This window comes from Gammaproteobacteria bacterium, from assembly GCA_016199745.1.
Classification (GTDB): Bacteria; Pseudomonadota; Gammaproteobacteria; order Acidiferrobacterales; family Sulfurifustaceae; genus JACQFZ01.
Genome location: JACQFZ010000048.1, coordinates 229,637 through 287,307, shown reverse-complemented (window position 1 = coordinate 287,307; position 57,671 = coordinate 229,637). Strand labels below are relative to the sequence as shown.

General features: G+C 58.8%; 54 protein-coding genes and 2 pseudogenes (2 of these 56 running past the window's edge). 41 read left to right on the top strand and 15 right to left on the bottom strand.

The window, feature by feature from the left end; genetic code table 11:
• Window positions 1-528 carry the 5' portion of a mechanosensitive ion channel family protein gene (locus HY308_12645; protein MBI3899127.1) on the bottom strand. Its footprint begins 375 nt before the window's first position, so only the first 528 of its 903 coding nucleotides appear in the window; its start codon is at window positions 526-528; the stop codon falls past the left edge of the window.
• Window positions 529-624: 96 nt separating this feature from the next.
• Here HY308_12645 and gluQRS point away from each other — a divergent pair, with 96 nt between their 5' ends.
• Entirely contained in the window at window positions 625-1,527 is a 903-nt protein-coding gene (gene gluQRS / locus HY308_12640) for a tRNA glutamyl-Q(34) synthetase GluQRS (GenBank protein MBI3899126.1), read from the top strand.
• A gap of 142 nt (window positions 1,528-1,669) precedes the next feature.
• Here gluQRS and HY308_12635 read toward each other — a convergent pair whose 3' ends face one another.
• The 3 genes from HY308_12635 to HY308_12625 form a co-directional block, all read right to left on the bottom strand.
• Window positions 1,670-2,071 (bottom strand): DoxX family protein, encoded by a 402-nt coding sequence (locus tag HY308_12635; GenBank protein ID MBI3899125.1) that lies wholly within the window; start codon window positions 2,069-2,071, stop codon window positions 1,670-1,672.
• Between the two features lie 133 nt (window positions 2,072-2,204).
• Window positions 2,205-2,756, bottom strand: a complete 552-nt coding sequence (locus HY308_12630) for a hypothetical protein (GenBank protein ID MBI3899124.1) — start codon at window positions 2,754-2,756, stop codon at window positions 2,205-2,207.
• 23 nt (window positions 2,757-2,779) lie between these two features.
• Window positions 2,780-3,478, bottom strand: a complete 699-nt coding sequence (locus HY308_12625; protein MBI3899123.1) for a pirin family protein — start codon at window positions 3,476-3,478, stop codon at window positions 2,780-2,782.
• An 82-nt stretch (window positions 3,479-3,560) separates the two neighbouring features.
• On the opposite strand from HY308_12625, the gene HY308_12620 reads away from it, so the two are divergent.
• Window positions 3,561-5,489, top strand: coding sequence for an ATP-dependent DNA helicase (locus HY308_12620; protein ID MBI3899122.1), 1,929 nt, complete (start codon window positions 3,561-3,563; stop codon window positions 5,487-5,489).
• Window positions 5,490-6,018: 529 nt separating this feature from the next.
• Here HY308_12620 and glgP read toward each other — a convergent pair.
• Entirely contained in the window at window positions 6,019-8,580 is a 2,562-nt protein-coding gene (glgP, locus tag HY308_12615; GenBank protein MBI3899121.1) for an alpha-glucan family phosphorylase, read from the bottom strand.
• A gap of 136 nt (window positions 8,581-8,716) precedes the next feature.
• Between glgP and queA the strand changes: the two genes are divergently transcribed.
• The 12 genes from queA to HY308_12555 all read left to right on the top strand — a co-directional run bounded on the left by queA (window position 8,717) and on the right by HY308_12555 (window position 20,749).
• Window positions 8,717-9,748, top strand: coding sequence for a tRNA preQ1(34) S-adenosylmethionine ribosyltransferase-isomerase QueA (gene queA / locus HY308_12610; GenBank protein ID MBI3899120.1), 1,032 nt, complete (start codon window positions 8,717-8,719; stop codon window positions 9,746-9,748).
• Between the two features lie 70 nt (window positions 9,749-9,818).
• Entirely contained in the window at window positions 9,819-10,934 is a 1,116-nt protein-coding gene (gene tgt, locus HY308_12605) for a tRNA guanosine(34) transglycosylase Tgt (protein MBI3899119.1), read from the top strand.
• Between the two features lie 89 nt (window positions 10,935-11,023).
• On the top strand, window positions 11,024-11,359 hold the full coding sequence (gene yajC, locus HY308_12600) for a preprotein translocase subunit YajC (protein ID MBI3899118.1): 336 nt from the start codon (window positions 11,024-11,026) through the stop codon (window positions 11,357-11,359).
• A gap of 50 nt (window positions 11,360-11,409) precedes the next feature.
• Window positions 11,410-13,305, top strand: coding sequence for a protein translocase subunit SecD (secD, locus tag HY308_12595; GenBank protein MBI3899117.1), 1,896 nt, complete (start codon window positions 11,410-11,412; stop codon window positions 13,303-13,305).
• Between the two features lie 11 nt (window positions 13,306-13,316).
• Window positions 13,317-14,270: a protein translocase subunit SecF gene (gene secF / locus HY308_12590; protein MBI3899116.1), complete on the top strand. Its 954-nt coding sequence runs from the start codon at window positions 13,317-13,319 to the stop codon at window positions 14,268-14,270.
• A gap of 256 nt (window positions 14,271-14,526) precedes the next feature.
• On the top strand, window positions 14,527-15,117 hold the full coding sequence (locus tag HY308_12585) for an ANTAR domain-containing protein (GenBank protein ID MBI3899115.1): 591 nt from the start codon (window positions 14,527-14,529) through the stop codon (window positions 15,115-15,117).
• Between the two features lie 170 nt (window positions 15,118-15,287).
• Window positions 15,288-16,547 (top strand): ABC transporter substrate-binding protein, encoded by a 1,260-nt coding sequence (locus HY308_12580; protein MBI3899114.1) that lies wholly within the window; start codon window positions 15,288-15,290, stop codon window positions 16,545-16,547.
• Between the two features lie 46 nt (window positions 16,548-16,593).
• A complete protein-coding gene (ntrB, locus tag HY308_12575) occupies window positions 16,594-17,460 on the top strand; it encodes a nitrate ABC transporter permease (GenBank protein MBI3899113.1) in 867 nt (288 codons plus the stop codon).
• Between the two features lie 44 nt (window positions 17,461-17,504).
• Entirely contained in the window at window positions 17,505-18,263 is a 759-nt protein-coding gene (locus HY308_12570; protein MBI3899112.1) for an ABC transporter ATP-binding protein, read from the top strand.
• 190 nt (window positions 18,264-18,453) lie between these two features.
• Window positions 18,454-19,038 (top strand): transcriptional repressor NrdR, encoded by a 585-nt coding sequence (gene nrdR / locus HY308_12565; GenBank protein MBI3899111.1) that lies wholly within the window; start codon window positions 18,454-18,456, stop codon window positions 19,036-19,038.
• Between the two features lie 26 nt (window positions 19,039-19,064).
• Complete coding sequence (gene ribD / locus HY308_12560; GenBank protein MBI3899110.1) at window positions 19,065-20,132, top strand: bifunctional diaminohydroxyphosphoribosylaminopyrimidine deaminase/5-amino-6-(5-phosphoribosylamino)uracil reductase RibD; 1,068 nt, start codon at window positions 19,065-19,067, stop codon at window positions 20,130-20,132.
• A gap of 8 nt (window positions 20,133-20,140) precedes the next feature.
• Window positions 20,141-20,749 carry a riboflavin synthase gene (locus tag HY308_12555; GenBank protein ID MBI3899109.1) on the top strand — a complete coding sequence of 203 codons (609 nt, stop codon included), beginning with the start codon at window positions 20,141-20,143 and terminating at the stop codon, window positions 20,747-20,749.
• On the opposite strand, the gene HY308_12550 is transcribed toward HY308_12555, so the two are convergent.
• A complete protein-coding gene (locus tag HY308_12550) occupies window positions 20,735-22,024 on the bottom strand; it encodes a serine/threonine protein kinase (protein MBI3899108.1) in 1,290 nt (429 codons plus the stop codon). The genes HY308_12555 and HY308_12550 overlap by 15 nt on opposite strands.
• A gap of 209 nt (window positions 22,025-22,233) precedes the next feature.
• Between HY308_12550 and ribB the strand changes: the two genes are divergently transcribed.
• The 10 genes and pseudogenes from ribB (at window position 22,234) to HY308_12500 (ending at window position 28,447) form a co-directional block, all read left to right on the top strand.
• Entirely contained in the window at window positions 22,234-23,391 is a 1,158-nt protein-coding gene (gene ribB, locus HY308_12545; GenBank protein MBI3899107.1) for a 3,4-dihydroxy-2-butanone-4-phosphate synthase, read from the top strand.
• 43 nt (window positions 23,392-23,434) lie between these two features.
• On the top strand, window positions 23,435-23,911 hold the full coding sequence (locus tag HY308_12540) for a 6,7-dimethyl-8-ribityllumazine synthase (protein MBI3899106.1): 477 nt from the start codon (window positions 23,435-23,437) through the stop codon (window positions 23,909-23,911).
• 4 nt (window positions 23,912-23,915) lie between these two features.
• Window positions 23,916-24,371: a transcription antitermination factor NusB gene (nusB, locus tag HY308_12535; protein ID MBI3899105.1), complete on the top strand. Its 456-nt coding sequence runs from the start codon at window positions 23,916-23,918 to the stop codon at window positions 24,369-24,371.
• A 30-nt stretch (window positions 24,372-24,401) separates the two neighbouring features.
• Window positions 24,402-25,370, top strand: a complete 969-nt coding sequence (gene thiL / locus HY308_12530; protein MBI3899104.1) for a thiamine-phosphate kinase — start codon at window positions 24,402-24,404, stop codon at window positions 25,368-25,370.
• Window positions 25,363-25,779, top strand: coding sequence for an HIT family protein (locus HY308_12525; protein ID MBI3899103.1), 417 nt, complete (start codon window positions 25,363-25,365; stop codon window positions 25,777-25,779). Before thiL ends, HY308_12525 begins: the two co-directional genes overlap by 8 nt.
• A gap of 51 nt (window positions 25,780-25,830) precedes the next feature.
• A complete protein-coding gene (locus tag HY308_12520; GenBank protein ID MBI3899102.1) occupies window positions 25,831-26,241 on the top strand; it encodes a DUF1499 domain-containing protein in 411 nt (136 codons plus the stop codon).
• On the top strand, window positions 26,238-26,909 hold the full coding sequence (gene tsaB, locus HY308_12515) for a tRNA (adenosine(37)-N6)-threonylcarbamoyltransferase complex dimerization subunit type 1 TsaB (protein MBI3899101.1): 672 nt from the start codon (window positions 26,238-26,240) through the stop codon (window positions 26,907-26,909). Before HY308_12520 ends, tsaB begins: the two co-directional genes overlap by 4 nt.
• A 71-nt stretch (window positions 26,910-26,980) precedes the next feature.
• Window positions 26,981-27,358: a hypothetical protein gene (locus tag HY308_12510; GenBank protein ID MBI3899100.1), complete on the top strand. Its 378-nt coding sequence runs from the start codon at window positions 26,981-26,983 to the stop codon at window positions 27,356-27,358.
• A 45-nt stretch (window positions 27,359-27,403) separates the two neighbouring features.
• Window positions 27,404-28,231 (top strand): polyphosphate kinase 2 family protein, encoded by an 828-nt coding sequence (locus HY308_12505; protein MBI3899099.1) that lies wholly within the window; start codon window positions 27,404-27,406, stop codon window positions 28,229-28,231.
• Between the two features lie 114 nt (window positions 28,232-28,345).
• Window positions 28,346-28,447 (top strand): annotated as a pseudogene (locus HY308_12500) (superoxide dismutase).
• 133 nt (window positions 28,448-28,580) lie between these two features.
• Here HY308_12500 and HY308_12495 read toward each other — a convergent pair.
• Window positions 28,581-29,879, bottom strand: a complete 1,299-nt coding sequence (locus HY308_12495; GenBank protein MBI3899098.1) for an HlyC/CorC family transporter — start codon at window positions 29,877-29,879, stop codon at window positions 28,581-28,583.
• A gap of 80 nt (window positions 29,880-29,959) precedes the next feature.
• Window positions 29,960-30,772 carry a cytochrome c biogenesis protein CcsA gene (gene ccsA, locus HY308_12490; GenBank protein ID MBI3899097.1) on the bottom strand — a complete coding sequence of 271 codons (813 nt, stop codon included), beginning with the start codon at window positions 30,770-30,772 and terminating at the stop codon, window positions 29,960-29,962.
• 67 nt (window positions 30,773-30,839) lie between these two features.
• Between ccsA and ffh the strand changes: the two genes are divergently transcribed.
• Window positions 30,840-32,192, top strand: a complete 1,353-nt coding sequence (ffh, locus tag HY308_12485; GenBank protein MBI3899096.1) for a signal recognition particle protein — start codon at window positions 30,840-30,842, stop codon at window positions 32,190-32,192.
• 76 nt (window positions 32,193-32,268) lie between these two features.
• Entirely contained in the window at window positions 32,269-32,742 is a 474-nt protein-coding gene (locus tag HY308_12480; GenBank protein MBI3899095.1) for an Rsd/AlgQ family anti-sigma factor, read from the top strand.
• A gap of 47 nt (window positions 32,743-32,789) precedes the next feature.
• Here HY308_12480 and HY308_12475 read toward each other — a convergent pair whose 3' ends face one another.
• The 7 genes from HY308_12475 to HY308_12445 all read right to left on the bottom strand — a co-directional run bounded on the left by HY308_12475 (window position 32,790) and on the right by HY308_12445 (window position 39,826).
• A complete protein-coding gene (locus tag HY308_12475) occupies window positions 32,790-33,533 on the bottom strand; it encodes a YciK family oxidoreductase (protein MBI3899094.1) in 744 nt (247 codons plus the stop codon).
• Window positions 33,534-33,565: 32 nt separating this feature from the next.
• Window positions 33,566-34,444, bottom strand: a complete 879-nt coding sequence (locus tag HY308_12470; GenBank protein ID MBI3899093.1) for a squalene/phytoene synthase family protein — start codon at window positions 34,442-34,444, stop codon at window positions 33,566-33,568.
• 40 nt (window positions 34,445-34,484) lie between these two features.
• Window positions 34,485-35,459 carry a diguanylate cyclase gene (locus tag HY308_12465; GenBank protein MBI3899092.1) on the bottom strand — a complete coding sequence of 325 codons (975 nt, stop codon included), beginning with the start codon at window positions 35,457-35,459 and terminating at the stop codon, window positions 34,485-34,487.
• A 203-nt stretch (window positions 35,460-35,662) separates the two neighbouring features.
• The gene (rmuC, locus tag HY308_12460) at window positions 35,663-37,045 is read right to left on the bottom strand and encodes a DNA recombination protein RmuC (GenBank protein ID MBI3899091.1); all 1,383 of its coding nucleotides are present in this window, start codon (window positions 37,043-37,045) and stop codon (window positions 35,663-35,665) included.
• The gene (gene gph, locus HY308_12455) at window positions 37,035-37,703 is read right to left on the bottom strand and encodes a phosphoglycolate phosphatase (GenBank protein MBI3899090.1); all 669 of its coding nucleotides are present in this window, start codon (window positions 37,701-37,703) and stop codon (window positions 37,035-37,037) included. The genes rmuC and gph overlap by 11 nt, the downstream gene beginning before the upstream one ends.
• A gap of 96 nt (window positions 37,704-37,799) precedes the next feature.
• Window positions 37,800-38,513: a bifunctional 2-polyprenyl-6-hydroxyphenol methylase/3-demethylubiquinol 3-O-methyltransferase UbiG gene (gene ubiG / locus HY308_12450; protein MBI3899089.1), complete on the bottom strand. Its 714-nt coding sequence runs from the start codon at window positions 38,511-38,513 to the stop codon at window positions 37,800-37,802.
• Window positions 38,510-39,826, bottom strand: coding sequence for a TRZ/ATZ family hydrolase (locus HY308_12445; protein MBI3899088.1), 1,317 nt, complete (start codon window positions 39,824-39,826; stop codon window positions 38,510-38,512). The genes ubiG and HY308_12445 overlap by 4 nt, the downstream gene beginning before the upstream one ends.
• A 134-nt stretch (window positions 39,827-39,960) precedes the next feature.
• Here HY308_12445 and mtnA point away from each other — a divergent pair, with 134 nt between their 5' ends.
• From mtnA to rfaD, 15 genes and pseudogenes are all read left to right on the top strand, one after another.
• Complete coding sequence (gene mtnA, locus HY308_12440; protein ID MBI3899087.1) at window positions 39,961-41,028, top strand: S-methyl-5-thioribose-1-phosphate isomerase; 1,068 nt, start codon at window positions 39,961-39,963, stop codon at window positions 41,026-41,028.
• Window positions 41,029-41,157: 129 nt separating this feature from the next.
• Window positions 41,158-43,719, top strand: coding sequence for a DNA gyrase subunit A (gene gyrA, locus HY308_12435; protein ID MBI3899086.1), 2,562 nt, complete (start codon window positions 41,158-41,160; stop codon window positions 43,717-43,719).
• A gap of 192 nt (window positions 43,720-43,911) precedes the next feature.
• Entirely contained in the window at window positions 43,912-44,994 is a 1,083-nt protein-coding gene (gene serC / locus HY308_12430; protein ID MBI3899085.1) for a 3-phosphoserine/phosphohydroxythreonine transaminase, read from the top strand.
• Window positions 44,995-45,079: 85 nt separating this feature from the next.
• Complete coding sequence (locus HY308_12425) at window positions 45,080-46,267, top strand: phosphoglycerate dehydrogenase (protein MBI3899084.1); 1,188 nt, start codon at window positions 45,080-45,082, stop codon at window positions 46,265-46,267.
• A gap of 141 nt (window positions 46,268-46,408) precedes the next feature.
• On the top strand, window positions 46,409-47,494 hold the full coding sequence (gene pheA, locus HY308_12420; protein ID MBI3899083.1) for a prephenate dehydratase: 1,086 nt from the start codon (window positions 46,409-46,411) through the stop codon (window positions 47,492-47,494).
• A 1-nt stretch (window position 47,495) separates the two neighbouring features.
• The gene (locus HY308_12415) at window positions 47,496-48,629 is read left to right on the top strand and encodes a histidinol-phosphate transaminase (GenBank protein ID MBI3899082.1); all 1,134 of its coding nucleotides are present in this window, start codon (window positions 47,496-47,498) and stop codon (window positions 48,627-48,629) included.
• Window positions 48,626-50,821 (top strand): annotated as a pseudogene (locus tag HY308_12410) (bifunctional prephenate dehydrogenase/3-phosphoshikimate 1-carboxyvinyltransferase). The gene HY308_12415 and the pseudogene HY308_12410 overlap by 4 nt, the downstream one beginning before the upstream one ends.
• A 4-nt stretch (window positions 50,822-50,825) precedes the next feature.
• Entirely contained in the window at window positions 50,826-51,497 is a 672-nt protein-coding gene (gene cmk / locus HY308_12405; protein MBI3899081.1) for a (d)CMP kinase, read from the top strand.
• 103 nt (window positions 51,498-51,600) lie between these two features.
• The gene (gene rpsA / locus HY308_12400; GenBank protein ID MBI3899080.1) at window positions 51,601-53,286 is read left to right on the top strand and encodes a 30S ribosomal protein S1; all 1,686 of its coding nucleotides are present in this window, start codon (window positions 51,601-51,603) and stop codon (window positions 53,284-53,286) included.
• Window positions 53,287-53,345: 59 nt separating this feature from the next.
• Entirely contained in the window at window positions 53,346-53,648 is a 303-nt protein-coding gene (locus HY308_12395; GenBank protein ID MBI3899079.1) for an integration host factor subunit beta, read from the top strand.
• Window positions 53,649-53,854: 206 nt separating this feature from the next.
• Entirely contained in the window at window positions 53,855-54,151 is a 297-nt protein-coding gene (locus tag HY308_12390) for a DUF1049 domain-containing protein (GenBank protein ID MBI3899078.1), read from the top strand.
• Window positions 54,141-55,325, top strand: a complete 1,185-nt coding sequence (gene lapB, locus HY308_12385) for a lipopolysaccharide assembly protein LapB (GenBank protein ID MBI3899077.1) — start codon at window positions 54,141-54,143, stop codon at window positions 55,323-55,325. The genes HY308_12390 and lapB overlap by 11 nt, the downstream gene beginning before the upstream one ends.
• On the top strand, window positions 55,325-56,023 hold the full coding sequence (gene pyrF, locus HY308_12380) for an orotidine-5'-phosphate decarboxylase (protein ID MBI3899076.1): 699 nt from the start codon (window positions 55,325-55,327) through the stop codon (window positions 56,021-56,023). The genes lapB and pyrF overlap by 1 nt, the downstream gene beginning before the upstream one ends.
• A 73-nt stretch (window positions 56,024-56,096) precedes the next feature.
• Complete coding sequence (gene rfaE1, locus HY308_12375) at window positions 56,097-57,053, top strand: D-glycero-beta-D-manno-heptose-7-phosphate kinase (protein MBI3899075.1); 957 nt, start codon at window positions 56,097-56,099, stop codon at window positions 57,051-57,053.
• Window positions 57,050-57,671, top strand: partial view of an ADP-glyceromanno-heptose 6-epimerase gene (gene rfaD / locus HY308_12370; protein ID MBI3899074.1) — the 5' portion only. Its footprint extends 368 nt past the window's final position; 622 of the gene's 990 nt are visible here — the first part of the coding sequence; its start codon is at window positions 57,050-57,052; the stop codon falls past the right edge of the window. Before rfaE1 ends, rfaD begins: the two co-directional genes overlap by 4 nt.

Genomic DNA, 57,671 nt, shown 5'->3' with positions numbered 1-57,671 from the left:
CATGTTAGCAAGCGTGGTGATGGCACCGTTCGGGAACACGTATACGGTGCCGGCGGCATCGCGTAGCACGATCGTACGAAAGTTGATTTGCTCGACTAATCCGCTGGTGCCGTTAACCGTGGCAACATCGCCGACGCGAACTTGGTTTTCCAGAATCATGAAGAAGCCGGCGATCACATCGCGTACTAAATTTTGTGCGCCGAAGCCGAGCGCTAAGCCAACGATACCGGCGCTGGCGAGAATCGGCGCGATCTCGACACCGAGCTCGCGCAGCACGACTAGACCGCTGACTAACCACAACATGATAAGCACGGCTTGGTGCAGCAGTTGTACTAACGTCTCGGCCCGTTTGTAGGACTCAGACGCTATTTCACCGGTCGCCTGGCCGCGACGGATCATGTGTTGCTCGAAGCGGCGCAGCGCGATTTTGGCGAAACGCATCGCTAGCCACGCGACGAGGATAATTAGTGCGATCCGCAGCGCACTGGCGGGAATGCTGGCCCAGTGGACCTGGTAGAACTGGCGCATGAAATCCATCGGTGTTTCCTTGCAGCGATATCGTTGTCGGTGAAGCGGCCGCGCTATGATACACGCCGTTCGCGCCTTCAATATAATTCGACCGCTATGAACGATTATCGCTATCGCGGGCGTTTCGCCCCGTCGCCCACGGGCCCGCTGCACTTTGGTTCGCTAGTCGCAGCGGTCGGTAGTTTTTTGGAAGCACGGCATCGGCACGGCGAGTGGCTCGTGCGCATGGAAGACCTCGATCGGCCGCGCGAGGTGGCGGGTGCGGCCGATACTATTTTGCACACGCTCGATGGCTTCGGGCTGCATTGGGACGGCGAGGTGATCTATCAAAGCCGGCGCGACTCAGCGTATCGCCAGGCATTCGCCGCATTAGAAGCGGCCGGGGCGGTATATCCGTGTGCGTGCAGCCGCCGCGAAATTGCCGATTCGGCGTTGCCTGGTGCCGACGGCCCGGTTTATCCCGGCACCTGCCGCGCCGGTTTAGCGGCGGGACGGCCGGTGCGCGCTTGGCGGGTGCGGGTCGAGGATGCGTTGATCGATTTCGTTGACGGCGTGCAGGGCCGCATGCAATCGCCGCTCGACGACGATGTCGGCGACTTTGTCGCGTTGCGTGCCGATGGTTTATTCGCCTATCAACTCGCGGTAGTTGTCGACGATGCCGCGCAGGGGATCACCGAAGTCATACGCGGAGCGGATCTTTTGGCGTCGACGGCGCGGCAGATTTATTTGCAGCGATTGCTCGGCGTAGCCACGCCGGCCTACGCGCATCTGCCGGTTGCGGTAAATGTTCGCGGCGAAAAACTTTCCAAGCAGACCGGCGCAATAGCGTTAGATGTCGCCGATCGCGCGACGCTACTTTGGCAAGCACTCGATTTTCTCGGGCAACATCCGCCGAGTGAGCTGCGCCATGAATCACTCGAAGCAGTACATGTCTGGGCGCGACAGCATTGGCGCAGAGAATCGATTCCTTCGGTAGCGGCGTTAGCTTATCTCGCTTAGCTCATGCGCCGATGGATCGCTTTTGGCACCATCGCTCATCACCAATTCGACTCGGCGGCTTTCGGCGAATTTCCGTTAACGCGGCCTATCTACCGACGAAAAAAACTCGCGAAGAGCGTTGCCGCCCTTCGCGAGTTGGAGGCTACTTCTTGTCGAGGCTAAGCGGACCGGAACCGAAAACCATGATGTAGATCATGGCGCCCATCATGGAAAGATTTTTCATGAACATGATTTGTTGGATGTAGGCTTGATCTTCCGGCATGGTCCAGAATGGGTGGAACACCAGCGTGACCGGAATCATCCATAGCAACATTATTAAAGCGGCGAGTCGCGCCTTCCAACCGAGGATGATCATCGCCGAACCACCGACTTCGACGACGATGGAGAGAATGAGCAGGAGCGTCGCCATGGGAAGTCCTTTCCCTGCCATCATCTCCGCCATTTGACCGAAACCGGTGATCTTGCCGATACCCGATAACAGGAAGATCAGGACAATTAAAATACGTCCAACCAGCGGACCGAACTTGTCGATTACAGGGTGCATGAACGACCTCCATCGATTGTTGGTTTTGGGCGGCATTGGTTACCGCCGCCGGTATCGTACTCCGCTGTGTACCGGCGGCAATCGCAACGATAAGACCGTTAATTTAGGCAGGCACAAAATGCGACATCTTTGTTCAACAGCCGCTCGCGTACACCGCACCCATATCGTGCTCATCGAGCGGATTTGGTTCTCGAATCTCGAAACATCTGACCCGTCCGTCTCCTAACGCCGTGCGGACTCGCGTATGACCGTTTTCTAATTTTTGGCTGTCGATGCCGCGTAGCGGCGGCTTTGTTGCCCGGAACAGCACGGGTGGGTTGAGCCTGCCGCCGGGTAGCGCGTCCGACGCGGCAGGAGCTGCCGGTTGGCTCGCGCTATAGTCTTCGGGATGGAGGCTGGTATCCGGTGTGGGGACTTGTTCAAAGCGGTTGTTGGGATCGGCAGCGGGATGAGAAGGTGGTGCGTTCCGAACGGGTCGTTGCAACGGCGCTTGCCGAGCGGGCGCGGCGGGGAGGGTTTGCAGGGTAATGCGAATATCCGGCGGGGTCGTCGCGACGCCTTGTCGGTCGGTGCGAAACGACCATTGCCAGAGCAGCGCGGTATGCAGCACCATCGAAACGACAACCAGCAAAAGTAGCCGTTGGCGATCGCTAGGCCGCGCTGTCGACAAGTGTACGAACGTCATTGGTAGCGCGCGAAGTCTATGATCTAGGCGAGATCGAACAGCAGAACTTCCGCCGGTTCCTGTGCCGCCAAACGTATTTCGTCGACAGCAGTGATCGCTGCGCCGTCGCCGGCGGCCAATGTTTGGTCGTCGATTCGGACGATTCCGTTCGCCACTTGTAGATAGGCTTTGCGGCCACGCGCTAATGGGTGACGAACCTCCTGACCGGTCGACAATGTCGCGGCATAAAGCTGTGCATCTTGGTGGACAACGACCGAGCCCGCACGTCCATCGGGGGAGGCGATGAGTCGCAACCGGTTTTGCAGCTCGGACGGGTCGACGTGTTGCTGTTCATAACTCGGCGCTAGTCCGGTTTGCGCCGGAATAATCCAAATCTGCAGAAAGTGCACGGGTTCGTTGGTCGAGGAATTGTATTCGCTGTGGCGCACGCCGGTGCCGGCAGACATACGCTGCACGTCGCCTCGGCAAATGACCGAACCGTTACCAAGGCTATCTTTGTGCTCCAGCGCACCGTCGAGCACGTAGCTGATGATTTCCATGTCGCGATGGCTGTGCGGCGCGAAGCCACCGCCGGGGGCGACACGGTCTTCGTTGATGACGCGTAGCGCACCGAAGCCCATGTAGGCCGGATCCTGGTAATCGGCAAACGAGAAGGTGTGGTGCGAATCCAGCCAGCCGTGGTTGGCATGGCCGCGTTCGGCGCTACGTCGAATCTGAAGCATAGAAATCTCCACCGGGAATGGGGTGTCAGACCGGATCTTAAGCTTGCAGTTTCCGGCTTGATAGCGAAGAATCCGCCGAAATATGCAAAGCCGAGAAGCGCTCAGCGCGCGCGGTCCGCTCGCGCAACAAATCCCCGGGTTCGTCCCGCGTCCCAGTCAGCAGGCCATGGCGCAAGCGGTGGAGACCGCGTTGGCCGAGCAGCGCGTGTTCGTCGCTGAATCGGGCACCGGCACCGGTAAGACCTTCGCCTATCTCGTGCCGGCCTTGCTCTCGGGCCTCAAGGTGATGATATCGACCGGCACGCGCAACCTGCAGGATCAATTGTTTCGCCGCGATCTGCCGTTGGTGCGCGATGCCCTTGGCATTCCGGTGCAGGCGGCGTTGCTCAAAGGTCGATCGAATTATCTTTGTTTGCATCGACTCGAACGCACGATCGCTGAAGGTCGTTTCACGGCGCGCAGCAGCAGCGCCGAGTTCCAGCGCATCCAAGGGTGGGCGCGGCGTACCAAGAGCGGTGATATTGCCGAGGTCGGCGATGTGCCGGAGGAATCGGAGCTGTGGCCGATGGTGACGTCAACCGTCGATAATTGCCTTGGCAGTCAGTGCACGGAATTCAATCGCTGCTTCGTCAACCGCGCCCGCCGTGAAGCGGCCACCGCGGAAATTATCGTTATCAATCATCATCTGTTTTTCGCCGATGTCAGCATGCGCGAAGAGGGTTTCGCGCAGCTACTGCCGGCGGCCGATGCCGTGATTTTCGACGAAGCGCATCAGTTGGCCGACATCGCCAGCGATTTTTTTGGCGCGTCGTTCTCCAGCCATCAACTGCGTAATCTTTGTCGCGATTCCATCGCCGAAGATATTAAAGAGCAGAGCGGCTTGCGCGAGCTGCGGCCGGTGGCAGAGGCGGCTGATCGTGCGGTGTTGGATTTTCGGCTCGCGCTCGGTACGCCGTTGCGGCGCGTGCCGTGGGCCGACGTCGCCGGTACCGACGAGGTGGTGGCGGCGTTGCATGTCCTGCAGGAATCGCTGTCAGAGTTGGCGCAGGTGCTCGACGCGGTCGCCGCCCGCGGACCCGGTCTCGCCAATTGCGCGCGGCGGGCGACCGCGTTGCTTGAACGATTGGAGCAAATCACCCGCGGCGACGATCTCGATCAAGTGGCGTGGGTGGAAACGGCGGCACGCAGCTTCATGATTCGGTTAACACCGCTCGACGTCGCGCGTTCGTTTCAAGACCGCGTGCGCGGTATCGGTACCAAGGCCTGGATCTACACGTCGGCGACGCTTGCTATCGGCGACGATTTCACGCACTTCACCGCACGCTTGGGGTTGGACGCGCAGACCGCGCGCTGGACCAGTCCATTCAACTACGAGCAACAGGCGTTACTGTACATTCCGCGGTCGTTGCCGGAGCCGAGCGCGCCGACGTTCACCGCCAAGGTGGTCGAGGCGGCGTTGCCGGTGTTGCGCGCCAGCCGCGGCCGCGCCTTCTTCCTCTTTACCAGCCACCGTGCATTGAAGATCGCCGCCGAGCTGTTGCAGGGCCGGCTCGAGCATCCATTGCTGGTGCAAGGGACGATGGGCCGAGCACGTCTGCTCGATACGTTCGTTGCCGCTGGCGATGCGGTGCTGCTCGGCACCGGCAGTTTCTGGGAGGGCGTCGATGTCCGCGGTCCGGCCTTGTCGTGCGTCATTATCGATAAATTTCCGTTTGCCGCGCCAGACGATCCGGTGTTGAAAGCACGTGCCGCTGCTTGTGCCGCCGCCGGCGGTAATCCGTTTATGGAGTATCAGTTGCCGGAGGCAGTGTTGTCGCTGAAGCAAGGCGCCGGTCGATTGATTCGCAGTTTGGAAGATCGCGGCGTGCTGATGCTGTGCGATCCGCGCATTTATAACCGTAGCTACGGTAAATTGTTTTTAGAAAGCCTGCCGCCGATGCCGCAGACGCGCTCGCTCGCCGACGTCGAACGTTTTTTCGAAACGATGACGACGGTAGATGGTGCTGCCTGAGGGAAAAATATAGCGTGGCCACTTCGCTGCCCACGTTTGTATTTGAATCCGCGTGGGCAAAAAAACATTGCCCACCCTACAACAGCCACATTCCCTCCCCCGCAACAGCGGGGGGTGAGGCGGGGCATTCGCGAGTGTCCAGTGGACACTCGCGCCGCCGAACGGGCGCGCTGAGGTTTGCGCGCACTGGGCGGGACTGGTTAGGGTGGGGGGCGAGTTGAATGGGCTTTTGCGGTTGTTGTTGCCGTTAATCCCCGTGTGGCGCATTCCGAGCATCGGAGCTTTTGGCCTCGACGCGCGCAGGAAGCGCGCGGTCTGGCTCAACACAGGGATGTGTTGTGCCAGACATAGTTGGTAGCCAAAAGTGAGAAGCGCAGGAAGGCTTTGCGCCACCCCGGGGTGTGCTTCTCTTTGGTTACTTTCTCTTGCACAAGCAAGAGAAAGTAACCCTGGGCTGCGGGGCGGAGCATCCCGCTGATTACATTTATTATCTCGACCAGCATCGCCCTCATTAAGAGGGCGATTCAACCTAGAGCCACAACATATACCCCGCCTCAAACCGATTCCCCAGCGACGCATGGAACGGCAAGATACGAATCTTGTACGACTGCAACCCCGGCAAACGCGGCTTGAGATCCAATCGAAACTCGGTCTCGCCGGTGGCGGAATTAACGGCGCCCGGAATAAACACATGCGTATCGTGCCGCACGAACTCACCACTCTCGGTATCGGTACCGACCAGGCACTCGACCAACACATCCTCCGGCGTCAGCTCGTCGAGAAACGCGGCGACCCGGATCGGCAGAATATTACCGGCGATGATTTCCAGTTGCGGTGCATCGACGCGGCGCAGTCGCACTTTTGGCCAACTGCCATCGACTTTCCGTCGCCAGGCAGCAATCTCTTTCGCGCGCCCATAGTTATTGCCAGACATCGTCAGACGTTGGCGGCGGGCGTAGGTGTAATACTTGCGCACGTAGTCCATCACCATGCGCTGCGAGTTGTAATGGGGAATGAGCGACTTCATCGACGCTTTCGAGCGCCGCACCCAACCTTCCGAGTAGCCGTGACTGGTGCGGGTGTAGTAGAGCGGCACGACTTGCTTTTCCAGCGTATCGAGCAACTCCTGCGCTTCTTCTTTATCGCGGTAGGCGCGATCGTAAGACGGCCCGTGTGGTGTAATCGCCCAACCGTTCTCGCCGTTGTAACCCTCGCCCCACCAGCCATCGAGCACGGATAGATTAATCACGCCATTGATACCGGCCTTCTCGCCGGAAGTGCCGCTCGCTTCGAGCGGATACTCGGGCGTGTTGAGCCAGACGTCGACGCCGGTGACCAGCCGCCGCGCCAACGCCTGATCGTAACCTTCCAGCAGAATAATGCGGCCCTGAAACTCCGGCCGCAACGAGTACTCGTGAATGGTCTTGATCATCGCCTGCGCCGGGATGTCGTGCGGATGTGCTTTACCGGCGAAGATGATCACCGCCGGCCGCTGCGGATCGTTGAGCAGGCGCGCCAACCGCGGCAGGTCGTGGAAGATCAGCGTCGAACGTTTGTAAGTGGCGAAGCGGCGAGCGAAACCGAGAACCAGCGTGTCGATCGCGTCCGGTGTGAGATGTTCGGTCAGTCGGTCGATCAATGATTCGCTGTAGCCGTTGCGGCGATATTGAAACAATGCGCGTTGCCGTACCTCTTCCAACATCTCGCTCTTCAGCGATTGACGTAAGCTCCAAAAGCTGTGTGCCGGAATGCTATCGATCTGTTGCCAGTACTGTTCGTTCAGCAGCTCATTGCGCCAGCCGCCGCCGAAGCGCATGTCGAATAGATTGGCCCACTCGCGCGCCAGGAATGTCGGCACGTGCACACCGTTGGTGATGTAGCCGAGTGGATTCTCTTCCGGCGGTACCTGCGGCCAAACGAATGCCGACATGCGCGCAGCGACATCGCCGTGAATACGCGAGACGCCGTTACGAAAGCGTGAGCCGCGTAACGCTAATGCCGTTTGATTGAAGCCGCCGAGATTGGTCGGCGTCGAGCCGAGCGCCAGGAACTGCTCCATCGGTACGCCGAGTTGTTTGACGAAGTTACCGAAATAACTCTGCATCAATTGATAGTCGAAGATGTCGTGTCCGGCCGGTACCGGCGTGTGCGTCGTGAAGACGGTGTTGGCCGCCGTTGCTTCGAGCGCGCTATCGAAGTCGAGCCCTTCGGCGACGAGTTCACGACAACGTTCGAGAATTAGAAATGCCGCATGACCTTCATTGATGTGCCACACCGTCGGCTTGAGACCGATCGCCCCGAGCGCGCGGGCGCCGCCGATGCCGAGCACGATCTCTTGTTGAATGCGGGTGTTGATATCGCCGCCGTAGAGCTGATAAGTGATGCGTCGATCGGCTTCGGCATTTTCCGGCAGATCGCTGTCGAGCAAATACAGCGTGATGCGGCCGGCTTTGGCTTTCCATACTTTGAGCGTGACGCGGCGACTGGGCAGCTCGACATCGACGTGCACTTCTTGACCGTCGGCATTGATCGCCGGCGTGATCGGTAGATCGTTGAAGTGGGTCGGCATGTAATGCGCGACCTGATTGCCCTGACCGTCGATGGTCTGAATGAAGTAGCCTTGGCGATAGAGCATGCCGATGCCGACGAATGGAATGCCGAGATCGCTCGCTGCTTTGCAATGATCGCCGGCGAGGATGCCGAGACCGCCGGAATAAATCTGAAAGCTTTCGTGAAAGCCGAACTCGGCGCAGAAGTAAGCGACGAGATCGTTTTCGTCTATCAGTCCGCGACACGGCGACTTGGTCGTCGGCGTCTGATGATAGTTGTCGTAGCTGGACAGGACACGTTTGTAGTCCTCCATAAAGATGCGGTCTTCCGCCGCTTCGTCGAGCCGCTGTTGCGAAACGCGGCGTAGGAACACTTTCGGGTTATGCCGGCACGACTCCCACAACTCTGGATCCAATCGGTAGAACAGATTGCGAACGGAACGTTCCCAGCTGTAGAACAGATCGTCGGCAAGCTCGCTAAGACGCGTGAGTGTCGTGGGGATGACCGGCTGAACTTCGAGCGTATAACGTGTTCCGTTCATTGATTTCCTATCAGGGGTCGAGAGGCGAGCGCCGCTGCCATTCGCTGGGCGGTGTGCGCTGGCAGTATAGCCGCTCCCTGCAGGCAAAAACCAGATCGTTCCCGTGCTTACGACCCTATCTGATAATCTGCGCGCCGTGCGTAAATCCGATTTCCATTTTGACTTACCCGATGAATTGATCGCGCAGCGTCCGGCGTCGCCGCGCACGTCGTCACGGTTGTTGCATATCGATGCAGTGACCGGTGTGCCGATCGATCGGCAGTTTTTTGATTTGCCGCAGTTGTTAGCTCCCGGCGATTTGCTGGTTCTGAACAACACGCGCGTCATTCCGGCGCGGTTATACGGCGCGAAGGAAACCGGCGGTCGAGTTGAAGTACTGATCGAGCGTGTACTCGGTACGAATCGCGCGTTAGCGCAGATGCGCGCCTCTAAGTCATCGAAGCCGGGTCAGCGACTGCTACTCGAAGAGGAGTTGCGCGCGACCGTGCTCGGTCGCAAAGACGAGTTTTACGAATTGGTGTTTGACATCGATGTGCCGTTGGCGGAAGTGCTCGAGCGTTATGGTCATGTGCCGCTGCCGCCATACATTGCCCGCAGCGATACGCCGGTAGATCGTGAGCGTTATCAAACGGTGTACGCACGCGATCCCGGTGCGGTCGCGGCGCCGACCGCCGGCTTGCATTTCGACAACGAAATGTTCGATCGTTTGAAGGCGCTCGGTGTCGAGTGTGTGTTCGTGACGTTGCATGTCGGTGCTGGAACGTTTCAACCGTTGCGCGCCGAGGAGATCGAAGGCCAGCGGTTGCATGCTGAGTCGGTGCACGTGTCAGCGGCGACATGCGCCGCGATCGAACGCGCGCATGCGCAAGGACGGCGTGTGGTCGCGGTCGGGACGACAGTGGTGCGGGCGTTGGAGACAGCGGCAGAGGAGGGCACGCTCGCGCCGTATGAGGGTGAGACCGATATCTTTATATATCCTGGTTATCGCTTCAGAGTGGTGGATGCGCTTATCACGAATTTTCATTTGCCCGAGTCGTCGTTGCTAATGTTGGTTTGCGCGTTCGCGGGGACTGAGCGCGTGCTCGATGCGTATCGGCATGCGGTTCAGCAGCGGTATCGGTTTTACAGTTATGGGGATGCGATGTTTGTTTCGCGGGTGGGTGGTTGAGATGGAATCGCCCCAACGGGGCGATTCCACACTATTGCGAGCCGAAGCCGACCCCCCGATACTTCGTGCCATGAAATTCGAGCTAATTACCACCGACGGTCCCGCCCGCCGTGGCCGTATGCATTTTGCCCGAGGTACCGTTGAGACACCGGCGTTCATGCCGGTCGGTACCTACGGCACCGTCAAAGCCATGACACCCGAAGAACTGCGCGAGATCGGCGCCGAGATCATTCTCGGTAACACGTTCCATCTCATGTTGCGCCCGGGTGTAGAAATCATTCGCGCGCACGGAGGGCTACATGGATTCAGTCATTGGAACGGTCCGATCCTAACCGACTCCGGCGGGTTTCAAGTCTGGAGCCTCGGCAAGCTGCGCAAGCTCACGGAAGAGGGCGTCTGGTTTCAATCGCCGATCGACGGCGGCAAGGTATTCCTCGGGCCCGAACGCGCTATCGAGGTCCAGCAAGGGCTCGGCTCCGACATCATTATGGTGTTCGACGAATGTACGGCCTATCCGGCGACCGAAGACGAAGCGCGTGCGTCGATGGAGTTGTCGCTGCGTTGGGCGGCACGTTGTCGGACGGCGCATGCAGATGCGCCGGGCGCGTTGTTCGGTATCGTGCAGGGTGGCATGCATTTGTCCTTGCGCGAGCAATCGTTGGATGGATTGAAGCAGATCGGCTTCGACGGCTATGCGCTTGGGGGGTTATCGGTAGGCGAGCCGAAGGAAGAGATGCTGCATGTCGTCGAGCAGCTGGCGCCGCAGATGCCGGCAGATCGGCCGCGCTATTTAATGGGTGTCGGCACGCCGGAAGATCTGGTCGACGCCGTCAGCCGCGGCATCGATATGTTCGATTGTGTGATGCCGACCCGCAACGCCCGCAATGGCTGGTTGTTCACCCGTACTGGCAATCTCAAGATACGCAACAGCCGCCACGCCGCCGACACCACGCCGATCGATCCCGCCTGCAGCTGTTACACCTGTCGGCACTACTCGCGTTCGTATCTTCGGCACCTGCAGCAATCGAATGAAATCCTGGGCGCCCGGCTGGCGACCTTGCACAATCTTTATTATTACCAGGAGCTGATGCGCGATTTACGCGCTGCTATTGCGGAAAAAAGGCTGGATGATTTCGTCAATAAGTTTTATCGTATGCGCCGCCCGGACGCCCAGAACGACGAATAAAGGGTTATTTCGAGGGCCGGTGCAACAAATTCTTCGGGGTTCCATCTGGTAGCTCCCCCTGATTGGCTTAGTTAATTAAGGAAAACGACATGAACTTGTTTTTCATCGAGAATGCTTGGGCCGACGCCCCAGCCGCCGCTGGCGCTCAAAGCGGTAACCCGATGAGTATGATCATCATGATGGGCGGCATGTTTGCCATCTTCTACTTCCTGCTCATCCGGCCGCAGCAAAAACGTGCCAAAGAACACAAAGCCATGATCGACGCGATCGCCAAGGGCGACGAAGTCGTGGCCGCCGGTGGTTTGCTGGGACGGGTCACGCACATCGCCGACAACATCGTGACGATCGAGATCGCCGATAAGGTCGAGATCAAAGTGCAGCGGCCGGCGATCCAAGCCGTGTTGCCTAAGGGAACTATCAAATAAGGCCCGGCGTCCAACGCCTCGGGCACAAGCCCTCCTTAAAATATAAAGACATGAATCGCTATCCGCTCTGGAAGTACCTCATCGTACTGGCTGCGTTCGTGTTCGCGGTAATCTACGCGTTACCGAATGTTTTCGGTGAAGACCCTGCCATCCAAATTTCGCCGACACGCACGACCAAGGTCGATGCGACAACGCTCGCGCGCGTCGAGCGGGTGTTGAAGCAGGCGAACATTGAATACCGCGGTACGGTGCTCGATGAAACTAGCGCCAAAGTACGCTTTGGCGATCCCGAGGTTCAACTCCGGGCGCGTGATTTAGTGCAAACAGAGTTAGGCGACACATACACCGTTGCCGTAAACTTGCTGCCGGCGACGCCGCGGGCGCTGCAAGTGCTCGGCGCGAAGCCGATGTATCTCGGTCTCGACTTGCGTGGTGGCGTGCACTTCCTCATGCAGGTCGACACGCGCGCGGTCTTGAAGAAGGCCTCGGAAAACGCCGCCGACGATATACGTCGCGTACTGCGCGAAGCGAAGGTGCGTTACGTCACGGTCAATCGTCTCGAGAGCGGAGCGGTCGAAACGGTGTTTCGCGACGCTGCGCAATTCGAGCAAGCGCGCGACGTGGTGCGCAAAGAGCTGCGTGATCTTGAGCTCAGCGATAACCGACGTGATTCGGAATATGTGTTAACGGCACGTATGAGCGAGAAGGTGTTGCTGGATAAACACCGTTACGCGCTGGAGCAGAACATTACGGCGTTGCGCAACCGCGTCAACGAGCTCGGTGTCGCCGAGCCGGTGATCCAGCAGCAAGGTCAAGATCGTATCGTCGTCCAGCTGCCGGGTGTGCAAGACACGGCACGCGCGAAAGAGATCCTCGGACGCACCGCTACCCTTGAGATCATGTTGGTCGATGAGGGCGCCAACACCGGCGATACGTCGATCGGCACTAAGATGTATCGTATGCGCGACGGTCGACAGATCCCGCTCAAGAATCGCGTTATCTATTCGGGCGAGAACATCATCGACGCTGCGCCCGGTTTCGACAGTCGCACCAATCAGTCCATCGTCTCCATCACGCTTGATGCTCGTGGCGCTGCCATCAACCAGCGCGTCACCGGCGAGAACGTCAACAAGCGCATGGCGGTGGTCTATATCGAGATCAAGTCCAAGTCCAAGCTCGATGCCAACGGCCAACCAGTGCTCGATGCCGAAGGCCGACCGGTACGCGTCAGCGAACGCGTCGAAGAAGTCATTACCGCGCCGGTCATTCGCCAGCAGCTGGGCAAGCGTTTCCAGATCGAAGGCCTCGACAACACCCAGGAAGCGAACGAGTTATCATTGCTGTTGCGCGCCGGTGCCTTAGCGGCTCCGGTTGAAATCATTGAAGAGCGTACCATCGGCCCGAGCCTCGGCGCCGATAACATTCAGCGTGGATTTCACTCAACCTGGATCGGTTTCGCCGCGATCGCCGTGTTCATGATTCTTTATTATGCCGCGTTCGGTGTTATTTCGATCCTGGCGCTAGCGGTGAACGTATTGCTGCTGCTGGCATTGTTGTCGATTATGCAGGCGACGTTGACCTTGCCCGGTATGGCCGGTATCGCGCTGACCGTTGGTATGGCGATCGATGCCAACGTGCTGATCAACGAACGTATCCGCGAAGAACTGCGCAACGGTAATACGCCGCACGCCAGTATCTTTGCCGGTTATGAGCGTGCCTTCGGTACCATTCTCGATTCCAATATCACCACCTTGATCGCCGGCTTGGCGTTGCTTGCGTTCGGTTCCGGCCCGGTCAGAGGCTTCGCGGTGGTGTTGTGTCTCGGTATTCTCACTTCCATGTTCAGCGCGGTGATGGTATCGCGTGCCATCGTCAACCTGTACTACGGCAATCGCCGCAAGCTCGAACGGGTCGCCATCGGCAACACCGCTTGGCATAAGGCCTGAGGTAAGTAGCCATGGAATTTTTCAGAATTCGTAAAGACATTCCGTTCATGCGCTATGCGCTGATCTTCAACGTGATCTCGATCATCACGTTTGTGCTGGCGGTGGTGTTTTTGATAACCAAAGGGTTGAACCTCGGCGTCGACTTCACCGGCGGTACGGTGATGGAAGTCAGCTACGCGCAGCCGGCGAACGTACCGGAGATTCGGAGCTCGCTGGAGAAGCTTGGCTTGCACGATGTTGCCGTGCAGAACTTCGGTACTTCGCGCGATGTGCTGATTCGATTGCCGGTGGATGTGCTGATTCGATTGCCGGTGAAAGAGGGCGTCAGCAGCGCCAAGCTTTCCGATTCTGTCATGGAGTCGTTGCGTAAGGCCGATCCGTCGGTTCAGAAGCGACGCGTCGAGTTTGTCGGTCCACAAGTAGGTAAAGAGCTGTTCGAGAACGGCGCGATGGCGCTGTTGGTCGTTTCCGCCGGTATCGTGTTGTATCTATGGTTCCGCTTCGAGTGGAAGTTCGGCGTTGCTGCCATCATCGCCAACCTGCATGACGTCGTCATCATTCTCGGCTGCTTTGCGTTCTTCCAGTGGGAGTTTTCGCTGACGGTGTTGGCGGCAGTGTTGGCTATCTTGGGTTATTCGGTGAACGAATCGGTCGTCGTGTTCGACCGAGTGCGCGAGAACTTCCGCAAGATGCGCAAGGCCACCGTACCGCAGATCATCGACAACGCCATCACCAGCACGATGTCGCGTACGATCATCACCCACGGTTGTACGCAGTTGGCAGTGTTGTCCATGCTGCTGTTCGGCGGTGAGACGCTGCATTACTTCGCGTTGGCCCTGACCATCGGCATTCTCTTCGGCATTTATTCGTCGGTGCTCGTCGCCAGCCCGATCGTCATGTGGCTCGGTGTTTCACGCGAAGACATGCTGCCGCCGAAGAAAGAAACCGCCGAATCCACCCCCTGATTCCAATCTTGTCGTAACAACCGCTGCCGGTGGTATCGGCAGCGGCGTTCGTATCGCCCTTTCCCCGCATTGCCCGACGGTGCGATTTGCACCACGTCGCTGCGCTTATCCATCGTCGCGCTCGTTCGCAGTGCATCCGGCCGAGACTATTTTTTTATAACGTCGCTGTTTTCGCGGCGATTCCGCGTTTTCTTCTCTTTTCTGCGTTGGCACGTGCATTGCTATAGCGTTAGCGGACAGTAACGGTGCTAAACGGATGACCACTCAACACAAGGTTTTACTGGCGGCGCAACGGCACGATCGCGCGCTTCTTATTGAGCATGCATTGGCAGCGGCCAAGCATCACGCTGTCGCCGCCATCGCCCACGATGACGACCTCATGCTCGGTGTACGTCGCTCGCACGCCGACGCCATGATCGTCGAGGCGGACGAGTCGACGCCGCATATGCTCACGCAATGGGGCCGCATCATGCGCAGCCAACCACTGCCGATCGTGGTATTTGTCGATCGCGGCGACGCCACCTGCGTGCGGATGGCGGTGCAAGCGGGCGTCAGTGCTTTTGTCGTCGACGGCCTTAAGCGTGAGCGCGTTTTGCCGGTACTCGAAGCGGCGGTAACCCGGTTTCAGCAGTTTGTCCTGTTGCGCGAGCAACGCGACGAGGCGATTACTCGGCTAGCCGAGCGTCGCGATATCGAGCGTGCCAAGGGTGTCTTAATGCGCCGGCGCAATCTCAACGAACAAGCGGCCTATTCGACGTTGCGACAAATGGCGATGGACCGCGGCATGCGCATGATCGACGTGGCCGAGAGCTTGTTGACGGCGGAGGACCTGTTGCTGCGGAGTTAGAAGTTAGCTTGGCGAACGCCGGCACAAAGAAGTGCCGCGGCTCGGAATGTACCTATCGGTAAACGGCGGATCAACGGCGATTCGCTAACGGACAACGGCGTCCACTCGGCGGGGTAACCCCCGCAGATGGACGCCTTTTTATTTTTAACGCAGCGAAAGGAGGGTGACACATGAGCAAATACAAGAAAGCACAATCCCAGGCTATTTGCCGACGCGATTTTTTGCGTACCGCAGTCGTTGGAACCGGTTTTGCCGCCTTGGGCTTAGCCGGTTTGCGTACAAAGGCGTGGGCGGCGGGTTCGGACGCGCCGGAGAAACCGGAAGTGAACATCGGTTTTATCCCGTTGACCGATTGCGCCAGCGTAGTCGTCGCTTCCGAACTCGGCTTCGACAAGAAATACGGCATAAAAATTACGCCGAGCAAAGAAGCCAATTGGGCGTCGGTACGCGACAAGCTGGTTAACGGCGAGCTCGATGCGTCGCATGTGCTCTATGGGTTGATCTACGGGGTGCACCTGGGCGTCGGCGGTCCGAAGAAAGATATGGCCATCTTGATGAGCCTGAATCACAACGGCCAAGCAATTACGTTGACGAACCAGTTCAAAGCAAAACGCGCGGTCGACGGCGCCGGTCTCAAGAAGTTGATCGATACCGAGAAACGCGAGTACACATTCGCTCACACGTTCCCAACCGGTACCCACGCGATGTGGATTTATTACTGGCTCGCCGCTCACGGTATCGATCCGTTCAAGGACGTAAAGACCATCACCGTGCCGCCGCCGCAAATGGTGGCCAACATGCGCGTCGGCAACATGGACGGCTATTGTGTCGGTGAGCCGTGGAACGCGCGGGCGATTCAAGACAACGTCGGTTTTACTGCCGTCACGACCCAAGAAATCTGGAAGGACCATCCGGAGAAGGTACTCGGCACGACCGCCGAGTTCGTGCACAAGTATCCCAACACCGCACGCGCCATGGTCGCCGCCATTATCGATGCCGGCAAGTACATCGACACGATGGCCAATCGGCTGAAGGTCGCGCAAATCATCGCGCAAAAGTCGTACGTCAATACCGCCGAAGACGTCATCGTCGGCCGCATGCAGGGCCAATACGACAACGGCAATGGTAAGAAGTGGAAGGACGACAATTACCTGAAGTTTTACAACGACGGCAAGGTCACGTTTCCTTATCTGTCCGATGGCATGTGGTTCCTAACGCAGCACAAGCGCTGGGGATTGCTAAAAGAGGACGTTGACTACCTGGCGGTCGCGAAGCAAGTGAATCAGGTCGCACTCTACCGGCAGGCGGCGACCTTGGCCAAAGTCTCTGCGCCCGTTAGCGAAATGCGCACGGCCAAGCTCATCGACGGCGTGGTCTGGGATGGCAGCAATCCGAAACTGTATGCCGGTAACTTCAAAGTCCGAGCGTGATGCTCAGGCCGAGTGCGGAAGGAGAAACCCGATGAGCGTGGTGCCGATGAAGAAAGAAAAACCAGCGATGCTGGCGGCGGCGATAGCCGTGGCCAACGCGAGATCCGTGCCGTTGATGACACCGGTCACTGGCCGTTCGCGTGCGTCGGTAGCTTGGCAGAGCGTGCGCCGTCACGTGGTGCCGCCGGTTCTCGGCCTATTGTTGTTCACGCTGTTGTGGGCCTTGATCGCCGGGCAGACCGAGTTACCGGGACCGGTGAAGACATGGCAGTCGGCGGTGGATGTATTCCGCCACCCGTTTTATCAAAACGGTCCGAACGATCAAGGTATCGGCTGGAACGTCCTGCATTCGCTCACACGCGTCGGTATAGGGTTCGGTCTGGCGGCGTTAGTCGGCATACCGTGCGGATTTCTGCTCGGTTATGTCGAATTTCTGCGGAAGATGGCGGCGCCGATCGTTAGCCTGTTGCGGCCGGTGTCGCCGCTGGCATGGTTACCGATAGGACTGTACGTGTTTAAGCAGGCGCAGCCGGCGGCGGTTTGGGTGATCTTCATTTCCAGCGTCTGGCCGATGCTGCTCAACACCGCCACCGGCGTTATGCAGATGCCACAGGATTACCTCAACGTCGCTCGTGTGTTGAAGTTGCCACCGTGGACACTGTTCAGCCGCATTCTCTTCCCGGCGGTATTGCCGCATGTGCTCACCGGCGTGCGCTTATCGATCGGCGTCGCGTGGTTGGTGATTGTGGCGGCCGAGATGCTGACCGGCGGCGTCGGTCTCGGTTTTTGGGTATGGGACGAGTGGAACAACTTGAATGTGGAACACATCATCATCGCCATCTTCGTTGTCGGCGTCGTCGGATTGTTGCTCGAGCAAATGATTTTGCTCGTCGCCCGTCGTTTTCGCTATTAGGAGGAACAACCGTGGAACGGTACGTGCAAATCGAGAACGCGCATATGGTGTTCGATACCCGCGGCGGGTGTTATGTCGCCTTGTCCGACGTCAATCTGAACATTCGTCAGGGTGAGTTCGTTTCGATCATCGGTCATTCGGGTTGCGGCAAGTCGACATTGCTGAATTTGGTCGCCGGACTGATCGAACCTACCAGCGGTGTGTTGCTGTCGGGCGGTCGTGAAATCGCCGGCCCCGGGCCGGATCGGGCGGTCGTGTTCCAAAACCATTCGTTGTTGCCGTGGCTGACTTGCTTCGGCAACGTTTATCTTGCGGTCGAGCGCGTGTTCGGTCAGACCGAAAGTAAGGCCGACCTGAAACGACGCACGCGCGATGCGTTGGCGTTGGTCGGGTTGACCGACGCCGAGCAAAAATATCCGCATGAAATTTCCGGTGGCATGAAGCAGCGGGTCGGCATCGCCCGCGCGCTAGCCATTCAGCCGAAGGTATTGCTGCTCGACGAGCCGCTCGGCGCGCTCGATGCGCTGACGCGCGCTAATCTTCAGGAAGAACTGATGCGTCTGGTCGACAAGGTCGGCACGACCACAATGATGGTGACGCACGATGTCGACGAAGCGGTGCTGTTATCCGATCGCATCGTCATGATGACCAACGGCCCGGCCGCGACCATCGGCAAGATATTGGAAGTGCATTTGCCGCGGCCGCGTCGGCGAGTGGAGCTAACGGAAGACTCGACCTACAACGGTTATCGTCGCGAGGTGTTGAAGTTTCTGTACGAGCAGAAAGATAAAGCGGTCGCTTAAGCGGCAAGTTTGGAAAATGGGTGGGGCAAAGTATAGCTCCTACCCCTACATTGCACGATCGGAGGTTCCAGGCTCGAAAATTGCCATTTTTTGCCTGGCCGGCAAGACTCCAGACGTGACCAGCCCTTGCGCATTGGCCCCCGGCCGATTACGTTATCCCGCATTATTCTCACGAAAGCAGCTCTATCGCATGCGTTGCCCGTTTTGCTCTGCCGATGAAACCCGCGTAATCGACTCGCGCCTGACCGAGGAGGGTGATTCTGTGCGCCGTCGGCGCGAGTGCGAGGTCTGTGCCGAGCGCTTCACGACCTTCGAACGTGCTGAGCTGCGCTTGCCACAAGTCATCAAGTCCGACGGTCGGCGCGAGGCATTCAACGAAGCGAAATTGCAGGCCGGCCTGTCGCGGGCGCTGGAAAAGCGGCCGGTGGACGCGGCTGCGGTCGAGGCCATGCTCGGCCGCATTCGTCACAAGCTGATCGCCTGCGGCGAGCGTGAGGTGGCAACACGGCGGATCGGTGAATGGCTGATGGAAGAGCTGCGCGAGATCGATCCGGTCGCCTATGTGCGTTTCGCCTCGGTCTATCGCAGCTTCCAGGACGTCGATGCGTTTCGCGAGGAAGTGCAGCGATTGCAGAGCGAGCCGCCGTCGGAGTCGCGCCGCAAGCAGTTGCGCTTACTGCCGGAAGAACCGGCGGATAACACCGAGACTGACACCCATACCAATACCGACGCGCCGCGCCGCGGCCGGCGCCCCGCCAGCGGTCGCAAGCCATGAACTTTACCGTTGCTGACACGCGCCACATGGCGCGCGCGCTCGAGCTTGCGCAGCGTGGGCTTTATACCACCGATCCTAATCCGCGCGTCGGTTGCGTCATCGTCAAAGACGGCATTGTTGTTGGCGAAGGCTGGCACCAACGCGCCGGCGAAGCGCATGCCGAGGTACACGCGTTGGCCGCCGCCGGTGAACGGGCGCGTTCTGCCGATGTGTATGTGACATTAGAACCGTGCAGTCATACCGGGCGAACCCCGCCGTGTGTCGACGCCTTAGTGCGCGCCGGCGTGCGGCGTGTGATCGTTGCCACCGGCGATCCAAATCCGCGCGTGAATGGCCAAGGGCTCGAGCGCCTGCGTGCTGCCGGTATTTCCGTCGACGTTGGTCTTTTGGTGGCGCAAGCGGAATCGTTGAATTCGGGTTTCATCAGTCGCATGCGCCACGGCCGGCCGTATGTACGTCTTAAGATCGCCGCTAGTCTCGACGGACGTACCGCGCTGGCGAGCGGCGAGAGTCGTTGGATCACGGGTGCAGCGGCGCGCGCCGACGTGCAGCATTGGCGTGCACGCAGCTCGGCGATCCTTACCGGCATCGGCACCGTATTGGCGGACGATCCGGCGTTGACGGTGCGCGATTTCGATATCGGTCGGCAACCGCTGCGTGTAGTCGCCGACAGCAGCTTGCGCATGTCGACGACGGCGCAAATGTTGCGTTTGTCCGGACCCACGTTGATCGCGACGACGAGCGTTAACGACGACCGAATCGCGGCATTGACCGGCGCCGGTGCCGAGGTCGTGTGCCTGCCGGCGGCGGATAAAGTCGATTTGGCCGGTGTCATGCGGTTGCTCGCCGAGCGTCAAATCAATGAACTGCTAGTTGAGGCGGGCCCGCACTTGTGCGGTGCGTTGTTAGCGCAAGGGCTGGTCGACGAATTACTGATGTATTTCGCGCCGCACTTGCTGGGCGATGCCGGACGCGGCATGTTCCACTTGCCGTTCATTACAAGTATGACCGACCGCGTCGCACTGGAAATTATCGATACACGTGTCGTTGGTAACGATTGGCGCATTCGCGCGCGGCCGACGACGAACAACTGAGGCAAAGCATGTTTACCGGTATTGTCGAAGCAGTGGGTGTGTTGCGTACGATCGAACGGCGTGACGGCGATGTGCGCGCCGTTATCGGTGCCGGCACGCTCGATCTGGCGGATGTGAAGATCGGCGACAGCATTTCCACCGGCGGTGTTTGTTTAACGGTTTCCGTGCTGACGGCCGATTCCTTCGAAGTCGATATTTCCGCCGAGACGCTGGCGTGCACGACCTGGAATCAACGTCGCGTCGGCGATCGGCTCAATTTGGAAAAAGCATTAGCCGTCGGTCAACGGTTAGGGGGTCACTTGGTTTCCGGCCATGTCGACGGAATCGGCACACTCGAGGCGCGAACCGCCCAAGACCGCTCGATCGTGATGCGGTTTGCGGCGCCGCCGGCGTTGGCACGCTACATCGCCGAGAAGGGATCGATTTGTATCGACGGCGTGAGTCTCACGGTCAACCGAATCGACGGTGCACGGTTCGAAGTGAATTTGGTACCCCATACGCTGGAGGTAACGACGCTCGGGCAGCTACAAGGCGGCGATGCGGTGAATATCGAAATCGATTTGATTGCGCGCTATTTAGAAAGGTTGCTCGCCGGCGGCGTTTCACTTCCCACGTAAATTTTCATCGCGCTGTATGCGCTGTTCTGTTGCGGCGTGGGCGGACGATGTTGCCTTGCGTTCGGCTCTGATCGGCGTCGGTTTCGGTGCGACGGCGGCAACGAGCCTACTGCGTGCGCGGGCCGGTTGGGGTGTCACTGGTGTGTTGGCAGGCGCGAGCTCGGCAGTTGCCGTTTGCGGCGATGGGCTGCTACGACCCGGATAGAGCCCAAGCAGATAGAGTAGAGCGCACGCCGCCGCTACTAGCAGCAAATCCACAGCGAAGCCGGCCAGCACGCGTCGACCCGAATCATGCGACTTCGACAGCACCGGCACCGGGCCATAAGCGTTGGCCGGTAACACAGTATCGATCAGTCGATCGTGGGTAAGCCCGAGCTTGGCCAACGCTAGGCGGAATTCAGCAGCGCTGCGATATCGCCGTTCAGGTTCTTTCTCGATGGCCTTGAGAATTACGCGCTCCAGCGCCGGTGGTAATGACGGCTCCAGCTTGCTCGGCCGCGGTGGTAGCTCTTGCACATGGGCATGCATCAGCGCGTAGTCGGTGTGACGTTCGAACGGCAAGCGGCCGGTGACGGCCTCGTACAGGCTGACGCCAAGCGTATAAATATCGGAGCGAGCATCGACCGGCTGGCCGCGGACCTGCTCCGGCGAAATGTAGAGCAGGGTGCCGACCATCGTTCCCAGGGGATATACATCGTGGTCCGGCAGCTTGGCCACGCTGAAGTCCATGATCTTTACTTGCCCGCCGGTCGTGATGAATAAATTGCTCGGTTTGAGATCGCGGTGGACCACGCCCATCTCGTGCAAATGTGCCAGGCCGCGCAGTGCTTGATCGAAGATGCCAATCGCTTGGTCGGCCGGTAGTACGCCGCGCGACTTTAGGCGTTGCTCGAGCGTTTCGCCCTGGCTGTATTCGAGCACCAACACCGCGGCGTTCGGCGTTTCGAGCAATGAGTAGAGCGTAATGACATGTGGGCTGCGCAACCGCGCCTGTGCTTGGGCCTCGTTGCGGAAGCGGTTGAGCGCCTCGGATTGCTGGCAATAGGGTTTGGCCAATACCTTGAGCGCCACTTCACGGTCGAGCTCGGTATCTTGTGCCCGATAGACCAACACCATGCCGACCCCGCCGAGTTGGCTTAGGATCAGGTAGCGATCGAGCCGGGTGCCGGGCTCAAGTGGCGTATCCAGGCCGGTGTCATTGGCGTGCGCTGACGTAAGCAAGCCCCGGCGTTCGGCGCGGCGATCGTCCAAAATAACGGTATTGGCAATTTGCATTTTTGGGTGCGCCATCCCTGGGTCTACGTTTATCTATATAATGGCCGAGCCATCCTGTCGCCGGCCCCCGCGTGAGAATATAAATATAGATGATGCGGGCGCATGTACGTCGGGCGCGGACCGAAGCGGAACAGGGGGGGACATACAGATTTTGGTAAGTTTTCTCAATAGAATCAGTCATAATCGCGCATTCATTCGACAAATTTCTCATGGCAATCAGCCCGATTAAAGAGATTATCGACGAGCTCAAACGCGGCCGAATGGTCGTCCTGATGGACGATGAGGACCGCGAGAACGAGGGCGACCTGCTGGTCGCCGCCGAGCATGCCGGAGCCGATCACATCAACTTTATGGCCAAATACGGCCGCGGCCTGATTTGCTTGACCGTTACCGCCGATCGTTGCCGGCAGTTACAGCTGCCGTTGATGGTCAGTGACTCGCACCTGCGGCGTTCGACCAATTTCACGGTGTCGATCGATGCCGCCCACGGCATCACCACCGGCATTTCGGCGGCCGACCGCGCGGCGGCCATTAGTGCCGCCATCGCCCCGAACGCCAAACCGACCGATCTCGTTACCCCCGGCCATATTTTTCCGCTCATGTCGCAACGCGGCGGTGTGTTAGCGCGTGCCGGTCATACCGAGGCCGGTGTCGATTTGGCCCGACTCGCCGGCTTAGCGCCGGCCAGTGTGATCTGCGAGATTCTTAATGAAGATGGCACGATGGCGCGGCTACCGGAGCTGGTCGATTTCGCGCGCGTGCACGGGCTTAAGATCGGCACGATCGCCGATCTCATTCGTTATCGCATGGAGAACGAATCGACCGTGCAGCGCGTCGTCGAGTGCGCGCTGCCGACCGAGTTCGGCGAATTCCGTGCGGTCGCTTATCACGACGACATTGGCAACGCGGTGCACTTAGCGCTAGTTAAAGGCGAGATTAAGCGCGAGCAGCCGACGCTGGTGCGCGTGCACGTACAGGAGAGCTTGCTCGATTCGGTGACCGTTGCGCACCGGAGTGGCAGCGCCTGGTCGCTGCACGATGCTTTAGCGCGCGTGGCGCAAGAGGGCGCCGGTGTCATCGTTATCTTGCAGCAGACGGAAGCGCCGGAACGGTTGATCCAGCGTTTGCGACATTTTCAGGACCGCAGCGAAGCCGTAGAATCGCGCCTCGCGTCGGAGCGGCAAGAGGTCCGTACTTACGGGCTCGGCAGTCAAATTCTTTCCGATCTCGGTGTTGGCCGCATGCGCGTGCTCGGCCACGTGATCAAGACGCCGGGATTGTCCGGCTTCGGGCTTGAGATCGTCGATTACGTTGAAGAACCCGGCAGTGCCGTCAATGACGGTGCGCGGCGTACGCGCAACGGCTGATCGACGTCGTTCCAACCATTCTGTAGCTAATAGGTAAAGCCGAGTGAGCAATATCAAGCTGATTAAAGGCGAGCTAGCCGCACAGGCGGGGCGCTTTGGCATCGTCGTCGCCCGTTTCAACGCTTCCATCACTGAACGTTTGCTCAGTGGGGCGATGAACGAGCTCGTGCAAAACGGCGCCGACGCACGTGCGATCCACGTTGTTGAAGTGCCGGGCGCGTTTGAAATTCCGTTGGCGTTGGATGCGATGGCGGAATCCGGCAAGTACGATGCGTTGATCGCCCTCGGTGCCGTAATTCGCGGCGAGACCGCGCATTTCGAATATGTTTCCGCCGAGTGTACACGTGGCATCGCCGAGGTGAGCCGGCGGCATAGCTTGCCCGTTGTTTTCGGCGTGTTGACCGTCAACACCGACGAGCAAGCGATCGAGCGTGCCGGCGGCAAGGAAGGGAATAAAGGAGCGGAGGCGGCGTTGACCGCGATCGAGATGGTCAATTTGCTGAAGAAGCTGCGTGCTTAACGTTATGACAACCAAAGCCTCTGGCGGATCCAAAGGCAGCCGCCACAAGGCGCGGCGTTCCGCCGTGCAAGCGTTGTATCAGTGGCAGTTGACGCAGCAAGCGCCGGCCGAGATCGAGAGCCACTTCATTCTCGATGAGCACCAAACGGACGCCGATGTCGATTATTTTCGGCACTTGGTACGAGAAGTTCCGCGGAATCTGCAAAAGCTCGACGATCTCCTGGCGCCGCATGTCGACCGCAAGCTCGCCGATGTCGATCCGGTGGAACGGGCGATTTTGCGTATCGGCGCGTTCGAGCTCGAATTCCATCCGGAAATTCCTTACCGCGTCATCCTCAACGAAGCGGTCGAGCTGGCCAAGACCTTCGGCGCCGAGCATGGTCACAAATACGTCAACGCCGTGCTCGATCGCGTGGCGCTTGCGCTACGCGCGCAAGAAGCCGGCCCGCCGCCTGCCTAACGAATTCGTACAGCGTAGACGGAATCTGCGATGACCGAATTCGAGCTGATCCGCCGTTACTTCGCTTCGCAACCCCTTGCTCGCAATGATGTGCGCGTCGGTATCGGCGACGACGCTGCGGTATTCCATGCGCCTACCAATAACGATACGGTCATTACCAGCGACGTACTAGTCGCCGATGTTCATTTCTACGCCGATGCGGCGCCGGAGGCGATCGGCTACAAATCGCTGGCGGTGAACATCAGCGACCTGGCCGCGCTCGGCGCCGAGCCTGCCTGGTTCTTGCTCGATCTAACATTGCCGGAAGTTCGACCGGCATGGTTGGAGAAGTTTGCGAGCGGCATGTTCGAGCTGGCACAGCGCCATCGTATGCAGTTGATCGGCGGCGATACGGCGCGTGGTCCGTTATCGATCGCTATTACCGCCGTCGGCTTTGTGCCGTATGGTAAAGGCTTGCTGCGCTCGGGTGCGCAAGTGGGCGACGACGTCTATGTTACCGGTGCGCTGGGCGATGCGGCATTAGCGTTGGCGCATCTGCAGCATAAACAAGAACTGACCGCCGCCGAACGTACCGCCGTCATTCAGCGACTCGAACGACCGACACCGCGCGCCGCCGAAGGGATCGCGCTGCGCGATCTTGCGGCGAGTGCTATTGATGTTTCCGACGGCTTACTCGCCGATCTTGGACACATATTAACGGCGAGCAACGTTGGTGCCCGTTTGCAGCTCGATACGATTCCGCTGTCGGCAACGTATCGCGCGCAGCTGCCGGCGATAGGCTGGGATTACGCGCTTGCCGGCGGTGACGACTACGAGCTTTGTTTTACCGCCCCCGCGGCGAACGCGGCGGCTATCCATTCACTGGCGGAGAAGCATTCATTCGCGTTGACCAAGATCGGTGAGATCACCGCTGCGACTACGCTCGAATTGATCGACTGCAACGGTCAACCGTATGTTCCCAAGAACAAAGGACACGACCACTTCGCCAGTCATGACTGAGACGACCACCTGCTTGCTGTGTCAGCCACAGCGCGAACAAATACTGTGGCGCGATTCGCGCTGCCGTATCATCGGCGTCGGTGACGCGGATTATCCCGGGTTTTGCCGCGTTATTTGGCAGCAGCACGTACGCGAAATGTCCGACCTTTCGACCGAGGATCGGCAGCATATATTGCAGGTCGTCAATGGGGTCGAGGAAACGTTGCGCGCTGTGTTGCGTCCGGACAAGATCAATCTCGCGTCGTTCGGCAACCAGATCCCGCATTTGCATTGGCACGTCATCCCGCGGTTTGTCGATGATCCGCATTTTCCCGACCCTGTCTGGGCGGCTCGCAAACGCGACGGGGCACGGCGGAGTGTCGATTACCGGCTGTTGACCGATGAATTCACCCAGCGATTGCGTCGTTGAATGAAATCCAGGTTTATTTCTGTTGCAACGTTCCTATGTCTGGTGCTGATCATGCCTTCTACTAAATCGTCTGCCGCCGCCGTAACCCTCGGCGTAAACGACGGTCGTCTCGCGGCGTGCCCAGCGTCGCCCAATTGCGTTTCCAGTCAGGCCGCCGATGCTGAACACTCCATCGAGCCGTTGGCATATGTCTCGTCGCCGATGGAAGCGCGGACTCGATTAAAGCAAGTGATTGCGGCAATGCCGCGCACGCGCCTGGTTAGCGAGACCGATAACTATCTGCATTATGAATTCACGACCCGCATTTTGCGCTTCGTCGACGATGTCGAATTTTATTTCGACGACAACGCTCGCCGCATTCAGGTACGTTCTGCCTCGCGCGTCGGTCACTCCGATTTTGGCGTCAACCGTAAGCGCGTCGAGACGGTGCGCCGCGCCTTCATGGCCGCCGTCGCCCCGTGAAGTTGCTCGCTTTCGATACCGCGACTGAAGCCTGTACCGCGGCGTTGTGGCTCGACGGCAAAATAGTCGAGCGTTTCGAAAGCGCCACGCGCCACGCCGAGCGGTTGTTGCCGATGATCGAGCAGCTGTTGGCCGAGGCCGGACTGGCGTTGACCGCCCTCGATGCCGTCGCCTTCGGCCGCGGTCCCGGTTCATTCACCGGCCTGCGCATTGGCGCCGGCGTCGCTCAAGGCATCGCCTTCGGCGCCGATCTACCGGTGGTACCGATCTCGTCGCTGGCCGCGCTCGCACAGACAGTCGATGCGCCGAAAGTGTTGGCGGCGCTCGATGCGCGCATGGGGCAGGTGTATTGGTGCTCATACCTGCGCGATCAGGCAGGTTTAGTCGATGCTGTCGGTGCGGAATGCGTGGTTGCGCCGGGGGATATTCCCTTGCCGCTCGGGAACGGTTGGACCGGCGTTGGTCCCGGCTGGGGAGCCTACGACGTCCAGTTGCGAGAGCGCATTGGCGCGGGCTTGAGCCATTCGCTTCCTGAGATATTTCCCCATGCGAGCGCAGTCGCCGCGCTCGCCGTCCGCGATTTTGCCGCCGGCAAAGCGGTCGCGCCGGAGCTCGCGTTGCCGGTCTATATCCGCGATGAAGTCGCCGTTAAACAGAAGGGCAATTGAAATGCACTACCGGCGTATAAAGCCTGATGCAATGACGACAATTAAATTTCAATCGGTGAAGGTTAAATAGGATGAAAACTAAAACAACGAAAAATTCATTGGGTGTTATCGGCGTAATCTTGGGCATGATCGCTCTCGGTGTGGCGCTGGTTCATTCTTGGGTAGGACCGATCGGCCCGAAACCGTCGCTCGAAGAAGTCGTCGCCCAAAAAGCCGAACAGCTTCGCGATTCGGTCGCGGCGATATTAAACGGTGAAGACCCGAAAGTGTCGCGTCCTGTTAGCGTAGACCGAGCGGTAACGATTGCGACAGTCATTGCCGGTTTTCTCGCAATTGTTTTCGCGGTGGTCTCTTTCATCCGCAGGGAAGATAAAAGAGTTTGCGGCAGCGCCGCATTGCTGGGCGGCGCGGCATTGGTCGTGCAGTACCTATTGTTTTCACCGCATTGAGATGCGGTAACGGCCCGGCAAACGACGATATAGCCGAGGAGCTCTATGTCACTCGCGATCAAGATTCCGGCCGATAAAAAGCTGAAGCTCGACGATTACGATCCGAACGACACCGTCGGTATCGATAAAGACGTCGGCCGCGAACGATTTGCCGAGCTGGCGGTGGAGCTGGGTGAAATTCAAGAAGAGCTATTTGCTGCCGCTCAGCACTCGGTGCTGATAATACTTCAGGGTATGGACACCAGCGGTAAAGACGGCACGATTCGCTCGGTGTTGCAGCAAGTCAATCCACAGGGCTGTCGGGTCGAATCGTTCAAGGCGCCGACGCCCGAAGAACTGGCGCATGATTTTTTGTGGCGCGTGCATAACGTAACGCCGCCGAAAGGAATGTTAGGCGTATTCAATCGTTCGCACTACGAAGATGTGCTCGTGGTTCGTGTGCACGAGTTAGTGTCGAAGGATGTGTGGGCAGCGCGCTATGCACAGATCAATCACTTCGAATCGTTGCTAGCGGCCAATCAAACCATCGTTTTGAAATTCTTTTTGCATATCAGCAAAGACGAGCAGGAACAGCGTCTGCGCGAACGCGAACAGCAGGCGACCAAAGCATGGAAGCTTTCTGCCGGCGATTGGCGCGAACGCGAGCATTGGCACGAATACATGGCGGCGTACGAAGACGCCCTCAGACGTTGTAGTACCGACGTTGCGCCGTGGCACATCGTGCCGGCGAACAAGAAGTGGTATCGCAACCTGGCCATCAGCGAAACGGTGGTGAAAACGTTGCGGCACTACCGATCGGAATGGCGCACGACATTGGACGCCATGAGTAAGGCACGTTTGCGGGAATTGGAGGAATTTCACCGGCAGCGCTGACGCCTATCGCCGCGGCTGTTGTAAGGGAGACACATCTACAGGTCTTGCCGGGTTGCCGGTCGCGGAACCCACACACTACTATCGAAACTCTTCGACGGGAAAAGGAGCTTCACCGTGAACCAGTACATCCTGCCTGATTTACCGTACGACTACGATGCGCTCGAGCCGCACATTGCCGGCGAGATCATGCGGCTGCATCACGACAAGCATCATCGACAAGACCAAATTTTTGGAGGCGGTCTGGAATTTGTGAAACTGGGATGACATCGCTACGCGCTATCTGGCCGCACGCAATGTCAATCTCGGGCTGATGCAAGGCGTACCACAGGGACGGCGTATGTAGCCGTCGCTAAGTCGTCGGCTGTTCGGAGCTCGAAGTTGCGGTTGCCGACATCGGTCGAATGCGCGCAACGTCGACCGTGGTACCGCGAATGCGAATGATCTCGACCATATAACCATTGAGCATCAAGCTGGTGCCGGGCTCGGGAATATCTTCCAGATATTCGAGAATGAGTCCGTTGAGGGTGCGCGATTCCTCGGTCGGAAATTGCCAGCCTAAGCGGCGATTGAGATCGCGCAACGACACGCTGCCGCGGACGAGATAGGTGCCGTCTTCTTGCGGCTGGACTTCCTCCGGTTTACCGACAGCGCCGATACTGAAGTCACCGACGATCTCTTCGAGGATGTCGTTCATGGTCACGAATCCTTGAATATCGCCGTACTCATCGACCACGAGACCGACGCGCCGTCGTGCCTGCTTGAAGTTCAGCAACTGCTTGTGCAACGACGTATCCTGTGGCACGAAGTACGGCTCGACCAACGCTTGCTGGAACGATTCTTGGTCGAGACGGCCGTCGCGCATGAGGTTAAGTACCTTGCGCAAATGGGTCATGCCGATCACGTTATCGAGACTGCCGCGGTAAACCGGCAGGCGCGTGTGATGACTCGCTTTCAATTGTTCGACGACGTCGTCCCACTCGGCGTCGAGGTTGATCCCTTCGATGCGCCCGCGCGGAATCATGACGTCCTCGACCGTGATCTTTTCGAGCTCGAGGATCGCCAGCAGCATGTCTTGGTGCGCTTCCGGGATCAGCACTTTGGCCTCAAGAATGATCGCCTTGAGCTCCTCGGGGCTCACTTGCTCCACCGGTCGCGCGCGGACATCGACGCCCATGAGCCGCAAGATGCCGTTAGCGATGCCGTTGATGGCCCACACGAACGGATAAATGATCCACAGCAACGGCCGCAAGATGAATGCGCTCGGAAAAGCGATGCGTTCGGGGTGGAGCGCCGCGAGTGTCTTCGGCGCCAAGTCGGTGAAGATCAATACGACCAAAAGAATGATGGCGGTGGCGATGGCAATCGAGCTTTCTTCGCTACCCCAAACACGAATGACGAGGACGGTAGTGAGCGCCGAGAACAAGGCGTTGACGGCGTTGCTGCCGAGCAGGATGGTGCCGATCAATCGGTCGGGACGCGCCAGCAATCGTTGAGCAATCTTGGCGCCAAGATGGCCCGACGCCGCCAAGTGTCGCAACCGGTGACGGTTGAGACTCACCATGGCGATCTCCGAGGCCGAAAAAAAGGCGGACAGCAGAACTAAGAAAATTAGCGCGCCGAACAGTACGCCTAACGGGATATCGCTCAAACTGCATCGCCTCGTAGGTTAATGGCGTGATTCTACATCCGCCGGTCCGCTTCCTCTAACTGAGGGAAAACCCGCGAGATTCAACGATGCAGGATGACTTGGAGAACGAATTTGCTGCCGAAATAACCCAACACCAGCAGCGTAAAGCCGCCGAGCGTCCAGCGGACCGCTTTACGTCCACGCCAGCCGAAGCGCCAGCGTCCGAGCAACAATACGGCGTACACGACCCAGCCGAGCGCCGCCAGCACGATGTGGTGCGTCAATTTGAACGGTGTGCCAAAGACCGATTCGGAGAAGAACAAGCCGCTTGCCAGCGTCAGCGTCAGCAACACGAAGCCGAGCGCGATCATCTGGAACATGATTTCTTCCATCGCCTGCATCGGCGGCAGCGCGCGTACGAAGCCGTCCGGATGTTTGTGCTTCAGCCGATTTTCTTGCGCCAGCAGCATAAGGCTTTGTACCGCCGCTAAGCACAGCAGGCTGTAAGCCAGAAACGACACGACGATATGGATGACTTGCGGGCGGGTAGAGAGGGTAACGGGAAGCTGTACCGGCCACAGCCATTCGATCAGCATCATCAATGCCGTCAGCGGCATGATAATCGCTCCCAGATTATCGACCGGTCGCGATAATGACGTGAGCAAATATAAGCAGGCGACTACCCAAGCGACCAACGAGAACGCACCGGACAGCGATAGATTAAGCCCTGGTGTCGGTTGTGGCTGGCCGTACAGCACGATGGCGTGGCCAGTGACGGCAATGAGCCCGAGACCGAGCAGCGCCATTCGCGTCTTACCGGTGGGGGCTTCGCCGCGCCACAGTCGTTGCGCGAGCCAAACCCCGGTCGCGAGGTAGAGTGTGATAGCGAAGAAATTCAGCAGCGGATTGGTCATAATAGCCGCCGCATCATGGCATAGGCCTGGCTTGCTTTGAAGTACAGGAAACGGAACGCGACAACGTATGTTCGATAATCTCAGTCAACGACTCCAACAGACCTTTAAACGCTTGCGCGGCCAGGGACGCCTGACCGACGACAACATGCGCGAAACGCTGCGCGAAGTGCGCATTGCGCTACTCGAGGCGGATGTCGCCGTGCCGGTGGTCAAACAGCTGGTCGATCGCGTGCGCGAACGTGCCGCCGGCCAAGAAGTTTTGACCAGCCTCACGCCCGGGCAGGCGCTGGTAAAAGTAGTGTATGACGAGCTGGTCGAGTTGATGGGCAGCGCCAACGACGGTCTCGACCTGGCGACACGGCCGCCGGCGGTTATCTTGATGGCCGGTCTGCAAGGCGCCGGTAAGACGACGACGACGGCAAAGCTGGCGCTGCGGTTGCGCGAGCGTGAGAAAAAATCGGTGTTATTGGCCAGCGCCGACGTCTATCGACCGGCAGCGATCGATCAATTACGCAAGCTCGCGCAAACCGTCAACGTCGAATTCTTCGAGAGCACGCCGCAGCAGGCGCCGGTCGACATCGCCCGTGCCGCGGTCGAAGCCGCGCGCCGCAAATTGATCGACGTCGTATTGATCGATACCGCCGGCCGGCTGCACATCGACGAATCGATGATGAAAGAGATCCAGGCGGTGCATAGCGCCATCCAGCCGGTCGAAACGCTGTTTGTTGTCGACAGCATGGCCGGCCAAGACGCGGTCAATGCCGCGCAAGCGTTCAACACGGCGTTGCCGCTCACCGGCGTGATTCTTACTAAGGCCGACGGCGACGCGCGCGGTGGCGCAGCGTTATCGGTACGACAAGTCACCGGCAAGCCGATTAAGTTCCTCGGCGTCGGCGAGGCCGCCGACGCGCTCGAACCGTTTCATCCGGCGCGCATCGCCTCGCGCATCCTCGGCATGGGCGATGTGTTGACGCTGGTCGAGGATGCACAACGCACGGTCGATCACGATAAAGCCGAACAGCTTGCGGAAAAGTTGCGCAAGGGCAAAGGTTTCGACCTGGAAGATTTTCGCGATCAGCTAATTCAGATGGAGCGCATGGGCGGTATGTCGAGCCTGCTCGATAAGCTACCCGGTATTGGTCAGCTACCGGCGGCGGCACGCGAGCAGGCGAACGACCTGCAGACTCAACGGCTGGTTGCTATTATCAGCTCAATGACACCGCAAGAACGGCGTACGCCCGATGTCATCCGCGGTTCGCGTAAACGCCGCATCGCCGACGGCTCCGGCACGCAGGTACAGGACGTCAACCGATTGCTCAAGCAGTTCGACCAAATGCAGCGAATGATGAAGCAGTTACGGAAGGGTGGTCTGCAGCGAATGCTGAGTGGCATGCGCGGGCGGTTGCCGGGAATGCCGTGAAATCCCGGTTGAAGCCATTCCCTTAAAAAGGGTATAGTCGACCAACCTTTCCTTACCGGGATTGTGCAACCGAACCATGACCCAAAAAGCCGAAGACAAAACCGAAGCCGACCGCCGCGACGACGAACGCCGTCGCGGTAGCCAGGACTCCATCACCAAGATGGTGGAGGAGCGCGCGCAAGTGCTGTCGTTGTATTGCCGCCTCGCCGGCCTCGAACCGTATGCCGACGGTAAGCATCGACCCGATCAGAAAATGTTGCAGGAGTTTTGTCAGATCTTGGTGGACTACATCGCTGCCGGTCATTTCGGTTTGTACGAGCGCATCATCAATGGCACCGAGCGTCGCCGCGAAGTTTCGACACTGGCACAAGAGCTTTACCCGCGTATTGCCGATACCACCTCGCTAGCGCTCGACTTCAACGACAAGTATGACTGCGGCGACCACTGCGATTTCTCGGAAGCGTTTCAAGCCGATCTTTCCCGCCTTGGGGAAGAGCTGGCGGTTCGTATCGATCTCGAAGACAAGCTAATCGCTCGTCTGGTTTCTTAAGTAAAGTTGTTCGAAGAAGGGCGGGCCGTGATGCGGCCCGCCCTTTTTTATTTTTCCGCTGTGAAGGCGCGTCCCGATACCCCACGACTTGCCGGCCCCAGTAGATAAAGATACGTACTCATGATGTCCGCCGCCGGCGGATGCGCCAACGGGTTCTCGGCAGGATAGGCTTGCGCACGGAAATCGGTACGCACCGCGCCGGGGTCGAGCGTGTTCACGCGCAGCGTCGTGTTCTGTGCGACTTCGTCCGCCAGTGTTTGCGCCAAGCCTTCGAGCGCAAAACAGGCGGTTGCGTAAGCGCCCCAATAGGCGCGGCTCTTGCGGCCGACGTCGGCAGTCGTGAAGACGATCGATGCGTCACTCGATTGCTTCAGTAGCGGCAGGCACGCGCGCGTTAGCAGGAAGGCGGCGTGCAAATTCACTTGCAGCACCTGGTTCCATGTTTGCCACTCGAAGTGCTCGACCGGGGCGAGGGCACCGAGTATCGCCGCATTGTGTAGTAGGCCGTCGAGGCGACCGAACTCTTGGGCAATGGTTTGCGCTAGGCCATCGTACTCTTCGGGCGCGGCACGCAAAAAATCCAGCGTCAGCATCGCCGGTTGCGGCCCGCCACCTTTCTCGATGTCGTCGTAGACGCGTTCGAGCTTGCTCAAGGTTTTGCCGAGCAGAATGACGGTGGCGCCATGGCCGGCAAAGGTGGTAGCGGCGGCGCGACCGATGCCGCCGCCGGCGCCAGTGACTAGGATAACTCGACCGGCAAGGGCGTCGGCCGGGGCAACGTACGATGGCATGGGTTAAAGCTCCGGTAATGATTATCTGGATTCTAAACGGTGTGGCGGTGACGACGCTCGCGCCGGTAGCTGCGCCAAGCGATCCATAGCTGGCGTAACGGTGTCAACTCGAGCCGTTGCCCGAGGACACGGTAGGCGTCGTTGCGGATTTCCGTCAGCAGGACACGCGCGATCTCGGCCGCAATGAGTAGCGGCGAAAGTGCCGTCCGATCACAGGTTGCTAGCGCCGCTTGCACCCGCGTGATTTCATCGAGCAAGCGCGTTATGGAAAACGCCATCATTTGCACGAACGCGTCGCTACTACGACCAGCAAAAATATCGTCGTCGCGTACGCCAAAGCGTGTCATGTCGTTCAGCGGCAGCGTCAGCAGCCCGCGACGGGCATCGGCACCAACGTCGCGCAGCAAAATGGCGAGCGCCTGTATCGTGCCGAGCTCAATGGCGTGTGCGGGCGTCGACGGATCGCGGTAGCCGCAAATGTTTGCCAACAGCAACGCTACGCGGCCACGCGTGCGGGCGGCATGCAAGTGTAGATCGGCGAACGAGTCGTAGTGGGAAGCGCGTGCGTGCCGCGTTAGCTCGTCGACGATTTCGATGAAGGGTGTTTCCGGCAATGCATAATTTTTGATCGCCGGTGCCAGTGCGATCGCGACCGGATGCCGCGGCCGGCCGGCAAACATGCTATGTGCCTCATCGTGCCACCACGCGAGCTTCGCACAAGCAATGTCGACGTCGCTGCATTCGATCGGAATTTCGCTGACTTCGTGCCAAAAAGCGTACAGCGCTATCGCCGCCGTACGGCGTTCGGGCGGCAGAAATAACACGCTGTAATAGTCGCTGCGATCGCGTTGCAGGATTTTTTGCCGACAAAGCGTATTGAGGTCGGTGGATGGCGCCGCTGAAGCTTGCATGCCGGTAGGGTACAACAGAAAAACGCCGAAGCGTGAATGACTACGATGCCGCGAAGTTGGCTTTGCCTTCGTTGTTTACGCAAATACGGTTGCGGCCGTTCTTTTTGGCTAGGTACATGCGTTGATCGGCGACGTTCAACAGCTGGTCGAGCGTGTCGGTTTGCTCGACGTTATAGGAAGCGACGCCGATGCTAAGCGTGAGGATGACTTGTTGATCCTCGACCGCGAACTGCTCGCGTTGTACGGCCGCACGAATTCGTTCCGCCAATACTGCGGCGCCGAGCCGATTGGTATCGGGTAGCAACACGGCGAACTCTTCACCGCCAGTGCGGGCAACGGTGTCTTCGGTGCGGGTCATCTGCGACAGAATATGCGCCACTGTCACCAACGCTTCGTCGCCGGCCTGATGACCGAAGCTGTCATTGATACGTTTGAAGTAGTCGAGGTCGAGTACCAGGATCGACAAGTCGGTGCCGTAGCGCCGTGCCATGGCGAGTTGACGGCTGCCGTTGTCGAAGAACGCGCGCCGGTTTTTTAGTTTCGTCAACGGATCGGTCGTCGCCTGCTCGGCGAGGGCGCGCCGGCTGGCTTCGAGCTCGCGGATCGTGTGCGCCAGCTTGTGGTGCACGTGCACGCGCGCTTGTAGCTCCATCTCATCGATCGGTTTGGTGATGAAATCGTTGGCACCGTTCAAGAACGCGAGGTTGCGATCGGTGGTGTCGTCGGTGGTCGTCATGACGATCACCGGCAGATTCTTGAAGCGCGGTTCTTCGGACTTGCGGATTCTTACCAGCAGCTGATGACCCGTGAGCCGTGGCATGTTGATGTCGGTGATGACGAGCTCAATCTCGGTACTCTTTTGCAGTAACTCCCACGCCTCGATACCGTCTTTGGCATGCAGCAGCCGATAGCTACCGGCCAAATATTTAGACAACAGCGCAGCGGTAGTGGGGGAATCTTCCACTAGCAGTATGGACGGAGCGAACGTTTCCTTGGCAGGACCCAAATTAAGCATCGCGAAAGCGCCTTTTTGACGCCTGTTTTCTTTCCTTAATATAGCATTGGTGCGACGGGAACCAGGGCATTAATGGTGTCTCCATTTCCTTATGGGTTGGGCTGAGCCAGGGTGGCTATTCCTGCGGTTTGGTGCGCGTTTTCAGCTCGGCGGCGACGATCCTTCGCCAGCGCCCTGGCCATTCTGCCAGGGGGTACGGCCAATTATTGTGCCTCGCCGTTGTCGGCGAGATCGGTCAATAGGACCTGCGCCTCGGTATCGCTGAGCTGAGTGACACCGCGCAGCTTGCGTTCGATTTGCCGGGTCCGAACCTCGGCGGCGCCGATTGAGTTGCTGGCTTTGTCGAGCTGGTCTTTGGTTTTGGCGAGCACGTCGCCGAATTTACCGAACTCGGTTTTCACCGCGCCGAGCAGTTGCCAGACCTCGCTCGACCGCTTCTCGATTGCGAGCGTACGGAAACCCATTTGCAAGCTATTCAATAGCGCTGCCACGGTGGTCGGCCCGACGATGATCACGCGATATTCGCGTTGGACAAAATCGGATAGCCCCGGCCGGCGCAGCACTTCAGCGTAGAGCCCTTCGGTAGGCAGGAACAGCAATCCGAAGTCGGTCGTGTGCGGCGGTGCGATGTACTTCTCACAAATGGTTTTGGCTTCGAGTCGAATGCAGCTCTCGAGATCCTTGGCAGCAATCTCGGCGGCAACGGCATCGGCGCGGTCTTGCGCATCGAGCAGGCGTTCGTAGTCCGCGCGTGGAAACTTGGCATCTATCGGCAACCAAAAGGGTTGGTCATCGCCAACGCGGCCAGGGAAGCGCACGGCGAACTCGACACGCTCGGCCGAGCCCGGTTTGGTCGCGACATTCTTGGCGTATTGATCGATCGTCAAGATTTGTTCGAGTAAATTTTCGAGTTGTACTTCGCCCCAAATACCGCGGGTCTTGACGTTGGTTAGTACCTTCTTGAGATCGCCGACGCCGGCGGCAAGCGTTTGCATCTCGCCCAGGCCTTTATGTACCGCCTCGAGCCGTTCGCTCACGAGCTTGAAGCTTTCGCCTAGGCGCGTCTCCAACGTTTGGTGCAGCTTTTCGTCGACCGTGCGTCGCATTTCTTCGAGCTTGGCGGCATTGTCGGTCTGCAGGTCTTTGAGCTTCGCTTCGAGTGTCGCCCGTACTTCGCCGAGCTTGCGTTCATTGGCCTCGGTCAGCGCCGTCAATTGTTGCTGCACGCCGTCAGCGAAACGCTTCAACGCCGTCGCACTTTCTTCGCGATTGGTGCGGGCGTCAGTCTGCACCGCCTCGCGCAGCTCCATCAGACGCTGTTGGTTACCGTCGGTGAGCTTGCTGATTTGATCGCTTTGCAATTTGGCGATGTCGGCAATTTGTGTGCCGACAGTGCTCTGGAACCGCGTCAGGCCGTCAGCGAACTCGGTGCGACCGACGCGCGCCGATTCATGGATGTCGCTGCGTAACGTTTGTTCGAAGCGCCCGTTGTCGTCGTCCGAGCGGCGGCGCAATAACAAGATTTGCAAGACGATGACGATCGCCAGGCCGATAATTAATAAGCCGGTGATAGCGTTAATGGCCATCGATCCACTCCAATATTTCCAACGGCGCCTGCACCATGCCGTCGGCACCCCATTGCGCCGGTGACTCATCGGCGCCGATATAGCCGAACAGGGCGACCAAGGTTTTCATGCCGGCGTCGCGGCCCGCTTGAATGTCGCGCTCGGCATCGCCGACGTACAGACATTCGGCGGGGCGCGCGTCGGCAAGCGTACAGGCGTGCAACAGCGGTTCCGGGTGTGGTTTGCGGTTCTGGGTGGTGTCGCCGCTGACGACGCATGCCGGCGGATGCACGAGATTGAGTTGCGCGACCAGCGGATCGGTGAGGAAGCCGGGTTTATTGGTGACGATGCCCCAGCCGATGTCGCGGCGGCGTAGCGTCGCCAGTAACTCCGGGACGCCGGGAAACACCCGCGTCGCCCGGCACACATCGGCGGCGTAGTACGACAGCAGCCGCGAGCGCAACTCGGCGAAGTCGACATCGTTCGGTCCTTTGTTGAAGCCCAAGCGGATGAGGGCATTGGCGCCGTGCGAGACCCACGGGCGGATGGTGGCGAACGGCAGCGGCGCACGGCCTTCGTCGGCGATAACTTTGTTGAGCGCGGCGGCGAGATCGGGCGCGGTGTCGGCGAGCGTGCCGTCGAGGTCGAACAGGACGGTGCGGAGCTTATGAACGTTCATTTATTTTCTCTCCATGAACCGCCGCCAACCATCGAAGAGTTTCCCATCGCCCTCTCCCGCAAGGGGAGAGGGCGATGCATACGTTTAAGATCGGGGTTAGTCATCCACGCGACGCGTGTGCGCGAGGTAGTTCACATCGACGCCTGGGCCGAGGCGATAACGGCGAGTCAGCGGGTTGTAGTGCATGCCGGTGAGCTCACGCGTACGCAAACCGGCGGTGCGCGCCATGCGTTCGAGCTCGGAGGGTTTGACGAGTTTCAAGTAATCGTGCGTGCCGCGTGGCAGCAGATTGAGCACATACTCGGCGCCGACGATCGCGAACAACCACGCCTTCGGATTGCGATTGATGGTCGAGAACAACACGTGGCCGCCCGGCTTCACCAGCGCCGCGCACGCGGCCACGGTCGATGCCGGATCGGGGACGTGCTCCAACATTTCCATGCAGGTGACGACGTCGTAGGTGCGCGGACGCTCGCGCGCAAAATCTTCGGCGCTCACGTGGCGATAATCGACATCGCAACCGCTTTCTTTTAAATGAAGTCGCGCCACCGCTAACGGGGCGTCGCCCAGATCGATGCCAGTAACGCGCGCGCCGCGTGCCGTCATCGACTCGGCGAGGATGCCACCGCCGCAGCCAACATCGAGTACCGATTTGCCGGCGAGGCCGACGCGCTCATCGATGAAGTTGAGCCGCAGCGGGTTGATCTCGTGCAGCGGCTTGAATTCGGAGTCCGGATCCCACCAGCGTGCCGCGAGCGCCTCGAATTTGGCGATCTCAGCGGGGTCGACGTTTTGGGCGGAAGGATTCATAGGGCGCGGATCTTATCACGCCATTTCCGCGCCTTATCGAGTACGACGGTTTCGTCGAGCTCGACGAGACGACGGTCGGCCAGTAGCCGCCGGCCGTTGACCCAAACGTCGGTCACTTGATCGCGGCCGGCGGCGTACACCAATTGCGATACCGGATCGTAGATCGGTTGTGTGGCGATGCCGGACAGATCGACGGCGGTGATATCGGCGGCCTTACCGACCGTGAGCGAACCGATGCGATCGTCGAGGCCGAGGGCGCGCGCGCCGTTGAGCGTCGCCATCTGCAGCGCGGCGTGTGCCGGCACCGCGGTTGCTTCGCCGGCCACGCCTTTAGCGAGCAGGGCGGCGAGCCGCATTTCTTCGAACATATCGAGATCGTTGTTACTAGCGGCGCCGTCGGTGCCGAGAGCGACGTTGACACCGGCCTTAAGAAGCTTGTGTACCGGACAGAAACCGCTTGCTAGTTTTAGATTCGACGATGGGCAATGCACGACGCTGGCGCCGCTTTGCGCCAGGCTGTCGATTTCACTGTCGAGCAACTGCGTCATGTGCACTGTCACTAGATTCGGTTGCAACAGGTTCAGCGCCGCCAGTCGTGCCAGCGGCCGTTGACCGGTCGCCTTCGTCGCTTCGTTCACCTCGTGCGCCGTTTCGTGCACATGCATATGCACCGGCAAGTTGATCTCGCCGTTCAGCGTGCGTAGTCGCACCAGCGGTGCGTCCGATACGGTATACGGTGCATGCGGCGCGAACGCGGTAGTGACGAGCTCGCTCGCGCGCAAGTCATCGCGTAGCCGCAACCCTTTGTCGATGTACTCGTCAGCCGTCTGCGCATAACTGGTCGGAAAATCGATCAGGATCAGCCCGACGACCGCGCGCATACCGATGTTCAAGCAAGTACGCGCTGTGTCCTCCGCAAAGAAATACATATCGCTGAAGCAGGTCGTGCCGCCTTTCAACATCTCGGCTATAGCGAGCTCGGTACCGTCGCGCACGAATTCCGGGCTGACCCATTTCGCTTCCGCCGGCCAAATATGATTCTGCAACCAATCCATCAACGGCAGATCGTCGGCGAGCCCACGGAACAAGCTCATGGCCGCATGTGTATGCGCGTTAACAAAACCTGGGAAAAGAGCATGCTGCTCAAGGCGAATGGTTTCACGCGCTTGGTAGCGCGTGTGCGCCAGCGGGCTTGGCAATAGCTCGATCAATCGCCCGTTGTCGATCGCAATCGCATAGTGCTCGTGTACGATGCCATCCGGTTCGATAGGGATGACCCAACGGGCGTGAATTAGAGTGTCGATGGTTTGCATAAGGATTCCGCAGGCAGTATACGACGCAGTCTCTATGACGAAAACGGAACGCCGGTTATTTTTGGTGGTTTAGCTGCACCTGACAATACCGTGCGGTAGTAATATATACGGCTTCTTCCCGAGTGATCCCGGTGATGACATTATCCAGCGCTTCTCAGTCTCGATCTTATGACCGTATCCGCGCCGTCGAATGGGCGCAGAATCAGTTAAAGCTGCTCGATCAGCGCGGCCTACCGCTGCGCGAAGAGTATTTATCGATCGATACGGTTGCCGCCGCGGCGTTGGCGATTCGCAACATGGCGGTGCGCGGTGCGCCGGCGATCGGTATCACTGCTGCTTATGCGGTCGTGCTGGCAGCGCGGGATCGTTATCGAGCTGATCCCAGTGGCTGGGCCAAAGCAATCGAAGCGGATTTGGTGATGTTGAACGCCGCTCGACCGACCGCGGTCAATCTCGCCTGGGCGATCGCGCGTATGCAGTGTTTGATCGCCACCGGCTTGGCCGGTGATCCGGTACCGCGCTTGCTGGAAGAAGCACGACACATTCATGCCGAAGATATCACCGCTAATCAGGCTATGGGTCGGTTCGGCGCGGCCTTGATCGCGCCGGGCAGCAGTGTGTTGACGCATTGCAATACCGGGGCGTTGGCGACGGGTGGCTATGGCACGGCGCTCGGCGTCGTACGCGCCGGGGTAGCCGATGGTCGTATCGTTCATACCTATGCCGACGAGACTCGGCCCTGGTTGCAGGGCGCGCGTTTGACGGCGTGGGAGCTAGTGCAAGAAAGAATCCCGGTAACGCTCCTTGCCGATAGTGCCGCTGCTTATCTTATGCAACAGGGCAAGGTGCAATGGGTAATCGTCGGTGCCGATCGGATTACAGCCAACGGCGACGTCGCCAACAAGATCGGGACTTATATGGGGGCGATCGCCGCCCGCCATCACGGGGTGAAGTTTATGGTGGTCGCACCGATATCGACCATCGACCCAGCGACGGCTACCGGTGCCGATATTCATATCGAACATCGGCCGGCAGCCGAGGTGTTGTTCTATGGTGACCGGCTGATAACGGCTGAAGGGGCCCAAGCCTGGAATCCTGCATTTGACGTCACGCCGGCGGGTTTAGTCGATGTTTTGGTGACCGAGCGGGGGGTTGTGCAGGCCCCGAACAGCGAAAAAATTGCGGCATTACTGCGGTCGTAATCGACTTTCTGTAATGCAGCTGGCCTAGGCACCGTGCTAGAATTCCCCCTTTCCAATTAAAGGCCTAGCCTCGACCGCGTGGTCGGGCCCGCCTTTCTTTGCGCCCGACGCCACGACATAAAACGACGCATGGAACAGTTCGCCAAAGAAACAATTCCGGTAAACCTCGAAGACGAGATGCGGCAGTCGTACCTGGCTTACGCGATGAGCGTAATCGTCGGGCGCGCGCTGCCAGATGTGCGCGATGGCATGAAGCCGGTCCACCGGCGCGCGCTCTGGGCGATGCACGAGCTCGGCAACGAGTACAACAAACCTTATAAAAAGTCGGCGCGTATCGTCGGTGACGTGATCGGTAAGTATCACCCGCACGGCGACACCGCGGTGTACGACACTATCGTCCGCCTGGCGCAAGATTTCTCCATGCGTTATCCGCTGGTCGACGGCCAAGGTAACTTCGGTTCGATCGACGGCGACGCTCCGGCGGCGATGCGTTACACCGAAATCCGCATGAGCCGTATCGCTCATGAGATGTTGGAAGATCTCGACAAGGAAACGGTCGACTTCTCGCCGAACTACGACGGCTCGGAAAGAGAGCCGGTGGTGATGCCGACGCGGTTGCCCAACTTGTTGGTCAACGGCTCGTCCGGTATCGCCGTCGGTATGGCGACCAACATTCCGCCGCACAATTTGACCGAAGTCATCACCGCTTGCTTGGCGTTGATCGACAATCCGGATTGCACCATCGACGACTTGATGCAGTACATCCCGGGTCCGGATTTTCCGACAGCGGCGATCATCAATGGCGTCGAGGGGATACGTGAAGCGTATCGCACCGGTCGTGGCAGGATTTATGTACGCGCCCGCACCGAGATCGAGACCGACGAGAAGAACGGTCGGCAAACGATCGTTGTGCACGAGCTGCCGTATCAAGTGAATAAGGCACGGTTGCTCGAGCACATCGCCGAGCTGGTGAAAGACGGCAAGATCGACGGCATCTCCGAGCTGCGCGACGAGTCGGATAAATCCGGCATGCGCATGGTGATCGAGCTAAAGCGCGGTGAAGTCGCCGACGTCATTCTGAACAATCTCTTCGAGCACACCGCGTTGCAGACGGTGTTCGGCATCAACACGGTGGCGCTGGTCAACAACCAGCCGCGGGTGCTCAACTTAAAACAACTGCTCGAAGCGTTCCTGCGCCATCGGCGCGAAGTCGTCACCCGCCGTTCGTTGTACGAGCTGCGCAAGTCGCGCGAGCGCGCGCATGTGTTGGAAGGTCTTGCGGTTGCGCTCGACAACATCGACGAGATGATCGCGCTGATCAAAACGGCAAAGGATCCGGTCGAGGCGAAGACGCAGATGATGGCGCGTTCGTGGCCGGCGAAGATCGTGACCAAGATGCTGGCCGCCGCCGATTCGAACTTGTCGCGTCCGCAGGGGTTGGAAGTGCAGTACGGTTTGCGCGACGACGGCTACTGGTTGTCGGAAGCGCAAGCGCAGGCGATCCTCGATCTGCGTTTGCATCGCTTGACCGGTCTCGAGCAAGACAAGCTGCGCGCTGAGTATGCCGAGATTCTCAAAACTATCGCCGACTTGCTCGACATTCTGGCGAGTCCCGAGCGCTTAGCGAAAGTCATCCGCGACGAGTTAGTCGTCATTCGCGATCGATACGGCGACAAACGTCGAACCGAAATCATCGAAACGCGGGTCAATCTCAAGATCGAAGATTTAATCGCTGACGAAGATGTCGTCGTCACGTTGTCGCATGCCGGCTACATCAAGTCGCAGCCGTTATCCGACTACCGCGCACAACGTCGTGGCGGCCGCGGCAAGATGGCGACGCGCATGAAGGAAGAAGATTTCGTCGAGAAGCTGATTATCGCCAATACGCATGCGACGATTCTGTGTTTCACGAGTCGTGGCAAAGCGTACTGGCGCAAGGTCTACGAAATTCCGCAAGCTGGCCGTGGCGCTCGCGGTAAGCCGATCGTGAATTTGTTGCCGCTGGAAGAGGGCGAACGCATCAATGCGATCCTGCCGGTGCGCGATTTCAATCAAGGCGGCTACGTGTTCATGGCGACCTCAGACGGCACGGTCAAGAAGACCGAGCTCACCGAATTCTCGCGGCCACGCTCAAACGGCATCAAGGCGATCGAGCTTGAGGCCGGTAACCAGTTGGTCGGTGTCGGTCTGACAACCGGTCAGTGCGAAATCTTGTTGTTCAGCGATTCCGGCAAAGCTGTGCGCTTTGCCGAAGAAGACGTGCGGCCGATGGGTCGTTCGGCGCGCGGCGTGCGTGGCATCGAACTCAAGGAAAATCAGGCGGTGGTGTCGCTCATCATCGCCACTAAAGACGGTCAGGGTGAAACCACGGCAGTATTGACCGCAACTCGCAACGGTTACGGCAAGCGTTCGTTGTTGTCGGAGTATCCGTTGCACAAGCGTGGTGGTCAGGGTGTGATTTCGATTCAGGTGAATGAGCGCAATGGTTCAGTGTTGAGCGCGTGCGTGGTCGAAGAAGGTGATGAGGCGATGCTCATCACCGACGGTGGTACGCTCATTCGTACGCATGTCAAAGAGGTATCGGTGATTAGCCGCAACACCCAAGGTGTACGGTTGATCGAACTTTCCAACGGCGAGTTATTAGCCGGCCTCGAAAAGATCATCGAGTCTGATGAGGGCGAAGCGGAGTAGTCGCCGGCGCACGTAAGTGCGTCGACGCCGTTGAGCGCCTGCAGACGGATGCGTGGGCCGAGATCAAGCAGCGGCGCGAAAGCGACGCCAAGGATGGGCACATGTTGGGCGATCATCTCTTAACCCCAGCAAATACCGTCGGCATCTGACTACCGTTGGGTCACATTTGTTAATCCAACGTACGGGGATGTAATGACAGCGATTTATAACTTCAGTGCCGGTCCGGCGGTGTTGCCGCAGGACGTATTGCAACGCGCGCAGGCGGAATTACTCGATTGGCACGGCAGCGGCATGTCGGTGATGGAGATGAGTCACCGCGGCAAGGAATTCATCAGTATTGCCGAAAAGGCCGAGAAGGATCTGCGCGTCTTGGTCGGGATCCCAGCCAACTACAAAGTGTTGTTCCTGCAGGGCGGCGCGACTGCGCAGTTCGCGATGGTGCCGATGAACCTGCTCGGCGGCAAAAAGAAGGTCGACTACTTACATACCGGTGAATGGTCGAAGAAAGCGATCAAGGAAGCGCAGAAGTACGGCGCCGTTAACATCGCCGCCAACGCCGAATCCTCAAAGTTCACTACCATCCCACCGCGCTCGCAGTGGAAGCTCGGCGCGGATGCCGCTTATGTGCACTACACCGCCAACGAGACCATCGGCGGCGTTGAATTTCCTGATGTTCCCAATGTTGGCAATGTGCCACTGGTGTGCGACATGTCGTCGACGTTCTTGTCGCGGCCGGTCGACGTCAGCAAATTCGGTTTGATCTACGCCGGTGCGCAAAAAAATTTCGGTCCGTCCGGCCTCACGCTCGTGATCGTGCGCGAGGATCTCATCGGTCAAACATTGCCGGGTACGCCGTCGATGTTCGATTACAAGATCCACGCCGACAACGACTCGATGTACAACACGCCGCCGACCTACGGCTGGTACATCGCTGGGCTGGTGTTCGAGTGGTTGCTGCAGAACGGCGGCCTCAAAGCGATGGCCGAGACCAACGAACGTAAGGCGAAGAAACTCTATAACTACATCGATGCCTCCGGCGGGTTCTATAAGAATCCGGTCGAGTTGTCGTCGCGCTCATGGATGAATATCCCGTTCACATTGAAGGATGAGGCGCTCGACGAGCCGTTCCTCAAGGGTGCGCAAGCCGCTGGTTTGCTACAGCTCAAAGGGCATCGTTCGGTCGGCGGTATGCGCGCGAGTATTTACAACGCTATGCCGGAAGCCGGCATCGATGCACTTATTGCTTACATGAAAGAGTTTCTGAAGTGCGCCTAGAGCGACGTTGGTGGCGCGGATAATGACTGCGTCGCTGCTGTATTAACAGATTATTAAAAAAGACCCGAACGAGAAGGAAATAGTCATGTATCAAATATTGACCCTGAACAATATCTCCGCGCTTGGATTAGAGCGCTTACCTGCCGACCGTTATCGCGTCGGTACCGACCTCAAGACGCCGGATGCTGTGTTAGTGCGCTCTGCCAAAATGCACGACATGGAGATTCCGTCGACGTTGAAGGCGGTCGGCCGTGCCGGCGCCGGCGTGAACAATATCCCCGTACCGCAGATGAGTGCGCGCGGGATTCCGGTGTTCAACGCCCCCGGGGCGAACGCCAACGCGGTAAAAGAATTAGTGGTGGCAGGGTTGGTTCTAGCGTGCCGCCATATTTGCCAGGCATGGGACTATGCGCGCCGCTTGCAGGGTACGGATGACGAGCTGCACAAAGCGGTCGAGGCGGGTAAGAAGCAGTTCGGCGGCTACGAGTTACCCGGCCGCACGCTCGGCGTCATCGGCCTTGGTGCTATCGGCCGTATCGTCGCCAACACCGGTATTGCGTTGGGCATGAAGGTCGTCGGCTTCGACCCGGGTCTGACAGTCGAAGGCGCCTGGCAGTTATCGGCCGATGTGAAAAAGGCGCGTTCGATCGACGAGCTGTTGCGCATGTCGGACTTCGTAACGTGCCATGTGCCATTGATCGATGCCACCCGCAACCTTATTAATGCCGATCGCCTGAAGATGATGAAGGACGGCGTCGTTGTCTTGAACTTTGCCCGTGAAGGCATCGTCGATGACAAGGCGATGGTGGACGCACTCGATGCCGGCAAGGCCTACGCCTACATCTGCGATTTCCCGAGTAATCTGACCAAGAGCCACCCGCGTACGATTACCTTGCCGCATCTTGGTGCTTCGACCCAAGAGGCCGAGGATAACTGCGCGGTGATGGTTGCCGACCAAGTCCGCGATTTCCTGGAGAACGGCAACATCCGCAACTCGGTCAATTTCCCCGAGGTCGTGGTGCCGCGCGCGACCCAGCATCGATTCGTCTGCGCCAACGCCAATGTACCGAACATGCTCGGTCAGATCTCGGAGGCATTCGGGCAGGCGAAGCTCAACATCCATGACATGGTGAACATGTCGCGCGGCAACTTGGCGTATACTGTCGTCGACCTCGACGCCCCGGTGCCAGAGTCGTTGCGCCAGCGCATCGCCTCGATCGACGGGGTGCTGATGGCGCGGATCATCGACCCGCCCATCGATGAAATGCGCTAGCAAACCGACTTCGCGCCGCCGAATGGGTGCACAAAATTGTTGTGCACCCCGGCGAGCATAAGGTGGGAGAGGGCGCCAAACGAAATTGACCCGGTTGTAGAAACGCCAGGCGCAACCGTGGCACGGTTGCGGAGTTTATCTATGAATAACGAAGAACAGCGGCTGCGCGAGCTGCGCACTAAGATCGACGCAATCGACGAAAAGATTCAGGCGTTGATCAGCAAGCGTGCGCAGTACGCGCAGGTGGTTGCCAAAACCAAACACGACAACGGTGCCACGCATTGTTATCGCCCGGAGCGCGAGGCGAATGTCTTGCGGGGTGTGCTCGAGCGCAACAAAGGGCCGTTGCCGAACGAAGAGATGGCACGGCTGTTCCGTGAAATTATGTCAGCTTGCCTCGCGCTCGAGTCGCCGCTCAAGATCGCCTTTTTGGGCCCGGCCGGTACATTCACGCAAGAAGCCGCGTTCAAACATTTTGGCCATTCCGTAGAAACGGTTCCGCTCGGTACGATTGACGAGGTATTTCGCGAGGTCGATTCCGGCGACGCGCACTTCGGCGTCGTGCCGGTCGAGAACTCGACCGAAGGCGTGGTCAACCATACGCTCGATATGTTTCTGGTATCGTCGCTCAAGATTTGCGGCGAGGTGGCGTTGCGAGTACATCAGCATTTGCTCGGTCGCGGCGACAGCCTAGAAAAATCGCAGCGTATCGTTTCGCACCAGCAGTCGTTGGCGCAGTGCCGCGAGTGGCTCGATGCCCACTTGCCGCAGCTGGAACGCGTGCCGGTGGCGAGCAATGCCGAGGCGGCGCGGCTCGCGGCCGCGGACGACACGACGCTGGCAATCGCCAGCGAATCGGCGGCGAAGCTCTACGGATTGAACGTGCTGTCGAAGAACATCGAAGACCGGCCCGACAACACCACACGCTTTCTTGTGATCGGCAATCTCGAAACGACGCCGACCGGCAAAGACAAAACGACGCTGATGTTATCGGGCAAGAACCAGCCGGGCGCATTGCATAAATTGTTGACGCCGTTATCACGCTACGGCCTTAACATGACCCGCATCGAGTCGCGGCCGTCGCGCCGCAGTGCCTGGGAATACGTGTTCTTCATCGATATCGAAGGCCACGTGCGCGAGAAGAAAACCGAACGCGTGCTGAAGCTGCTCGAGCGTGAAGCGGCTTTCTATAAGTGTCTTGGCTCTTACCCCAAAGCGGTGCGTTAACATGACCATCGACATTCGTTCTCTTGCTGTACCCGGTGTGCGCTCGATCGAGCCGTACCAGCCGGGTAAGCCGTTATCCGAGCTGCAACGCGAGTACGGCATTGCCGACGCGATCAAGCTGGCCAGCAACGAAAATCCTATTGGCCCGAGTCCGTATGCAATAGAGGCGGCACGGGCGACACTGGCTGAGCTCGCGCGTTATCCTGACGGCGGCGGCTTTGCGCTGAAGCGGGCGTTGTCGACCAAGCTCGATGTGGCGCCGGAGCAAATCACGCTGGGTAATGGTTCCAACGACGTGCTCGAATTCATGGCGCGTGCGTTCGCTACCACCGGCGACGAGGTGATTTATTCCGAACATGCGTTCGCCGTGTATGAGCTGGTGGCGCGTGCGGTTGGCGCGAAGCCGATGGTGGTGCCGGCGCGTGCCTGGGGGCATGATCTTGCCGCTATGCGTGATGCATTCACACCGCATACGCGCTTAGTATTTATTGCCAACCCGAACAACCCCACCGGTACCTGGCTCAAACGTGACGATCTGGAAGCGTTCATTCGCTCGGTGCCGATCAACGTTTTAGTGGTCGTCGACGAAGCCTATTTCGAGTATGTCGCCGAGTCCGATTATCCGAATGCGGTGCAGTGGGTGGCGCGCTATCCCAACTTGGTGGTGACGCGGACGTTTTCCAAAATTTATGGATTGGCGGCGTTGCGTATCGGTTACGGTGTGTCGCATCCGCATGTTGCCGACTATCTCAATCGGGTGCGCCAACCGTTCAATGTGAACAGTGTCGCCGCCGCCGCCGCCGAGGCAGCGTTGGCCGATGATGCGCACGTTGCCCGTGGTGTCGCGCTTAATCGTGCCGGCATGGAACAGATAACCGAAGGACTGACAGGTCTCGGCCTTGATTTCATTCCGTCGGTTGGCAATTTCGTATCGTTCGATGTCCGCCGGCCGGCACGGCCGGTATATGACGCGTTATTGCGCGCCGGTGTCATCGTGCGGCCGGTAGCGAGCTACGGTATGCCGCAGCATTTGCGTGTCACCATCGGTCTAGCGGAGGAAAATCGACGGTTCCTCACGGCGCTAGCCGATGTTTTGCGGGATGCTGGCGGCACGCCCGCCCGCAGTGTCGGATGATCGCGCGTCTGTGCATCATCGGTGTCGGCCTGATCGGCGGCTCGCTGGCGCGCGCATTGCGCGCCGCCGATGCAGTCGGTGAGGTGGTGGGCTATGGGCGCTCGCTGGCGAATCTCGAAGATGCGGTTCGCCTCGATATCATCGATAGTGCCGAGACCAACATCGCCGGCGCCGTGCGAAACGCCGATATGGTTGTTGTCGCTGTGCCGATTGGAGCAATGCCTAGTGTTTTGGCGGATATTCGGCCGGCACTGGCGCCGAATGCGGTGGTGACGGATGTCGGCAGCGTTAAGGTTCCGGTCGTCGATGACGCCCGCGCTGCACTCGGTGATCGCTTTGCCGATTTTGTTCCGGGCCATCCCATTGCCGGCACCGAACGTTCCGGTGCAGCAGCGTCGATCGTCGATTTGTTCGAGCAGCGGCGTGTGGTATTGACGCCGGAACCGGAGACCAATGTCGAGGCATTGGATCGTGTGCGAACGATGTGGGCGGCGACCGGCGCCACCGTGATTGATATGTCCGCCACCGAGCACGATCGCATCCTGGCTGCCAGCAGTCATTTACCGCACGCGTTGTCGTACGCACTAGTCGATATGATCGTGCGCATGGACGAACACCGTTCTATTTTCGATTGCTCTGGCGGCGGATTTCGTGATTTCACACGTATTGCCGCCAGCGATCCCACCATGTGGCGTGACATCTGTCTTGCCAACCGGAAGGAACTGCTGGCGTTGTTGCGGCAGTATCAAGAGGACCTCGATGCGCTGTCGGAAGCGATCGAGCGTGGTGACGGCCAATGGCTGTACGAGACCTTCGGGCGCGCTAAGCGCGCGCGCGAGCAGCTGGGGTCAGGCCCGAGTACAGCTGGAGATTAATTTATGAGAATCGATTATCGCGTGGCGTCCGGCGGACGTCTGCGTGGCGCGTTGCGAGTGCCGGGCGACAAGTCCATCTCGCATCGGGCCGTCATGTTGGGTTCGTTGGCCGACGGCACAACGCAAATCACCGGCTTGCTGGAAGGCGACGACGTGCTGTGCACACTGGCGGCATTCCGAGCGATGGGTGTGCCGGCTGACGGACCGACGGCAGGGCGGCTGACGATCGAGGGTGTCGGTATGCACGGGCTCAATGCGCCGACGCAACCGCTCGACATGGGCAACTCCGGTACGGCCATGCGTTTAATGGCCGGGCTGCTCGCCGGCCAGCCGTTCGAATCGACGTTGATCGGCGATGAGTCGTTGTCGAAGCGACCGATGCGGCGCGTATCCGAACCGCTCAATAGTATGGGAGCGTTGATCGAAACCGCCGACGGTGGTTGCCCGCCGCTGCGGATTCGCGGCGCTCGCAAGTTGCGCGGCATCGACTATCCGCTGTCGATGCCGAGCGCGCAGGTAAAGTCGTCGGTTTTGCTCGCGGGTCTGTATGCCGACGGTGAAACCTCCGTGACTGAACCGGCGCCGACACGCGATCACACCGAACGCATGTTGCGTGGATTCGGCTATGACGTCGTTGTCGCCGGCGCTACGGCGCGTGTTCGCGGCGGCGGACAGTTGCACGCTTGTGACGTCGATGTGCCGGCGGACATTTCGTCGGCGGCGTTTTTTCTGGTCGGCGCTTCGATTGCCGCCGATTCGGAGTTAATTCTCGAACATGTTGGCATAAACCCAACGCGCATCGGCGTGCTTAATATTTTGCGATTAATGGGTGCTGATATTGCGCTGTTGAACCAACGCGAAGTGGGCGGAGAACCGGTGGCCGATATTCGTGTTCGCTCGGCCCGTTTGCGCGGCATTCATATTCCTGAAGACCAAGTGCCGCTGGCGATCGATGAGTTGCCGGTGCTGATGATTGCGGCGGCGAATGCGGAAGGCGAAACGATTCTTTCAGGCGCCGAAGAGCTACGTGTCAAAGAAAGCGATCGGATCGCGGCAACGGCGCGCGGACTTATGGCGATCGGCATTCCGGTGCGCGAGACCGCGGACGGAATGGTGGTTCAAGGCGGGATGGCGCAGGGCGGTGTCGTCGACAGCCTTGGCGACCATCGTATTGCCATGGCGTTTTCGATGGCGGCACTGACCTCGCAGCGATCGATCGTCGTGCGTGATTGTAAGAACGTGGATACCTCATTTCCCGGATTTGCGGATTTGGCGCGCCGCGCCGGTTTGAGGGTCGACGTGCAAGAGGGTGGTTAATCGGATGGAGCACACACCCGTCATTACCGTCGACGGCCCGAGTGGTTCGGGCAAGGGGACTGTCTGTCAAATCCTGGCGACCCGTCTTGGGTGGCACTTTTTGGACAGCGGTGCGCTATATCGCCTGGTTGGGCTGGCGGCGAACCGTGCCGGTGTGGACTTGGCCGATGAGCCGGTCGTTGCCCAACTGGCGCTAAGTCTCGACGTCGAGTTTCTGCCACGTGCCGATGGGGCGCCCGAGATTTTGCTGCAGGGTGAAGAGGTTGGCGACGATTTGCGAACTGAAAGCTCAGGTGCCGCTGCCTCCCGGGTGGCAGCATTGCCGTCGGTACGTAAAGCCTTGTTGCATAAACAACATGCCTTACGCCGGCCACCGGGGTTGGTGGCCGATGGTCGGGATATGGGCACGACGGTTTTTCCCGATGCTTTAATAAAGGTATTCCTTACGGCGAGTGCCGAGGTACGAGCTGAACGCAGGTATAAACAGTTGAAGGAAAAGGGGTTCGATGTTAACCTGCGCCGGCTTTTGGACGAGATTCGTGAACGTGATGCGCGTGATGCCGCTCGTGAAGCATCACCGCTCAAGCCCGCTGCGGACGCCCACATTTTAGATACCTCCGATTTAAGCATTTCCGAGGTGGTCGATCGCATCGAGAGTCTGCTGCATAAACGTTAACGTTTTCAGCAGGTCCGAGTTCCTTCTTAGCTCGGCGTAAACGAATCTCGAAACTTCAACAACTGGTCTCGGACCATTCAGGTATCTGTCCTCGTGGAGAGTTATGGCTGAAAGTTTTGCGCAACTGTTCGAAGAAAGCCTGCATAAAACGCGTTTGCAGTCGGGCCAACTGATTTCCGGTGAAGTGGTTTTTGTCGACGATGAAGTGGTGATCGTCAACGCCGGCCTCAAGTCAGAAGGCGTTATCCCCTCTATCCAATTCAAAGACGCTCTCGGCGTATTGCACGTCAAGATCGGCGACACCGTCGAAGTCGTTATCGAGTCGCTCGAAGACGGCACCGGCGAGACCTTGCTGTCGCGCGAGAAGGCGATGCGCGTCAAGGCCTGGGAAGATTTGGAGAAGGCTTTCGAAGTTCAGTCGGTTGTCACCGGCGTCATGACCGGTAAGGTGAAGGGCGGCTACACCGTCGCCGTCAACGGCATCCGTGCATTTTTGCCAAGCTCGCTCGTCGATGTGCGCCCGGTGCGCGATCCGAGTTACCTCGAAGGCAAAGAACTCGAATTCAAAGTCATCAAGATCGACCGCAAGCGTTCGAACGTCGTTGTTTCGCGTCGCGCTGTCGTCGAGAAAGAAATTTCCGCCGAACGCCAAGCATTGCTGTCGAACCTCGAAGAGGGGCAGACGGTCAAGGGCGTGGTCAAGAACCTCACCGATTACGGCGCGTTCGTGGACTTGGGCGGCATCGATGGTCTGTTGCACATCACCGACCTCGCCTGGAAGCGCGTCAAGCATCCGTCCGAAGTCCTCAAGATCGGCGACGAGATCGAAGCCAAAGTTCTGCGTTACGACCGCGAGCGCAACCGCGTTTCGCTCGGTCTCAAGCAGCTCGGCGATGATCCGTGGGTCGACATCACCCGCCGTTATCCGGAAGGCGCGCGTCTGTTCGGTAAGGTCACCAACATCACCGACTACGGCGCGTTCGTCGAGATCGAGCCGGGCGTCGAAGGCCTGGTGCACGTCTCCGAAATGGACTGGACCAATAAGAATATCCACCCGACCAAGGTCGTGCAGTTGGGCGACGAGGTCGAGGTCATGGTGCTCGACATCGACACCGAGCGTCGTCGTATCTCGCTCGGCATGAAGCAGTGCCAGCCGAACCCGTGGCAGGAATTCGCCGCGAACCACAATAAGAACGAACACATCAAAGGCAAGATCAAGTCGATCACCGACTTCGGTGTGTTCATCGGTCTCGAAGGCGGCATCGACGGTCTCGTGCACTTGTCCGACCTTTCCTGGGGCGCGCCAGGCGAAGAAGCCGTGCGTAACTACAAGAAGGGCGACGACGTCGAAGCAATCATTCTCGCCATCGACCCGGAACGCGAGCGCATTTCGCTCGGCATCAAGCAGCTCGAAGGCGATCCGTTCTCGAACTTCGTCACCGTCAACGGTAAGGGCTCGGTCGTTAAAGGTATCGTCATCGCCGTCGAGGCGAAGGGTGCGACCATTAAGCTTGGTGAAGAGATCGAAGGCTATCTTCGTGCTTCCGAATTGGGCCGTGACCGCATCGAAGATGCGCGTTCGGTGCTGAAGGAAGGCGACGAGGTCGAGGCCAAGATCACCACCATCGACCGTAAAAACCGCAAGTTGTCGTTGTCGGTGCGGGCGAAGGACCTGGAAGAAGAGAACGAGGCGGTGCAGGAGTACACGCGCAAGCCATCTTCCGGTACTTCGACCTTGGGCGACAAGCTCAAGGAAAAACTCGGCGCCCAAGACAGCGTCGAGGAGTAACGGAAGCAATGCTTGTCTAGCTTGAAATTGGCCGGCGCATTTCCTATAGGAAAAGGACGATGACGAAATCAGAACTCATCAATGCGCTGGCTGCCAAGCAGCCGCAGCTCGATTACCGTGATGTCGAACTGGCCGTCAAAGAGTTGCTCGAGCAGATGTCTGCGGCGTTAGCGGCCGGAGAGCGGATCGAGGTGCGTGGCTTCGGCAGTTTCTCGCTGCATTATCGTCCGCCGCGGGTCGGCCGTAATCCGAAGACAGGGGCGGCAGTGCATGTTCCGGACAAGTTCGTTCCTCACTTCAAACCTGGCAAGGAATTGCGTGAACGGGTCGATAGCGATAATTCGGCACCGGCACCTGGTTAAATCGCTTTCCGTTATGCGGGAAGCAAAAACGGCATTTGGGTTATCAATGCCGTTTTTTTATGACCTGAAAAAATTAGAAAATAGGTAGGTTGAGAAAGTCTATTCGAGGCTTTTTCCAACTTGCGAGCGGCGGCGCCTATGCGCCTCGCTCCGGACCTTTTGCTCACGGATTAAGCCGCCGCGGCGGCTTTCTTTAAGGAGGCGGCATGAAGCGTGCGTTTTATTTTGTCGTGATCGTCGTCACCCTGCTGTTTGGCATTACCTTCGCGCTGAAAAATCATCAGGACATCGAACTTGCTTATTACCTCGGTGTAAATTGGCGCGGTCCGTTATCGCTGGCGCTACTGAGCACGCTCGCAATTGGCATCGCCATCGGTTATCTCGCCGGATTGCGCATGGTTATTCGCATGCAGCGGCAATTGGTGCAGGCACGCAAAGACATTCGCCAGATCGAGCAAGAAGTGATGAACTTGCGGGCGCTGCCGATCAAAGATGTCATTTAGCGGAATAACGCTCAGCGGTTATGACCTGTTGGTAGGCTTGCTCCTACCGCTGGCGGCGTTGTCCGGCTATTGGATCGCTCGTTTCGACGCCAAGCGCCAGTCTAACAAGACGCTCGACCTGCCGTCGGCGTATTTCAAGGGTTTGAACTTCCTGCTCAACGAGCAGCCCGACAAGGCCATCGAGATCTTTATCCAGGTGCTCGAGGTCAACTCCGATACGGTCGAGACGCACTTAGCACTCGGCAATTTATTTCGCCGGCGCGGTGAAGTCGAGCGCGCCATCCGCATTCATCAAAACCTGATTGCCCGCCCGACGCTGGATCGCGAGCAGCGCACATACGCGCTACTCGAGCTGGCGCAGGACTACTTCAAAGCCGGTCTGTTCGATCGCGCCGAGAACTTGTTCCTCGAACTCGCCGAGATCCGCGCGCACAGTGAACAAGCGTTGCGCTTACTGTTGAATATTTATCAACAGGAGAAGGAGTGGGAAAAGGCGATCCAGACGAGCCGGAAGTTGGCGCGCGCTTCCGGCAAGAATATGGACGCGATCATCGCCCAGTATTACTGCGAGCTGGCCGAACAAGCGTTTACCAAAGCTAACCTAACCGCTGCTCGTGAATTCCTGAAGCAGGCATTGGCGGCAGACGGCAATTGCGTGCGCGCTAGCATCGTTCTAGGCGATATCGAAGTTAAAGAGGGACGTCAGCGCGAAGCCATCAAGGCGTGGCGACGCGTCGAAGACCAGGATGCCCATTACTTCAGCGAAGTCGCCAGCCGTATCGCCGAGGCTTATCGGCAGTTGGATGACGAGCAGGGGTTGTACGAGTTTTTCAGCGATGCACAGGAGCGCCACGCGGCGGTATCGCTGACACTGACGTTCGCCGACATTATCAAGCGGCGCGACGGTGTAAAGGCAGCCGAGCGATTCATCGTCGAGTCGCTGCGTCGTCAACCCAACGTCCATGGTCTTTATCAATTGCTCGAGCTCAATCTCGAGCAGGCTGACGACACCGTTAAGCGCGATTTATTACTGCTCAAAGGCATTATCGAAGACTTACGTAAGCAACATCAGGGGTACGCCTGTCAGCAGTGCGGCTTCAAGGGTCGCAGCTTGCATTGGCTGTGTCCCAGCTGTAGCCGTTGGAATACCGTGAAACCGGTGGTGGAGAGCTGATGAATCAACCACGCGTCATTGTCGCTCTTGATTTTGCTATCGCTGATGAGGCGCTCGCGTTCGTCGATCGGCTGGTGCCTGGACAGTGTCAGCTTAAAGTCGGGCTCGAACTTTTTACCGCCGCTGGCCCAAATCTGGTTCGCGAAGTTGTCGCCCGTGGGTTTGACGTATTCCTCGATCTTAAATTGCACGATATTCCTAATACCGTCGAACAGGCTTGCCGACAGCTCAGTCATCTCGGTACCCGCTTGCTGACCGTCCATTGCCTTGGCGGCAGTGCCATGATGGCGGCAGCGCGGCGCGGTGTCGGCGAGGCAGCCGATCGGCCGCGCGTAATCGGCGTGACCTTACTGACCAGTCTCAGCACTGCCGACGTGCGTGAAATCGGTTTGGGTGAAAGTCTCGCCGACCGTGCGCTGAAATTGGCGGAGCTCGCTCATGTTGCTGGGCTCGATGGTGTCGTCTGCGCGCCGACCGAGGCGCGGGCGCTGCGGCAGCGATTCGGCGCCGGCTTTTTACTAGTGACACCCGGAATCCGCCCGACGGGTAGCGCGATCGGCGATCAGCAGCGCGTGCTGACGCCGGCGCAGGCGATCGCCGAAGGCGCGGATTTGTTGGTGATCGGCCGGCCGATCACGCGTGCGCCGGATCCGTTGGCGACGCTCGCGGCTATTGAGCACGAGATAGCCGGACCGTAATGTCCGATTACCGACTACAGCGGCTAACTTGGCCCTGATACCATTGCGCCCGCCAAGAGGCGAATCGACCAACATGTTGAATCAATTACTTAGTGATATTGCCCGTTGCCGCGTGCTAGTCGTGGGTGATGCCATGCTCGATCGTTACTGGCATGGTGGTGTCGAGCGCATCTCGCCGGAGGCGCCGGTGCCGGTAGTTGCGGTGACGCGTACGGACGAACGTCCGGGCGGTGCCGCCAACGTTGCCCGGGTCGTACGTACGCTCGGCGCGCAATGTCGGCTACTGTCCATTACCGGTGACGATGCCGAGGCCGACAGTTTGCAACGACTGCTGCAGACGGACGGTGTTGAATGCGGGCTCTATCGCGACAAGTGCATCAACACCACCGTCAAGTTGCGTGTTATTTCACGTAATCAGCAACTAATTCGAATCGATTTCGAATCGCAGGCCAGTAAAGACGCACGGGTAAAACTGCTCGATTATTACCTCGAACATTTGCGTGATTTCGACGTCGTCATTCTTTCCGATTACGGCAAGGGCGGCTTGGGTTACGTACAAGAAATGATTACCGCGGCACGCGACGCCGATGTGCCGGTGGTGGTTGATCCCAAAGGCGATGACTACAGTCACTATCGACGCGCGACATTGATTACACCTAACCGCAAAGAGTTCGAGCAAGTCGCCGGTAAGTTTCGCGACAACGCTGATTTAGAACGCAAGGCGCAGGCCATGGTAGCGGCGTTGGATTTGGAGGGGTTGCTGGTGACGCGCGGCGAAGATGGCATGAGCCTGATCGATAAAACTAATCGCGTAGCGCATCTGCCGGCACGAGCGCGCGAGGTGTTCGACGTCACCGGCGCCGGCGATAGCGTGATCGCTACCGTTGGTTGCGCCTACGCCGCTGGCAGCTCGGTCGAAGACGCGTTGCATTTGGCGAACATCGCTGCCGGCATCGTCGTCGGCAAACTCGGTGCGGCGACGGCAACACCGGAAGAAATTCTGCACGAAGCCGCGTTACAGGAGGCATGATGTTCGTCGTTACCGGTGGTGCCGGCTTCGTCGGCGCCAATATCGTCAAGGCGTTGAACCAGCGCGGCGCCAAAGACGTTTTGGTCGTGGACAACCTAACGAAGGCGGACAAGTTTCGCAATCTGACAGATTGCGAAATCGCCGACTACCTCGACAAGCAAGAATTCCTGGCGCGCGTGCAAGCCGGCGCCTTCAAGAAATTCAAGGCAGTGCTACATCAAGGCGCATGTTCCGACACAATGGAACACGACGGCCGCTACATGATGCAGAACAACTTCGAATACTCGAAGACGTTGCTGCATTTTTGTCAGGGCAAGCGCATTCCATTTTTGTACGCGTCGTCGGCAGCGGTTTATGGCGGCAACAAAGAATTCCGCGAAGACCGTGAATGCGAAGCGCCGCTCAATGTCTACGGCTACTCCAAGTTTCTGTTCGATCAGTACGTACGGCGTGCGTTGCCGAAGAAGACGGCGCAGATCGCCGGCTTTCGTTATTTCAACGTGTACGGCGATCGCGAGACGCACAAAGGCCGTATGGCGTCGGTTGCGTTCCATCACTTTCATCAGCTGCGCGAATCCGGCCGCGTCAAACTTTTCGAAGGTTGCGACGGTTATGGCT

Bases quoted from the DNA above. Each gene is read 5' to 3' on its own strand.
- lapB (MBI3899077.1), top strand. From the start codon at position 54,141: ATGTCATTTAGCGGAATAACGCTCAGCGGTTATGACCTGTTGGTAGGC.
- ffh (MBI3899096.1), top strand. From the start codon at position 30,840: ATGTTCGATAATCTCAGTCAACGACTCCAACAGACCTTTAAACGCTTG.
- pyrF (MBI3899076.1), top strand. From the start codon at position 55,325: ATGAATCAACCACGCGTCATTGTCGCTCTTGATTTTGCTATCGCTGAT.
- nrdR (MBI3899111.1), top strand. From the start codon at position 18,454: ATGCGTTGCCCGTTTTGCTCTGCCGATGAAACCCGCGTAATCGACTCG.
- HY308_12505 (MBI3899099.1), top strand. From the start codon at position 27,404: ATGTCACTCGCGATCAAGATTCCGGCCGATAAAAAGCTGAAGCTCGAC.
- HY308_12390 (MBI3899078.1), top strand. From the start codon at position 53,855: ATGAAGCGTGCGTTTTATTTTGTCGTGATCGTCGTCACCCTGCTGTTT.
- rfaE1 (MBI3899075.1), top strand. From the start codon at position 56,097: ATGTTGAATCAATTACTTAGTGATATTGCCCGTTGCCGCGTGCTAGTC.
- HY308_12520 (MBI3899102.1), top strand. From the start codon at position 25,831: ATGCCTTCTACTAAATCGTCTGCCGCCGCCGTAACCCTCGGCGTAAAC.
- yajC (MBI3899118.1), top strand. From the start codon at position 11,024: ATGAACTTGTTTTTCATCGAGAATGCTTGGGCCGACGCCCCAGCCGCC.
- HY308_12445 (MBI3899088.1), bottom strand. From the start codon at position 39,826: ATGCAAACCATCGACACTCTAATTCACGCCCGTTGGGTCATCCCTATC.
- HY308_12525 (MBI3899103.1), top strand. From the start codon at position 25,363: ATGACTGAGACGACCACCTGCTTGCTGTGTCAGCCACAGCGCGAACAA.
- HY308_12550 (MBI3899108.1), bottom strand. From the start codon at position 22,024: ATGCAAATTGCCAATACCGTTATTTTGGACGATCGCCGCGCCGAACGC.
- ribB (MBI3899107.1), top strand. From the start codon at position 22,234: ATGGCAATCAGCCCGATTAAAGAGATTATCGACGAGCTCAAACGCGGC.
- tgt (MBI3899119.1), top strand. From the start codon at position 9,819: ATGAAATTCGAGCTAATTACCACCGACGGTCCCGCCCGCCGTGGCCGT.
- HY308_12425 (MBI3899084.1), top strand. From the start codon at position 45,080: ATGTATCAAATATTGACCCTGAACAATATCTCCGCGCTTGGATTAGAG.
- cmk (MBI3899081.1), top strand. From the start codon at position 50,826: ATGGAGCACACACCCGTCATTACCGTCGACGGCCCGAGTGGTTCGGGC.
- ccsA (MBI3899097.1), bottom strand. From the start codon at position 30,772: ATGACCAATCCGCTGCTGAATTTCTTCGCTATCACACTCTACCTCGCG.
- HY308_12475 (MBI3899094.1), bottom strand. From the start codon at position 33,533: ATGCCATCGTACGTTGCCCCGGCCGACGCCCTTGCCGGTCGAGTTATC.
- HY308_12635 (MBI3899125.1), bottom strand. From the start codon at position 2,071: ATGCACCCTGTAATCGACAAGTTCGGTCCGCTGGTTGGACGTATTTTA.
- secF (MBI3899116.1), top strand. From the start codon at position 13,317: ATGGAATTTTTCAGAATTCGTAAAGACATTCCGTTCATGCGCTATGCG.
- gph (MBI3899090.1), bottom strand. From the start codon at position 37,703: ATGAACGTTCATAAGCTCCGCACCGTCCTGTTCGACCTCGACGGCACG.
- ntrB (MBI3899113.1), top strand. From the start codon at position 16,594: ATGAAGAAAGAAAAACCAGCGATGCTGGCGGCGGCGATAGCCGTGGCC.
- glgP (MBI3899121.1), bottom strand. From the start codon at position 8,580: ATGAACGGAACACGTTATACGCTCGAAGTTCAGCCGGTCATCCCCACG.
- HY308_12470 (MBI3899093.1), bottom strand. From the start codon at position 34,444: ATGCAAGCTTCAGCGGCGCCATCCACCGACCTCAATACGCTTTGTCGG.
- nusB (MBI3899105.1), top strand. From the start codon at position 23,916: ATGACAACCAAAGCCTCTGGCGGATCCAAAGGCAGCCGCCACAAGGCG.
- mtnA (MBI3899087.1), top strand. From the start codon at position 39,961: ATGACATTATCCAGCGCTTCTCAGTCTCGATCTTATGACCGTATCCGC.
- HY308_12395 (MBI3899079.1), top strand. From the start codon at position 53,346: ATGACGAAATCAGAACTCATCAATGCGCTGGCTGCCAAGCAGCCGCAG.
- pheA (MBI3899083.1), top strand. From the start codon at position 46,409: ATGAATAACGAAGAACAGCGGCTGCGCGAGCTGCGCACTAAGATCGAC.
- secD (MBI3899117.1), top strand. From the start codon at position 11,410: ATGAATCGCTATCCGCTCTGGAAGTACCTCATCGTACTGGCTGCGTTC.
- HY308_12480 (MBI3899095.1), top strand. From the start codon at position 32,269: ATGACCCAAAAAGCCGAAGACAAAACCGAAGCCGACCGCCGCGACGAC.
- HY308_12415 (MBI3899082.1), top strand. From the start codon at position 47,496: ATGACCATCGACATTCGTTCTCTTGCTGTACCCGGTGTGCGCTCGATC.
- HY308_12630 (MBI3899124.1), bottom strand. From the start codon at position 2,756: ATGACGTTCGTACACTTGTCGACAGCGCGGCCTAGCGATCGCCAACGG.
- gyrA (MBI3899086.1), top strand. From the start codon at position 41,158: ATGGAACAGTTCGCCAAAGAAACAATTCCGGTAAACCTCGAAGACGAG.
- HY308_12620 (MBI3899122.1), top strand. From the start codon at position 3,561: ATGCAAAGCCGAGAAGCGCTCAGCGCGCGCGGTCCGCTCGCGCAACAA.
- HY308_12585 (MBI3899115.1), top strand. From the start codon at position 14,527: ATGACCACTCAACACAAGGTTTTACTGGCGGCGCAACGGCACGATCGC.
- HY308_12570 (MBI3899112.1), top strand. From the start codon at position 17,505: ATGGTGTTCGATACCCGCGGCGGGTGTTATGTCGCCTTGTCCGACGTC.
- gluQRS (MBI3899126.1), top strand. From the start codon at position 625: ATGAACGATTATCGCTATCGCGGGCGTTTCGCCCCGTCGCCCACGGGC.
- thiL (MBI3899104.1), top strand. From the start codon at position 24,402: ATGACCGAATTCGAGCTGATCCGCCGTTACTTCGCTTCGCAACCCCTT.
- ubiG (MBI3899089.1), bottom strand. From the start codon at position 38,513: ATGAATCCTTCCGCCCAAAACGTCGACCCCGCTGAGATCGCCAAATTC.
- HY308_12580 (MBI3899114.1), top strand. From the start codon at position 15,288: ATGAGCAAATACAAGAAAGCACAATCCCAGGCTATTTGCCGACGCGAT.
- HY308_12555 (MBI3899109.1), top strand. From the start codon at position 20,141: ATGTTTACCGGTATTGTCGAAGCAGTGGGTGTGTTGCGTACGATCGAA.
- rmuC (MBI3899091.1), bottom strand. From the start codon at position 37,045: ATGGCCATTAACGCTATCACCGGCTTATTAATTATCGGCCTGGCGATC.
- HY308_12465 (MBI3899092.1), bottom strand. From the start codon at position 35,459: ATGCTTAATTTGGGTCCTGCCAAGGAAACGTTCGCTCCGTCCATACTG.
- ribD (MBI3899110.1), top strand. From the start codon at position 19,065: ATGGCGCGCGCGCTCGAGCTTGCGCAGCGTGGGCTTTATACCACCGAT.
- rpsA (MBI3899080.1), top strand. From the start codon at position 51,601: ATGGCTGAAAGTTTTGCGCAACTGTTCGAAGAAAGCCTGCATAAAACG.
- HY308_12510 (MBI3899100.1), top strand. From the start codon at position 26,981: ATGAAAACTAAAACAACGAAAAATTCATTGGGTGTTATCGGCGTAATC.
- HY308_12625 (MBI3899123.1), bottom strand. From the start codon at position 3,478: ATGCTTCAGATTCGACGTAGCGCCGAACGCGGCCATGCCAACCACGGC.
- serC (MBI3899085.1), top strand. From the start codon at position 43,912: ATGACAGCGATTTATAACTTCAGTGCCGGTCCGGCGGTGTTGCCGCAG.